The organism is Sinomicrobium soli (genome assembly GCF_003285545.1).
Lineage (GTDB): Bacteria > Bacteroidota > Bacteroidia > Flavobacteriales > Flavobacteriaceae > Sinomicrobium.
In genome coordinates, this window is the sequence record NZ_QLNV01000002.1 from 288,358 (window position 1) to 346,028 (window position 57,671).

40 protein-coding genes (2 of these 40 only partly in view) are annotated in these 57,671 nt (G+C 48.9%); 23 read left to right on the top strand and 17 right to left on the bottom strand.

Going from position 1 to position 57,671, the window contains the following annotated elements:
• Positions 1-1,246, top strand: partial view of a polyribonucleotide nucleotidyltransferase gene (locus DN748_RS03220; protein WP_112370315.1) — the 3' portion only. It extends 911 nt beyond the left edge of the window; 1,246 of the gene's 2,157 nt are visible here — the last part of the coding sequence; the start codon falls outside the window, past its left edge; its stop codon occupies positions 1,244-1,246.
• A gap of 214 nt (positions 1,247-1,460) precedes the next feature.
• Here the strand turns inward: DN748_RS03220 and DN748_RS03225 are convergent, their stop codons facing one another.
• Positions 1,461-2,801 (bottom strand): PDZ domain-containing protein, encoded by a 1,341-nt coding sequence (locus DN748_RS03225; protein WP_161554458.1) that lies wholly within the window; start codon positions 2,799-2,801, stop codon positions 1,461-1,463.
• A 236-nt stretch (positions 2,802-3,037) separates the two neighbouring features.
• Here DN748_RS03225 and DN748_RS03230 point away from each other — a divergent pair, with 236 nt between their 5' ends.
• The 11 genes from DN748_RS03230 to DN748_RS03280 all read left to right on the top strand — a co-directional run bounded on the left by DN748_RS03230 (position 3,038) and on the right by DN748_RS03280 (position 14,298).
• The gene (locus DN748_RS03230) at positions 3,038-4,234 is read left to right on the top strand and encodes a pyridoxal phosphate-dependent aminotransferase (RefSeq protein WP_112370317.1); all 1,197 of its coding nucleotides are present in this window, start codon (positions 3,038-3,040) and stop codon (positions 4,232-4,234) included.
• Between the two features lie 30 nt (positions 4,235-4,264).
• Positions 4,265-5,278, top strand: a complete 1,014-nt coding sequence (gene murB, locus DN748_RS03235) for a UDP-N-acetylmuramate dehydrogenase (RefSeq protein WP_112370318.1) — start codon at positions 4,265-4,267, stop codon at positions 5,276-5,278.
• A 99-nt stretch (positions 5,279-5,377) separates the two neighbouring features.
• Positions 5,378-5,911, top strand: coding sequence for an RNA polymerase sigma factor (locus tag DN748_RS03240; protein ID WP_112370319.1), 534 nt, complete (start codon positions 5,378-5,380; stop codon positions 5,909-5,911).
• Positions 5,912-5,960: 49 nt separating this feature from the next.
• Positions 5,961-6,719 (top strand): anti-sigma factor, encoded by a 759-nt coding sequence (locus DN748_RS03245; RefSeq protein WP_112370320.1) that lies wholly within the window; start codon positions 5,961-5,963, stop codon positions 6,717-6,719.
• A 78-nt stretch (positions 6,720-6,797) separates the two neighbouring features.
• Positions 6,798-7,004 carry a membrane or secreted protein gene (locus tag DN748_RS03250; RefSeq protein WP_112370321.1) on the top strand — a complete coding sequence of 69 codons (207 nt, stop codon included), beginning with the start codon at positions 6,798-6,800 and terminating at the stop codon, positions 7,002-7,004.
• 18 nt (positions 7,005-7,022) lie between these two features.
• Positions 7,023-8,135: a glycosyltransferase gene (locus tag DN748_RS19315; protein WP_112370322.1), complete on the top strand. Its 1,113-nt coding sequence runs from the start codon at positions 7,023-7,025 to the stop codon at positions 8,133-8,135.
• The gene (locus tag DN748_RS03260; protein WP_236636770.1) at positions 8,126-8,695 is read left to right on the top strand and encodes an RNA polymerase sigma factor; all 570 of its coding nucleotides are present in this window, start codon (positions 8,126-8,128) and stop codon (positions 8,693-8,695) included. Before DN748_RS19315 ends, DN748_RS03260 begins: the two co-directional genes overlap by 10 nt.
• Complete coding sequence (locus tag DN748_RS03265) at positions 8,688-9,905, top strand: Nramp family divalent metal transporter (protein WP_112370324.1); 1,218 nt, start codon at positions 8,688-8,690, stop codon at positions 9,903-9,905. The genes DN748_RS03260 and DN748_RS03265 overlap by 8 nt, the downstream gene beginning before the upstream one ends.
• A 110-nt stretch (positions 9,906-10,015) precedes the next feature.
• Positions 10,016-10,891, top strand: a complete 876-nt coding sequence (gene lipA / locus DN748_RS03270) for a lipoyl synthase (protein ID WP_112370325.1) — start codon at positions 10,016-10,018, stop codon at positions 10,889-10,891.
• A 9-nt stretch (positions 10,892-10,900) separates the two neighbouring features.
• Positions 10,901-11,953 carry a type I glyceraldehyde-3-phosphate dehydrogenase gene (gene gap, locus DN748_RS03275; protein ID WP_112370326.1) on the top strand — a complete coding sequence of 351 codons (1,053 nt, stop codon included), beginning with the start codon at positions 10,901-10,903 and terminating at the stop codon, positions 11,951-11,953.
• A 107-nt stretch (positions 11,954-12,060) separates the two neighbouring features.
• Positions 12,061-14,298, top strand: a complete 2,238-nt coding sequence (locus DN748_RS03280; protein ID WP_112370327.1) for a response regulator — start codon at positions 12,061-12,063, stop codon at positions 14,296-14,298.
• A gap of 25 nt (positions 14,299-14,323) precedes the next feature.
• Here the strand turns inward: DN748_RS03280 and lpxK are convergent, their stop codons facing one another.
• Positions 14,324-15,337: a tetraacyldisaccharide 4'-kinase gene (lpxK, locus tag DN748_RS03285; protein WP_112370328.1), complete on the bottom strand. Its 1,014-nt coding sequence runs from the start codon at positions 15,335-15,337 to the stop codon at positions 14,324-14,326.
• 226 nt (positions 15,338-15,563) lie between these two features.
• On the opposite strand from lpxK, the gene DN748_RS03290 reads away from it, so the two are divergent.
• The 6 genes from DN748_RS03290 (at position 15,564) to DN748_RS03315 (ending at position 25,079) form a co-directional block, all read left to right on the top strand.
• Positions 15,564-16,229 carry an RNA polymerase sigma factor gene (locus tag DN748_RS03290; protein ID WP_146746549.1) on the top strand — a complete coding sequence of 222 codons (666 nt, stop codon included), beginning with the start codon at positions 15,564-15,566 and terminating at the stop codon, positions 16,227-16,229.
• Positions 16,230-16,487: 258 nt separating this feature from the next.
• Positions 16,488-17,723 carry a FecR family protein gene (locus DN748_RS03295; protein WP_112370330.1) on the top strand — a complete coding sequence of 412 codons (1,236 nt, stop codon included), beginning with the start codon at positions 16,488-16,490 and terminating at the stop codon, positions 17,721-17,723.
• A 166-nt stretch (positions 17,724-17,889) separates the two neighbouring features.
• Positions 17,890-21,186, top strand: coding sequence for a TonB-dependent receptor (locus tag DN748_RS03300; protein WP_236636771.1), 3,297 nt, complete (start codon positions 17,890-17,892; stop codon positions 21,184-21,186).
• An 11-nt stretch (positions 21,187-21,197) separates the two neighbouring features.
• A complete protein-coding gene (locus DN748_RS03305) occupies positions 21,198-22,904 on the top strand; it encodes a RagB/SusD family nutrient uptake outer membrane protein (protein WP_112370331.1) in 1,707 nt (568 codons plus the stop codon).
• 276 nt (positions 22,905-23,180) lie between these two features.
• Positions 23,181-24,296 carry a Nif3-like dinuclear metal center hexameric protein gene (locus DN748_RS03310; RefSeq protein ID WP_112370332.1) on the top strand — a complete coding sequence of 372 codons (1,116 nt, stop codon included), beginning with the start codon at positions 23,181-23,183 and terminating at the stop codon, positions 24,294-24,296.
• 3 nt (positions 24,297-24,299) lie between these two features.
• Positions 24,300-25,079 carry a zinc ribbon domain-containing protein gene (locus DN748_RS03315; RefSeq protein ID WP_112370333.1) on the top strand — a complete coding sequence of 260 codons (780 nt, stop codon included), beginning with the start codon at positions 24,300-24,302 and terminating at the stop codon, positions 25,077-25,079.
• A 205-nt stretch (positions 25,080-25,284) separates the two neighbouring features.
• On the opposite strand, the gene DN748_RS03320 is transcribed toward DN748_RS03315, so the two are convergent.
• Positions 25,285-26,031 (bottom strand): hypothetical protein, encoded by a 747-nt coding sequence (locus tag DN748_RS03320; protein WP_112370334.1) that lies wholly within the window; start codon positions 26,029-26,031, stop codon positions 25,285-25,287.
• Positions 26,031-26,618 carry an RNA polymerase sigma factor gene (locus DN748_RS03325; RefSeq protein ID WP_112370335.1) on the bottom strand — a complete coding sequence of 196 codons (588 nt, stop codon included), beginning with the start codon at positions 26,616-26,618 and terminating at the stop codon, positions 26,031-26,033. Before DN748_RS03325 ends, DN748_RS03320 begins: the two co-directional genes overlap by 1 nt.
• A 152-nt stretch (positions 26,619-26,770) precedes the next feature.
• Here DN748_RS03325 and DN748_RS03330 point away from each other — a divergent pair, with 152 nt between their 5' ends.
• From DN748_RS03330 to DN748_RS03350, 5 genes are all read left to right on the top strand, one after another.
• Positions 26,771-27,598, top strand: a complete 828-nt coding sequence (locus DN748_RS03330; protein ID WP_112370336.1) for a hypothetical protein — start codon at positions 26,771-26,773, stop codon at positions 27,596-27,598.
• 163 nt (positions 27,599-27,761) lie between these two features.
• Complete coding sequence (locus DN748_RS03335; protein WP_146746550.1) at positions 27,762-28,595, top strand: hypothetical protein; 834 nt, start codon at positions 27,762-27,764, stop codon at positions 28,593-28,595.
• A 202-nt stretch (positions 28,596-28,797) separates the two neighbouring features.
• Complete coding sequence (locus DN748_RS03340) at positions 28,798-29,763, top strand: hypothetical protein (protein WP_112370338.1); 966 nt, start codon at positions 28,798-28,800, stop codon at positions 29,761-29,763.
• Between the two features lie 25 nt (positions 29,764-29,788).
• Positions 29,789-31,789: a PKD domain-containing protein gene (locus DN748_RS03345; RefSeq protein ID WP_112370339.1), complete on the top strand. Its 2,001-nt coding sequence runs from the start codon at positions 29,789-29,791 to the stop codon at positions 31,787-31,789.
• On the top strand, positions 31,777-34,392 hold the full coding sequence (locus tag DN748_RS03350) for a CHAT domain-containing protein (protein WP_112370340.1): 2,616 nt from the start codon (positions 31,777-31,779) through the stop codon (positions 34,390-34,392). Before DN748_RS03345 ends, DN748_RS03350 begins: the two co-directional genes overlap by 13 nt.
• A 229-nt stretch (positions 34,393-34,621) precedes the next feature.
• Here the strand turns inward: DN748_RS03350 and DN748_RS03355 are convergent, their stop codons facing one another.
• The 13 genes from DN748_RS03355 to DN748_RS03415 form a co-directional block, all read right to left on the bottom strand.
• Complete coding sequence (locus DN748_RS03355) at positions 34,622-37,069, bottom strand: glutaminase family protein (protein ID WP_112370341.1); 2,448 nt, start codon at positions 37,067-37,069, stop codon at positions 34,622-34,624.
• A 142-nt stretch (positions 37,070-37,211) separates the two neighbouring features.
• Entirely contained in the window at positions 37,212-39,509 is a 2,298-nt protein-coding gene (locus tag DN748_RS03360; protein WP_112370342.1) for a GH92 family glycosyl hydrolase, read from the bottom strand.
• A gap of 126 nt (positions 39,510-39,635) precedes the next feature.
• On the bottom strand, positions 39,636-41,123 hold the full coding sequence (locus DN748_RS03365) for an IPT/TIG domain-containing protein (protein ID WP_112370343.1): 1,488 nt from the start codon (positions 41,121-41,123) through the stop codon (positions 39,636-39,638).
• Between the two features lie 73 nt (positions 41,124-41,196).
• Positions 41,197-42,180, bottom strand: coding sequence for a DUF4973 domain-containing protein (locus tag DN748_RS03370; protein ID WP_112370344.1), 984 nt, complete (start codon positions 42,178-42,180; stop codon positions 41,197-41,199).
• A gap of 14 nt (positions 42,181-42,194) precedes the next feature.
• A complete protein-coding gene (locus DN748_RS03375; protein ID WP_112370345.1) occupies positions 42,195-44,252 on the bottom strand; it encodes a RagB/SusD family nutrient uptake outer membrane protein in 2,058 nt (685 codons plus the stop codon).
• 11 nt (positions 44,253-44,263) lie between these two features.
• Entirely contained in the window at positions 44,264-47,680 is a 3,417-nt protein-coding gene (locus DN748_RS03380) for a SusC/RagA family TonB-linked outer membrane protein (RefSeq protein WP_236636772.1), read from the bottom strand.
• Between the two features lie 148 nt (positions 47,681-47,828).
• Positions 47,829-48,869 (bottom strand): FecR family protein, encoded by a 1,041-nt coding sequence (locus tag DN748_RS03385; protein WP_161554459.1) that lies wholly within the window; start codon positions 48,867-48,869, stop codon positions 47,829-47,831.
• Positions 48,870-49,278: 409 nt separating this feature from the next.
• Positions 49,279-49,887: an RNA polymerase sigma factor gene (locus tag DN748_RS03390; protein ID WP_112370347.1), complete on the bottom strand. Its 609-nt coding sequence runs from the start codon at positions 49,885-49,887 to the stop codon at positions 49,279-49,281.
• 118 nt (positions 49,888-50,005) lie between these two features.
• Positions 50,006-52,195, bottom strand: coding sequence for a GH92 family glycosyl hydrolase (locus DN748_RS03395; RefSeq protein ID WP_112370348.1), 2,190 nt, complete (start codon positions 52,193-52,195; stop codon positions 50,006-50,008).
• A gap of 194 nt (positions 52,196-52,389) precedes the next feature.
• Positions 52,390-53,817, bottom strand: a complete 1,428-nt coding sequence (locus DN748_RS03400; protein ID WP_112370349.1) for a glycoside hydrolase family 125 protein — start codon at positions 53,815-53,817, stop codon at positions 52,390-52,392.
• A 122-nt stretch (positions 53,818-53,939) separates the two neighbouring features.
• Positions 53,940-55,100, bottom strand: coding sequence for a glycoside hydrolase family 76 protein (locus DN748_RS03405; protein ID WP_161554460.1), 1,161 nt, complete (start codon positions 55,098-55,100; stop codon positions 53,940-53,942).
• Positions 55,101-55,411: 311 nt separating this feature from the next.
• Complete coding sequence (locus DN748_RS03410) at positions 55,412-56,533, bottom strand: SusE domain-containing protein (protein ID WP_112370351.1); 1,122 nt, start codon at positions 56,531-56,533, stop codon at positions 55,412-55,414.
• Between the two features lie 29 nt (positions 56,534-56,562).
• Positions 56,563-57,671, bottom strand: the 3' portion of a protein-coding gene (locus DN748_RS03415) for a RagB/SusD family nutrient uptake outer membrane protein (protein ID WP_112370352.1). The gene runs 523 nt beyond the window's last position; the window shows 1,109 of its 1,632 coding nt (coding positions 524-1,632); its start codon lies off the right edge, out of view — the gene reads right to left on this strand; its stop codon occupies positions 56,563-56,565.

Here is a 57,671-nt window from a genome sequence, read left to right on the forward strand (position 1 = left end):
AAAAGAAGCGGTAAGGGAACTTACTCTTTCCGAAGGGATTCGTTTAGACGGAAGAAAGACCAATGAGATCCGTCCCATCTGGTGTGAAGTGGATTATTTACCTTCTGTTCACGGCTCAGCCATCTTTACCCGTGGAGAAACACAAGCGCTCGCAACAGTGACCCTCGGAACTTCGAGGGAAGCGAATATTATTGATCTGCCAACACATCAGGGAGAAGAAAACTTTTATTTGCACTACAATTTTCCCCCGTTCTGTACCGGTGAGGCTTACCCGATAAGAGGTACTTCCCGTCGTGAGATCGGCCACGGAAACCTCGCACAACGCGCATTAAAAGGAATGATCCCGGAAGAGAACCCCTATACGGTTCGGATAGTTTCCGAAGTACTGGAATCCAACGGTTCTTCTTCCATGGCAACCGTATGTGCCGGAACCATGGCACTCATGGACGCAGGTATCCAAATGAAAAAACCGGTATCCGGTATTGCTATGGGACTGATTTCCGATGGTGAACGCCATGCAGTATTGTCTGATATTCTCGGAGATGAAGATCACCTCGGAGATATGGACTTTAAAGTAACCGGAACTTCCGATGGGATTACCGCGTGCCAGATGGACATTAAAGTAAAAGGATTGCCTTACGAAATTTTGGTAAAGGCATTAAAACAAGCCCGCGAAGGACGTTTGCATATCCTGGAAAAACTTACGGATGCCATAGCTCAGCCTAATGTAGAGGTAAAACCTCATGCCCCGAAAATCATTACCAGAACAATTCCCGGAGAGTATATCGGTGCTTTGATCGGCCCTGGCGGAAAAGTAATTCAGGAATTACAGAAAGCTACAGATACGACTATCGTTATCAACGAAGTGGATGAGCAAGGCATTGTTGAGATCCTCGGAACCAACGGGGAAGGTATTGATGCTGTTTTGGCAAAAATAGATTCTTTGCTGTTCAAGCCGGAAGTAGGTTCGGTTTACGAAGTAAAAGTGATTAAAATGCTTGATTTTGGCGCTGTTGTAGAATTTACTCAAGCTCCCGGAAATGAAGTATTGTTACACGTATCTGAACTGGCTTGGGAACGTACGGAAAAGGTATCTGATGTAGTTAACATGGGAGATGTTTTTGAAGTGAAATACTTTGGCCTCGACCCGAGAACCAAAAAACCGAAAGTATCCCGTAAAGCACTGCTTCCCAGACCTCCGAGAAATGAGAACAGGGAAAGGCGCGAACACAGGGAGCGCTCATAACCAGCAGGTCAGGTGTTACTGATATTTTAAATTTTTATAAAAATGCCCGGTGTTTGCCGGGCATTTTTTGTGGGTAACATATATTTCTAAACCCGCTGTTTCCTGTTTTTTGAAATGCTTCCGGCTCTTAACCGTTTCGCCTGGTTTCGGCTTCCCCCACGGCAACCATATTCAGGCATGCCCAATGCCCAAACTACGAACTAACAACTAAGAACTACAACACCTCTTTCAGGCGGAACATAAACCGCATTTGCCTTCCTTCACGTTCCACTAACAGCCGTATTTTTTTACCTGCCCTGACATTCATCAGTTCCATCATTTCCTGTATCGAATGCCCGGATGCCCGTTTTCCATTGACCGACAGCACCACGTCACCTTTTTTCAGGCCGGCATCACAGGCGGGGCTCCCGTTTCGTACTTCGGCAATCTCAAAGGCAGGATAGAGGCTGTACTTCAGCAATCTCCCCGGTAATATCCGGTATGTTTTACGCGCTTCCGCATGCTCCGACAGGGCCTGGTTACTATTTGTACCTACCTGCTCAATCCGCATCCCGTTATGCTGAAGTTCTATACCGCTCATGTTGTACTTGAACGGCTGCCTGAAATACCTGTTTCGCTTCATGGTCATTTTTTTTCCTGCATAATCTACAACCACATCAAAGCGCCTCAATATCTCTCCTCCAATACTGCCGTCCCTTTCGCTCAGGTTCTGGAGGTGCTGCAGGGAAACAGCATCGGGAAAGGCCACTTTGGCATCCTTAAATTCAAAATCTCCGAGATGAAGTTCTTCTACCCTGGCACGACTGCCGTATACACTTCCGCTAAGCCCCCTGCCCAGAAAATCGTCAAAATGCTCCTGCGGCACCGACAAACCGTTATCTTCCCTGTCGAATAACCAAAGGGCGTCACTGCTTCCGGAATCTACCAGCAACTTCACCTCTTCCCTACGTCCGTCCACTGCGACCTCCGCTTTCAGGTAAGGTTTGTTATGTATCATGTCGAGCCCGAAGGTATGGCACTTTCTGCATGTCCTGTGGCGATAGGTCCCGGGCCTGTAAAAACGGATTCTCTTTCTGGTATAACTTATATCCACGACCAGGTCCCTGAAAACCTCAAAGCCGATAATCCCGTGAATCGGAATTCCGAGCCGGGGAGCAAAATTAATTCCCTGGTCCAGTATAAGGTAAAAGTCACTACTCCTGTTGACCACCTTTTCATTGATCCTTATAACATTATCCCTGGAACGGTAAGCCTTTATGGCCTCCCCCTGCCCCAGTCCGCGAATATAGATGGCTTCAAAATGTGAAAATTCCGGGTGATCGCCGGAACCGAGATCAAACAGGATAGGTTTGTTCACCCCGCTGTCCAGGATAAACGACAGCTCTACTCCATTAACTTCCACCGGAATAATGACCAGGTTATTGACCAGGCTGAATTTTACGGTGTGATAATCCCCGCCCGATACCAGCTCAAATCCCGACTGTGCCCTTATCCCTGCCCCGCCCAAAAGAAGCAGCAAGCCCACCGGAATGATATTTCTAATATTTTTTAACACAAAAAATAACATATTACTAATATAAACATAAGTTTACTTCGTAAAGACCCTTGTCAAAAACTTTAACGCATGCATTAGTCACAATATTCACATCCGGCATTTACCACTTAGGAATTATTTTGCAAATTTGCAGGGCTACACGCCAGGCAGCAGTTCATTTCGGGGAACCCAGCATCCTGAAATAACATGTCACTGCTGTAGTACACTAACATTAATTAACCACAGAAACAGCTATTATGCCATCAATTTCACACAAAGGCCGGTCAATGCCGGAATCCCCCATCCGGAAACTCGTTCCTTTTGCTGAAAACGCAAAGAAAAAAGGGCGCAAGGTATATCACCTCAACATCGGCCAGCCGGATATCAAAACACCTCAGGTAGCCCTCGATGCGGTCAAGAACAACCACCTGGAGATCCTCGAATACGGCAGAAGCGAAGGCTCTGAGCAGTACCGTGAAAAACTGGCCGCATATTACGCAAAAAAGGATATTCACATTTCAGCGGATGATATCGTCGTGACCACCGGTGGTTCCGAAGCTTTGATGTTCGCCATGGGAGCCGTTGCCGATTACGGTGACGAGATCATCATTCCCGAACCTTTCTATGCCAATTACAACGGTTTTGCCACTGCTTCCGGAGTACGGGTTGTTCCTGTGGTATCGTCCATAGACCACAATTTTGCCCTCCCTCCCATAGAAGCCTTTGAAGAACTTATCACTCCTGAAACACGTGCGATACTGATCTGCAATCCGGGCAACCCTACAGGATACCTGTATTCCAGGGAAGAGATCAAAAAGCTTGCTGAAATCGTAAAAAAACACGACCTGTTCCTCATCACGGACGAAGTGTACAGGGAATTTACCTACGACGGTGCCGAACATTATTCCGTAATGCAGGAACAGGGACTGGAGGCCCATGCCATTATGATAGATTCGGTTTCCAAGCGCTACAGCATGTGCGGGGCGAGAATAGGATGCCTGGTATCGAAAAACAGGGAAGTGATCACTACTGCGCTCAAATACGCACAGGCCAGGCTATCATCGCCTACCTATGCCCAAATTGCCAGTGAGGCAGCCCTGCAAACCCCACAAAGCTATTTTGACGAGGTATTGCAGGAATACTCCGAGCGAAGGGACCTGCTGATCAGTGAACTCGAAACCATCGAAGGGGTGAAGGTGGCCAGGCCGAGGGGGGCGTTTTACTGTATTGCGGAACTGCCCGTCAGAAATACCGATGATTTTGCACGATGGCTGCTGGAAAGTTACCAGTACAACAACCAGACGGTAATGGTGGCCCCTGCGGCCGGTTTCTACTCCACTCCCGGGATGGGCACCTGCGAAGTACGCATCGCTTACGTCCTTAAGAAAGAAGACCTTAAGGCTGCTGTAAACATACTTCGGGAAGCCCTTAAAGTATATCCGGATAAAGAATAGACAAGAGCCGAACCCGTTAATTCTCCTGCTGTGCATATAAAGGAAAACATATCACTCAAAAACTATAACACCTTCGGGATTGACGTCCGTGCGAGATATTTCACCGAGGTTTCCAGAAAGGAAGAACTCCTGGAGGTACTCTCCATGCCGGATTATCCCGAAAAACTGATTCTCGGAGGTGGCAGCAACATCCTGCTTACGGGTGATGTGGAAAAACTTGTTGTCCATATCAGGATCAGGGGAATTTCAGTGACAGGCCGGGAAGGAAATGAAGTACTGGTAAAAGCCGGGGCCGGTGAAAACTGGCACAGTTTCGTGCTCTGGACCCTGGAAAAGGGGTACGGCGGCCTGGAAAACCTGTCGCTCATTCCCGGAAATGTGGGTACGGCCCCCATCCAGAATATCGGGGCATACGGGGTAGAGCTCAAGGATGTCTTCGAATCGTGTGAGGCCGTGGAGATCGGCTCGGGAAAAACGCGTATCTTTTCCCGGGAGGAATGCCGGTTCGGTTACCGGGACTCTATTTTCAAACGCGAAGCCAGGGGCAGATATATCATAACCGGGGTTACCTTCCGCCTCCGCAGCAAGGAGCACCGTCTTCACATTCATTACGGGGCCATATCGCAGGTACTTGCCGAAAGGGGAATATCGTCGCCGGGGATAAAAGATGTTTCCGACGCCGTGATCTCCATACGGCAGAGTAAGCTCCCGGACCCCCGGGAAACGGGAAATTCGGGCAGTTTTTTCAAAAACCCCGTAGTCCCTGCAAATACGTTCAGAAAGATATCGGAACACTATCCCGAAGTTCCTTCCTACCCCCTGCCGGGAGACCAGGTAAAAATTCCGGCCGGGTGGCTCATCGAGCAATGCGGTTTTAAGGGCAAACGCTTCGGAGCAGCCGGGGTGCACCACAGGCAGGCCCTCGTACTGGTCAATTACGGCGGGGCGACAGGACAGGAAATATGGCAGCTGGCAACACATATCCGGGAAAAGGTAAACGAAAAGTTCGGCATTCTCCTGGAGCCCGAGGTAAACATACTGTGATCAGGGGGAGAAAACAAAAAACCTTTCCCGTACAGGCATTATTTGATATCTTTGGGATGTCCCCTTATTGACATATAGTTTCATCCAATTTCCGACACCATGTCTTCACTACTGGAAATAAACATCATGAACCTGCTCATCGAAAAAGATGAGAAAGGGATGACCATGCTCTATGATTACTACGGTGATGCCCTTTACGGCATCGCCTTTAAAATAACGTCGGACGAAGAACTGGCCAGGGATGCCCTTCAGGAAGGATTGATGAAAATCTGGAAAAAGGCCCATACCTACGATGCCGGAAAAGCCAGGCTTTTTACGTGGATGTACCGGATTATCAGAAATACGGCCATTGATAAAGTCAGAAATTGCAGTATTAAAGAAGAAAAGAAAATCCAACTGGATATTTCCAACGTATATAATATAGGTATCGACGCGATAAAACCCGAGCACCTGGACATCGGGAAGCATCTCGCCTCCCTGGACATCAAGTACCAGGTCATCCTTGAAGCCCTGTTCTTTAAGGGGATGACACAACAGGAAGCCAGTGAAATGCTCGATGTTCCGCTGGGAACAGTCAAATCCCGCCTGAAGATAGGGCTCCGCGAATTGCGGAAAATTTTTGACACCGAATAATTAGCGATGAATATAACGGAAAGGAATGCCGGGGCAAAAAAAATAAGATATGAAAAGTGACATGGAAAAGATATTGGAGAGCGATCTGCTGGAGCGATATCTCATAGGGACCACTTCACCGGAAGAAAACATTTATACGGAAGACTGTATTTCCAGGTACCCGGAAGTGAAACGAAAGTATACAGAACTGGAGGAAGACCTGGAAAACTACACCCGTTCTTTTGCCAAACCTGCCCCTGAAAAGGTGAAAAGGAATGTGATACATGCCATCCGCAGAAAAAAAAGATCAGTTCCCCGTTTTGCCAATATGGCAGCGGTCATAGCCGCCGTCTTCTGTACCTCTACCATTGTTTTACTATACCAGAACAAGTTGCTGTTGCAGAAAAACGGGTCGGTCAACGAAGAGATCGCAGCCTTGAAAAGCGATATCCTGAACACCAATTCCAAGCTCGACGATGTGAAAAACCAGTTTCTCATCCTCAACAACCCCAAAACGCGGAAATATATACTCCAGGGAAACCGCCGGGCCAAGAACCTCAAAACGGTGGCTTATATAGATCCCGTGGAAAAATTATCCATGATCAATGTGGTATCACTACCGGAACTTCCGGAAGAACAGGTATTCCAGATGTGGGCCGAAGTCAACGGTGAAATGATAAGCCTGGGCATACTGGAAAACACCCAGAACAAATTACTCTCTATTCCCTTCAAGGAAGAGGCCAAAAGCTACAACATTACCATAGAACCGAAAGGGGGAAATATCAATGCCACCGAAGAAAACACCGTGGCCAGCATATACCTTCGTTAGCTTTTGGAAAAAAGCTGATAATTATGGTAAAACGTATTTTGTTTTGTATCTTTGTAATCCGTTAGAAAGATTGTTGCGATGAAGTTAGTTTTGCTTACCATAGGATTGTTAGCCCTTGCTTTTGCAGGCATTGCCATTAAGATCTGGACAAAAAAGGATGGTAGATTTGCCGGTACCTGTGCCAGTCAGAGTCCTTTTCTGAACAAATCGGGGGAGCCGTGTAGCTTTTGCGGGAAAATGCCGGACGAACAGGAATGCAGAGACCCCAGGGCACAACAAAATTAGGTTGGCAGATTATCACTTATGCTGACCATACTACTATGCCTATTAACAGGAAGCACCGGAATTCTCATAGGTTACTACCTGCTGTCCGGAAAACTGGCTTACTCCGGCAAGGGGAATCTTCCTGACAAAACCATTCCCGTTTCTGTTATAATCCGTACAAAAAACAATGCCGGGATCCTCAGGCAGACTCTCCCGCACATACTCTCCCAGAAACATCCCGATTTCCAGGTGGTGATCATAAACGACGCATCTTCAGATAACACTTCGGAGGTGATAGCGCACTTTGAAGCTTCATACCCCAATATCAGGGTTGTTCATGTGATCAACAACGAGGCGTTCTGGGGCAAGAAGAAATACGCACTGACCCTCGGAATAAAGGCCGCCAGGCATCCTTTCATGATCTTTACCGAAGACCGTTTTGTCCCGGCATCCGGATACTGGCTCCAGGAAATGAGCAGGCATTATCACAAAAACAAAAATATCGTTCTGGGGTATGCCTCACTTAAAAGGGTAAAGGGATCTTTTTCCAATGCCATTATCAGGTACGACAACCTGGTGAAAGCCGTAAAATACCTTTCCTTTGCAAAGGCAGGACTTCCCTATACCGGCTCCGGGCGTAACATGGCCTATCACAAAAGCGTATTTTACCAGGTGAACGGTTTTATAAGCCATATGAACATGAGCAACGGGGAAGACGAACTCTTTATCAATGAAGTTGCCACGGCGGAAAACACTGCGATCTGTATTACGCCCCGTGCACATACCAGATCTGTCAGCACCACCGGGTTCCGGACATGGGTATACCGGAAAAGAGAAGCATTCCTGGTTTTTCGCAATTTCAAACTCAGGGATCGTCTCCTGTCGGCCCTGCTCTACCTCGCAAAGGTCATGTTCTGGTTGCTGCCCGTTCCCATCCTGATATTAGCCGGAACACAGAGCAGACAAACAGCGGTACTGGCAGCTATACTTCTCATAAAATGGGTAGCCCAGTATATCTCTGCCGTGAAAATTTCGGGAAAACTGGGAGAAAAAGATCTCTTGTGGCTACTTCCCCTGTACGAAGCGATATTGATTATCGTACAATTTTATATCTTTATCACCGGTTTCAGAACACGAACACGTTGGAAATAACTGCCGAATTCATTCAAAAAAATATAGACCGGGCACGCAAAGGCGATCAGAAAGCCTTTAATTTCCTCCTTGATCACTACTGGAACGACATTTACGGTTTTCAGCTTATACGGACCAAGAATGAGAATGACGCCGAGGATATTACCATCCAGACATTCTCAAGGGCCTTCGACCGGATCGCTACTTTCGACAACAGCTATTCATTCAAGACCTGGCTGATCACCATCTCGAAAAATATTCACCTCGACCTGCTACGCAAAAGAAAATCGAGCCTTTTTCACAGTACGTCCCAGGAAGACGATACGGTATATGATGTTCCTGACGATACCCCTTCGGCCGAAGACAATCTCATCTACGAACAGAACCTCGCACAGCTGAAGCGCTTTATAAAGAAACTGAAGCCACATTACCAGGACGTGATCAATATGAGGTATTTCAGGGAACTGAGTTACCAGGAAATAGCTGCCGAACTCGACGAACCCCTTAACAACGTCAAGGTTAAGCTCCTGCGTGCCAAAAAACTACTGGCAGAAATTATCCACAAAAGCAAAAATGTATAGATTCCTGAAGAAACTGGGGCCAGGGATACTCTTTGCCGGTGCAGCCATCGGCGTATCACACCTCGTACAGTCTACACGTGCAGGGGCCGAATTCGATTTCGGGCTGCTCTGGGCACTTTTACTCGTACATCTCTTCAAGTACCCGTTTTTCCAGTACGGCCCGAGGTACACCCTGGCCACCGGCGAAACCTTACTGGACGGGTATTACAAACTGGGACGCCCCGTACTCATCGCCTACTTCATACTCACCTTTGCCACCATGTTTACCATACAGACCGCCCTTACCGTAGTGACCGCAGGACTTGCCGCCACCCTTTTCGGAATACCGCTGCACACGGTATGGTGGAGTTCCGTCATTACGGCCATATGCATGGTCATATTGCTTATCGGCAGATACAAGTTGCTGGACAGGGTGATGAAACTCATTGTCCTTACCCTCACCATAAGTACATTTATAGCTGTCCTGCTGGCCGTACCGGATACTTCTGCAACACACACCCTGCAGCAGATATTACCGGAAAGCGATACGGGTATCGCCTTCCTGATCGCCTTTATGGGGTGGATGCCCGCGCCCCTGGATATTTCCATATGGCATTCCCTCTGGGCCATGGAAAAGAAAAAGAGTATCGGCAATTACGACCTCCGCAATTCCATAACCGATTTTAACCTGGGCTACGCCAGCACCATCGTGCTCGGCATCCTCTTCATGGCACTCGGGGGCCTGGTCATGTTCGGCTCGGGAGAAACCTTCAGCAACAATGCCTCCTTGTTCTCCGAACAGTTGATCGCCCTGTATACCGGAAATCTCGGAGATGCCGCCTATATCCTTATCGCCGTTGCAGCCTTTACCACCATGTTCAGCACCACCCTCACCACACTGGATGCTTCCCCAAGGGCCATGTCGTATACCACTTCCCTGTTTACCGGGAAATCAGGCTCCCGGTACTACACCCCGTGGATGGTGGTACTGGCAGCCGGGACCATCGCCATATTACTGTTTTTTATGTCTGAAATGAAAACCCTGATCGATATAGCCACCATATTGTCTTTCGTTACCGCTCCCTTTTATGCCATCATAAACTTCAGGCTTATATGCTCAGGACACACGCCGGAACAATATCGTCCGGGCCCTTTTCTGAAAATCCTGAGCTGGGCGGGACTGTTATTCCTCACCGGTTTTAGCCTCTGGTATACCATCAGCCTGTTCTGACCGTGTGGCAGACTTCTCGTATTTCGTACGATTTACCTGGTTGTTCTTTTGTGTCTTTGTACGTCAATTGGTTGTTCTTTTGTATCTTTGTACGTCAAAAGCAAACGTTTATGAGTGTAGATACCGTGACCAAGGCAGCGCCGCCCAAAGGCAAGCCCAAATGGCTCCGTGTAAAACTGCCGACAGGCAGGAAATACACGGAATTAAGGGGACTGGTAGACAAATATAAACTCCACACCATCTGTACGTCGGGCAGTTGCCCCAATATGGGCGAATGCTGGGGAGAAGGTACGGCCACTTTCATGATCCTCGGGAATATCTGTACGCGTTCCTGCGGCTTTTGCGGGGTTAAAACCGGAAGGCCCGAGACCATAGACTGGGAAGAACCGGAAAAGGTGGCCCGTTCGATCAGGCTGATGAACATAAAGCACGCCGTCCTTACTTCGGTAGACCGGGACGACCTCAAGGATATGGGCTCCATTATATGGGCTGAAACCGTTAATGCCGTAAGGCGCATGAGCCCGGGGACTACGCTTGAGACCCTTATTCCGGACTTTCAGGGCGTGGAGCGCAATATAGACCGCATTGTAGAAGTGGCTCCCGAAGTGATCTCCCACAATATGGAAACCGTAAAACGGCTTACCCGGGAGGTCCGGATACAGGCCAAATACGAACGTAGCCTCGAAGTCCTGCAGTACCTCAAGGAAAAGGGAGCCCGCCGTACCAAATCGGGGATCATGCTCGGACTGGGAGAAACAGAAGAGGAAGTTGTGGACACCATGAGAGACCTCAGGAATGCCGATGTGGATGTCGTAACCATAGGGCAATACCTGCAACCCTCTAAAAAACACCTTCCGGTAAAGCAGTTTATCCTTCCGGAGCAGTTTGACCGCCTGAGAGAGATCGGCCTGGATATGGGATTCAGACACGTGGAGAGCGGGGCTTTGGTGAGATCGTCATACAAGGCACATAAACACGTCGATTAAACCGTAGTAATGAACAGTATCAAAATAGCCATAAACGGATTCGGCCGTATAGGGAGAACCGTTTTCCGACTGCTGCTGGACCACCCCGGTATTCATGTCGTGGCCATTAACGACCTTTCAGACAGCAGGACCCTGAGCCATCTCTTAAAATACGACAGCATTCACGGCGTATGGCCGGGAGCGGTTTCATACGACTCCGACGGCATTATAGCGGGAAAAACACATTATCCGCTTCTCAACGAAAAGAGCCCGGAAGATATTGACTGGTCTCCCTGGCAACCCGATATCGTTATCGAGGCTTCCGGAAAATTCAAACGTCGGGAGCAACTGCAGCATCATATCCGTAACGGGGCCGGACAGGTCGTGCTTTCCGTTCCTCCCGAAGAAGACGATATAAAAATGGTGGTACCCGGGGTCAACCTCCATATCCTGGACGGTTCGGAAGATATCGTATCCAACGCCTCCTGTACCACCAACAACGCCGCGCCCATGATCCGCGTGATCCACGACCTCTGCGGTATAGAACAGGCATATATTACCACGGTGCACTCCTATACCACCGACCAGAGCCTGCACGACCAGCCCCATCGCGACCTGCGAAGGGCAAGAGCGGCAGGACAATCGATAGTGCCCACCACTACGGGAGCCGCCAAGGCACTTACACGGATCTTCCCGGAACTCGGCAACGTCATAGGCGGATGCGGTATACGGGTCCCTGTCCCGGACGGGTCTCTTACCGACATCACTTTTAACGTGGCCCGCGAAACCTCCATAACGGCGATAAATGCCGCCTTTAAAAATGCAGCGGAAAAAGACCTCAAGGGCATACTCTCCTATACCGAAGACCCCATCGTGTCTGTAGATGTTATCAACAATCCGTATTCCTGTGTATTTGATGCGCAGATGACTTCCGTGATCGGTAAAATGGTTAAGATCATAGGATGGTATGACAATGAATTCGGATACAGCAACCGGATCGTAGACCTTATTTCATATATGACCACACTGCGACACCGCTATCCGGGGAATATTTCAGGAAAAAAAGCCATTATCCCCTCATGAACTGAACAGAATTAAGAAAACAAACTACGAACTAAGAACTACCAACTAAGAACTATAACGTTCCGCGTTTTAATTTTTGTTTTTATATTTATGCGAATCTTTTTACCATGAAAGGAATCGCTTATCGCTTTGTGCTTTTACTATTGTTGTTTCCCCTTATCGCATTCGGGGTACAGGGCAGCTATAGCAGTAAGGACACCGTGGAGGCCCGCCTGAAAAAAGCCTATGATTACAAAAACGGGCTTCAGTTCGGGATGGCGGTCAACGAATTGAATGTAGCTGTCAGGACAGCCGATACCTTAAGCCAAAGGGCCTTCTCCTACAAATATCTTTTTAAGGGATATTCCCTTTTCATAGAGCTCTACCTTGATTTTAACCTGGACAAGGACCTCGAAGTCTATGAGTTCCTGTGCGAAACCCACTTAAAACCCGGCCTGCTGGACGGGGGCGATGCCCGTTTTACAGCCTTAAAGGCCCTTTTGGCAGCACGCAAGGGAAATTTTGAAGCCGCTTCCGAAAATCTGAAAAAAGCAAAATCACTTTACGGAAAAGATGACGGAGATATCATTTTACATTACATCTGGTATTACGAGGCAAGAATAGCCCTTCTGCAGAAAGAATACGACAAGGCCATCGACCTCTTTGCCCGTGCCTATCCGCTGGAAGACCCCTATGAAGAGGCCTACCTCAATAGCGGAATATTGCTTTACCTGTCTGCCGCACACCTGAAAATGCAGCATTACGACCAGGCACTTTCATACGCAAGAAAAGCTGAAAAAACCCTGTCTGCCCATAACTTCCCGAGAATGGAACGGTGGAAAAACCAGCAAATAACTGCGGTTTTGCGGCACCGGGGGCTTCATCGCGAAGCAGAGCGCTACCAGCAGAAAACCGATAGTCTGAAAGACAGGTATTTCAATCCGGCAACACTGAAATACATAGAGACCATCGGCAATCACAACACCTCGTTTTTCAAGGACAAGGTCATAGAAAAATACAAGGCCGAGACCCTGAAACAGGCCAGGCAGGTGAACACCTCCAAACTGATATCCATCTTTAGTTCGGTCCTGCTCATCATTATCGGGATACTCACCGTAAGCCTGTACCGGAACAGCAAGATAAAACTCAAGACCAACAGGCTCCTGCTCAAAAAAAACCAGGCACTACGAACCGCAAAAGACAAGGCCGAAAACGCCCTTAAGGTCAAGGCCCGTTTTTTGTCTACCGTAAGCCATGAGCTTCGGACCCCCCTGTATGCCGTAACGGGCCTTACTCACCTCTTACTCGAAGACAACCCCAGGGAAAGCCAGAAAGAATACCTCAATTCACTCAAGTTTTCAGGAGAATACCTGCTGAATTTTATCAATGATATTCTGCAGATCAACAAATCCGAGGCCAACCGTTTAAAACTGAACAAGGCTCCCTTTAACCTGAAGCAGATGCTGGCCGAGGTAGCGGGATCACTGGAACACTCGGCAAGAGAAAACAACAATGCAATTATCCTCAACATAGACGGGAATATTCCCGACAGTGTCACCGGTGATGCACTCAAACTCTCCCAGGTATTCATTAACCTTATCGGCAATGCACTCAAATTTACCAGTAATGGTGAAGTCCGTATCACCGGACAACTGGTCTCACAGGAGAAGAATCATGTCAGGATACGTTTTGAGGTAAAAGACAACGGCATGGGGATAACTGCCGAGACCATGCCCCATATTTTTGAGAGTTTCGCACAGGGCTCCACACAGATCAATCGCAAATACGGGGGCACAGGGCTTGGCCTTACCATCGTAAAAAGCCTTTTGCACCTCATGGAAAGCGATATTGTAGTACAGAGTATCCCGGAAGAAGGCAGTACCTTCTCATTTGAACTCGACATGGAAACCTCCCGGGAACTCCCGCCCTCCTCCGGCCCTACAGAACAAGATACCGCGGTGCCCAGGGATGCAGTAACAGAAGAAACAGACTTTGAGAATATCCATATCCTCCTGGTGGAAGACAATAAGATAAACCAGATGGTCACCCAGAAAATGCTGTCTAAAAAAGATATTTCCTGCGATATTGCCAACGATGGGTACGAAGCCATAAAAATGGCAAAAAAGAAAAGCTATGACCTGATCCTGATGGACATACATATGCCCGGTATCAGCGGAATAAAAGCTACGGAGGAAATCCGCAGGTTCAACAAGACCGTACCTGTCGTTGCCCTGACGGCCATCTCCCTCGAAGACAATATGGACAACCTGTACCAGGCCGGATGTAATGACATTATTACCAAACCTTTTAAGCCCGAGGTCTTTTACAAAAAGATCCGGAACAATCTTCGTCTGAACAGGAAATAACAGACCGTCAAAGAGGTCTACTGCACTACCGCCCGCTTGTGTAATCCGCAATAATCCTCTCAAATTCCCGCTGTCCGCCGAACAGGAACTCGGTCCTGATCCCCAGGTAGAAAAGGTTGTCCAGATGCCCTTCGAGCCGCGTAAAATCTTTTTCAGTGGTCAATATCGGTTGTTTTCGGGCGAGGTTCCGAAGTTCACTTTCAGAAAAATCGTGATGGTCGGGATAATCCAGGTGCTCGAAATCATACCCCTTTTCAGAGAGATAGCGGACCAGGGGGGCCGGATTCGCAATACCGGTTACCAGGGTAAACCGCTGCCCTCTCCATTGTTCCAGAGGGACTCTTGAATTCCCCGAACAGATCATACTGTCATAACCTATGGTGGTAAAAAACACCCGTTGCCGCTTAGCCCTCCCCCGTAACAAGCTGTCGGCTACGGCAAGACTCTCTTCCCTGCTCAGCGACGGCCGGCATTTGGTCACCACAATAAGATCTGCCCTCCGGACCTCCTTTACACTGTCCCGGAGATTCCCGGCAGGGAGAAAAAGATCATCGGTAAAAGGCTCGTCAAAAGTAGTCAGCAATATGTTAAAACCGGCCCTTACCCTTCGGTGCTGGAAAGCATCATCGAGAATGACAACCTCCGGGGACACCCCGGATTGCATGAGTTTCCTCACACCGTTTACCCGGTCCGCATCTACCGCTACAATGGCCCCCGGAAATTTGCGATGATACTGGAAAGGTTCATCCCCGAGATCTCCCACCCGGGTATCCGCCTCAGCCAGTACAAATCCCCGGGACTTCCTTTTATATCCCCTGCTCAGCGTGGCAACGCGGTATTCGGGCAGCAATAACCGCAGCAGGTATTCCACCATAGGCGTTTTCCCGGTTCCCCCCACACTCAGGTTTCCCACACATATTACCGGTATTTCAAAAGAAACCGAAGGCAGTACCTGCCGGTCGTATAAAAAATTCCTAAGGTAAACAATACCCCCGTAGAGCAATGAAAAAGGCCATAATATTTTGCGAAGTATGCGCATGTATATCAGATAAACCGGGTCTGTTCAATACTGCAAATTACGGTTAATTTTTTCACTTGTAAAGCACTTCCGGTTGTTCCGGACATTTACCGGTTACGAGGTCTCCCGGTTATCCGGTTAGTCCCGATACCCCGTATCCCATTAACTTAACAACAAATGTTATAAAATGGTAAATTTTATTATAACTTTGTGCAAAATCATATTCACGATGTAAAAAGGGGGGATTTTGGGTTTAAAAATAATGCGTTCGCCTTATAGTGTTCTCGATAACACCAATAAAACAGGGGCCGGAGAAAAAATTTTGGAACCGACAGACATACAGCTATGGCAGGAGTTTCAGGCCGGTAGTGACACCGCCTTTGCCTTTATATACCGGAAATATGCATCGCCCCTGTACAGTTACGGGATGAAACTGGTAAACAACCGTGAGCAGGTCATGGACGCCATACAGGATCTCTTTGTCGGATTGTGGGACCGGAAGGAAAAACTGGGCAAGGTAAGATCGATAAGGTCTTATCTGTACAAGTCACTGCAGCGAAAACTGATTTCCGGGGCGTCGAAAAGGAGACTGTTACCACATTCCGAAGAAACCGAAATAGCCGAAAACGGCAATGCTTCCTCCGTGGAAAGGAACCTGATCGAGAAGGAGACTTTTAACCGGGAGTTCAGGGCCCTGACCTCCGCACTGTCCAGGCTTGGCGGAAAACAGCAGCAGGTCATCCACCTGAAATATTATGCCCAGCTGAATTATGAAGAAATTGCCGATGTGATGGGGATGGATAAAAAAGCGGTTTATAACCTTATGGCCTATACGCTTCAAACCCTCAGAAAATCTCTGGATATACTATATGTTCTCCTCCCCCCGCTTTATTTTCTTTATACCGGTTTCTGACCTGCACCCGGTTTCGTTCTCCCCAGCATATTTCCCCTTCTCTGCCATGCCGTACCAAAAACCGCTTATTTTCCTGTTGCCGAAAAATTCCACGAATAATCCAAGCCCCGTTCCGGGAAGAGATCTCTGTCCGGTCAATGGCAGATAGCCCCCCTTTTAAAAAAAATTCACTTTTTTTTCAGTAAAAATCCATTTTTCCTCTCTTAGTTATTAAAGGCCCCGAATATTGTCAATGATCTACAGCTACAGAAACAGTAAATGAAGTACTCGGAATACACTACGACAGACTTTGTCAGGGATGAATATTTCCAGAAATGGGTTTTGGACAGCGATGCCATGACCCGTAATTTCTGGGAACACTGGCTGCTTGAAAACCCGGAAAAGCGGAAAAGCGTTGAAGAGGCACAAAAATGGGTGCAGCTGATGGCCCGGAACGGGAAAGCACTTTCCCGGACTGATTTTAACAGCATGTGGCAATATGTTATCGAACACAGAAAAATGATGCCCCCAAAGGAACCGGAGAAAAGTATTTTCTTTTTACGGTCACGTCCCTTTCTGTTAAAGGTAGCCGTGGTCATAACGGTCTTTTTAGGGATTGCCGGCGGATTATATCTGGCAGGGATGTTCCCGGCCGAAGATCACGCTTCCGGGATACCGGCACAACAGATTACACTGGAGCTTCAGGACGGTACCCTGATGCCCATAGATGTAAACAACAGCGGAGTGATCACTACCGGGACGGGAAAAAAGACGGTCAGTCAGCAGAAAAATGTTTTGGTGTACGACACCGGTGACAGTCTTTCCCATAAAGCGGAAAGCGAGACAGTATACAATACATTGACCGTTCCCTATGGAAAAAAGTTCGAACTGCAACTGTCTGACGGCACGCATGTTTTCCTGAACTCAGGGTCCGTATTGCGCTATCCCGTAATGTTCTTAAGAGACAGCCCCAGGGATGTTTTTCTCGACGGGGAAGCCTTTTTTACCGTTGCCAGGGATAAAAAACGTCCGTTCACCGTAGTGACCGACATTATGAAAACCAGGGTATACGGTACCCGGTTTAATGTGAACAGCTATAAGAATGAGAATAACACCTCTGCGGTACTGGTAGAAGGAAGTATAGGGATCTACAGAACCGGTAACGGGCAAGATGAGCCGGTGCTCATGGTGCCCGGACAACGGGCCGTACTTCAAAACGACACCATCAGTATCGCACAGGTAAACCTGGACAAATACACGGGCTGGACCAGGGGAAAACTGATCTTCGTGGACGACCGCTTCGAACAGATATCAAGGGAACTGGAAAGACATTTTAACATCCGTATCGACAACCGGTATACCGCTTTAAACCACAAACAGTTTACCGGGACTTTTGAGAACGAATCACTGGAACAGATACTGGAAATTTTCAGGGAGCACACCCCCTTCAGGTATACCCTTGAAGACAATACGATAACCATAAAACCGGATAACCCGAAAAACGAGAGCCAATGAAACAGCATTGAAAAAATACCCTTGAAAAAGGGAACCCTTTGGCAAGTTGGGTTCCCGTATCAAAGTGATTTAAGTACAAACAGACAAAAATCAATTCAAAGTTATGAAAAAACCGACTAACTCATGGGCGGATCGGTGTATTCCCATCCCCAAAATCGGCTTAAAGATGAAACTAACACTCTTACTCTTCCTGACGGTACTGTTCCAGCTGCAGGCCGGACCGGGCTATGCCCAGAAGAACATTACATTAAACATGGAAAGAGCCACGCTCCTCCAGGTTATTGAAAAGATAGAGACGGTTTCCGATTTCAGGTTCTTTTACAGCAGGAACGAACTGGATCTGAATACCAGGATCAACGTAAAACTGAAAGAGGAAAACATCATAAACACCTTAAAAGCAGTTTTTGCCAATACCCGGATACATTACAAGGTAATAGACACCCAGATTGTACTTACCAGGAACAGTGACAAGGACGATGTACCCGAAGTGAATGAAATACCCCGTACCGGGGTTCAGGAACTCCAGGTGACGGGTACGGTAACCGATGCGGAAGGACAGCCCCTGCCCGGGGCCAGCGTACTGGAACAGGGCAGCTCACGGGGGACACAGACGGATTTTGACGGGAATTTTGCCTTAACGGTTTCCGGGGAGGATGTTATCCTCGTGGTCTCCTATATGGGCTTTGTAACCTCCGAAGTTGAGCTGAACGGACAGGAAACACTGCATATCACCCTTCAGGAGGATGTGGCCAACCTGGAAGAAGTCATCGTTGTCGGGTACAGCGCTCAGAAAAGGGAAAGCCTGACCGGGGCCTTACAGACCGTATCGGGTGACGATCTCAGAAATATTACCACACCTTCGGTTGAAAATATGCTGAACGGAAAGGCTCCCGGGGTATATGTTGCCCCCGGATCGGGAAAACCCGGGTCGAGAGGCGGGGTGGTTATCCGCGGACAGGCCACCTTAAGCGGAACAACGAGCCCCTTATGGGTGATTGACGGAGTGATCGTCGGTTCGGATGCCGGCGACCTGAACCCGGACGATATCGAAAGTATGACCGTACTTAAAGATGCCGCATCTACAGCCATCTACGGTTCGCAGGGAGCTAACGGGGTGATCGTCGTAACAACAAAACGGGCCAAAACCGGAAAAACTTCTGTAAACGTTTCGTCCAGGATCGGGCTTAGCCAGCTTAATAACGGAAATCTCGAAATGATGAACGGGGCAGAACTCTACCATTACTTTGCCTCATTTTCCAATGCTGACGAAATATCATTTCCGAGATGGAACCCCGATCTTCGAAACAGTAATTTTGACTGGTGGGACCTGGCGACAAAAACCGGTTTTACCCAGAATTACAATGTCTCCATTCAGGGAGGGACCGAAACCCTCCGTTCTTTTATGTCTGTCGGATTGTACGATGAGGAAGGAGCCGTTAAGGGGTATGATTTCACCAGGTACAACTTCCGTTTTAAAACAGAGTATAAACCCTTTGAATGGCTGACGGTAAAACCTTCCCTGGTAGGTTCCCTACGGAAAGTGGAAGACCGGCAATACGATGTGACCGCCATGTACTCCAACCTGCCGTGGGACAGCCCTTATGACGACGAAGGAAACCTGGTACCCCACCGTTACGGCGGCTGGGTAAACAGTGCCAGCACCAATTACCTGTACGACCTGCAGTGGAATCATTCAGAGAACAGGAATTATGAGTTTATGGGAAACATGGACTTTGATATCCGGCTGACCGACTGGCTGACTTTCTCTTCTGTAAACAATTACCGCTACATTAATTATAAGGGAACAGGCTATATCGATCCGCGTTCCAACGGAGGTGAGAGTGTAAAAGGACGGTTAACAGATTACCGATTGGAACATACCCGACGGTATACCAACCAGATCCTGCGATTTAATAAAACCTGGGGCAAGCATGATGTAAACGGACTGCTGGCCTATGAATTTAACGATTACCGGCGGGACATCCTGGATGTTTACGGTACCGGGCTTATTCCCGGTTTCGAAGTACTCGATGTGGTAGCCAAACCGGAACGTACCAAAGGCAGCAGAGATGAATGGGCCGTACAATCCTATCTTTTTAATGCCAATTATGCGTATGCCAACAAATACCTGGCCCAGGTCTCTTTCCGCAGGGACGGGGCGTCCAACTTCGGGGACAATGCCAAATACGGGAATTTCTTCTCGATCAGCGGAGGATGGAACATCAATAACGAAGACTGGTTTGAAGCAGACTGGGTAGATGCCCTGAAACTCCGTGCCTCCTATGGTTCCGTAGGGAATCGTCCGAGCGCCTTGTACCCCCAATACGACCTCTATTCCGTATCTAATGAGGAAAGCTACAACGAAGATCCGGGTGCACTGATCAGTCAAAAAGGGAATAATGACCTGACCTGGGAAAAAACATACACTGCCGGTGTGGGTGTAGATGCCAGGTTATTCAATAATCGTGCACGGCTTACGTTCGATTACTATGTAAAGAACACCGATAATATCCTTTACAGGGTACCGGTCAGCGGTGTAACAGGGATTACCAGTATCTGGCAGAATATAGGCGAAATGGAGAACAAGGGGATAGAACTGTCTGTAGGCGGTGATATCATCCGCAATGAAGACCTGACCTGGAGCCTGGACGTGAATATGGGACATAACGTCAATAAATTGACAAAACTCTACAAGACAAAAGATGCCGGCGGAAATTATGTAGTGAGGCCCATTATCGTTGGAGATGACTCGGGTATTGCCGGCTCTGCACAGCGGATGCTGGAGCCCGGCCGCCCGGTAGATACCTATTACCTGAAAGAATGGGCAGGGGTAAATACGGAAAACGGGATGCCCATGTGGTATGTGGTAGAACGGGACGATAACGGCAGGGAGATCTCCCGGACCACGACTTCGGATTACGCGGAAGCTACCTTTGAAAAAACCGGGAAAGTTTCACCCGATCTCTTCGGGGGTATCTCCACGGCAGTGACCTATAAACAATTCGACCTGAGTGCAGTGTTCGGGTATTCCATAGGCGGAAAGATCTATAACTACTCCCGGCAGGAATACGATGCCGACGGTACCTATACCGACCGCAACCAGATGAAACTGCAACCGGGATGGAGCCGCTGGGAAAAACCCGGAGATCATGCCACACATCCTGTGGCAAGGGAAAACAACCAGGACAAGGGGAATTCACCTTCTACACGTTACCTGGAAAAAAGCGATTTCTTTAAAATGCGGTCGCTCACGCTGGGATACAATTTTGATCTGAGCCAGTATAAGATCGATAATTTACGCATCTTCTTTACCGGGGAAAACCTGTTTACCATTACTGATTACTCGGGGGTAGACCCCGAAATCCCGGTCAATGAAGACGACGGAACCATTCTGGGTACGGCAGGGCCTGCCGTATACCCGGCCACACGGAGATTTATGCTTGGATTTAATGTGACATTTTAAACGAAACAACGATGAAAAAGATATTTATAGCCATATGGGTTGCAGCAGCATTCTCGGCCTGTGATATAGACCGCGAACCCTACGGGGATATGGATGCGGAGAATGTAGTTAACGACCCCGACGCCAATCTCGAATCCTTGATCAACGGGATGTATGCCCAATTGAAAGCATGGTCAGACCCCATGCACCGTTTGGGAGAATATGCGGGTGACAATATGATGATCCGCGGTTCGTCTACCGATGCCTTTTACGAATTTATTTCCTATTCCCGTACGCCGAACAATTACCGGCTGACCCAGTTCTGGGACTCGGGGTACAAGGCTATTGCACAGGCATCCAACGTTATCAACATGATAGAAGAAGCGCAGAGTGAGGAGATTGACAATAATCTCGGAGAATGTTACTACATCCGGGGAATGATGTATTTCTACCTCTGCCGTGCCTTCGGGCGTCCGTATTATCAAAACCCGGAAACCAACCTGGGCGTACCGATCGTCAACGGGACTCCCGAAGATGTCATCAACCTGGAACTTCCCGATCGTGCGACGGTTAAGGAAACGTATGAGCAGGCTATCAGCGACCTGAAAAAAGCCGAAGAACTGCTTACCGTGAACAGGGGAAATATCTATGCTTCAAAAGAAGCGGCCCAGGCCATGTTATCGCGTATTTACCTTTATATGAGTGGTACGTATGCCGCTCCCAATACCGAATATGCACAACTCGCCGCAGATTATGCAGACGAAGTGATCAATTCTCCCGAACACAGCCTGCTCCCCCGGGAACAGTTTATGAGATATAACACCTACGTCCCGGAAGATAACCCGGAAACCATATTTGCCATTAAGCGGGTAGCCTCCGAATTCTCGGGAGACGATCATTATTACGGCGTAGGAGGTATGTATGCCAATATCGGCGGTATGGGCTGGGGAGAGATGTATGCCAGCGCAAAATACATAGACCTGCTCAATGAAACCGGACGTAACGACTGGCGCCCGGACAGTTATGACATGGTAGATGCCCGTGCGGCCTTTATAGCGCCCACCTATTCGGAAAACCCGGACGGGGAGTATACCGAGGTATTCCGCTTTATCAAAAATGAAGATGGCCTGCAGAACTATGTACAGGACACCATCAGCCGGAGCGGGAGTACGATAACCTGCCGGGAAGATGGCGACACCTATACCCTGACCCCCGTAGATGCTTCACAGGAGGTTTATGCTATCCAATATAAGGACGGGAACACCTATACAGGGGTCATAGACTACTATATCACCCTCAATCGTGCGTATCCGCAGTTCTATATCACAAAAGCCTCCCGTGAAGGTGAGGAATCCCACCTGCACTCCCCGGTGATCAGCCGGCTGGGCGAAATATACCTGAACCGTGCCGAGGCCTATGCCAAGCTCGGAAATTACGGCGCGGCACTGCAGGACCTGAATACCGTAAGAGAACGTTCCCTCCCGAACGGCGGATACGGATCGCTGGATGCCTCCAATGCCAGTGAACGTATCGACAAGGAACGCCAGCTGGAACTGGCCTACCAGGCAGAACGCAGTTTTGATGTATTCCGCAACGGAAAAGCACTGACGCGGCATTACCCCGGGCCTCACAGGCAGCCTGAAGATATACCCGCTACAGATTTCCGCGTGGTATACTACATTCCCCAGGATGCCATTAACTCCTATCCGGGAACACTGACACAAAACCCGGTACAATAGAACGTTAAGGTACAATAACATCCCCGAAAGAGAACACCTCCCGCTTGCCCCGCACATGCAGGAGGTGTTTTTATATTGACCCATCGACACATTGACCCATTATCAAATTATCACATTGGCAAATTGGCAAATTGGCACATTGGCAAATTGGCACATTGGCACATTGGCACATTGGCACATTGACGAATTGACAAATTAACATAACAACCATTTGTTTTTGGGATATTTATACTGTATTTTTTCACCCGTTTAACACCTATCCAAAAAAGAAATCTCATGCTGATCAGCGATATCATACAGCTACTGGAAGAAGACTATCCCCGGGCTTATGCCGAAGACTTCGACAATACCGGGCTGCTGGTGGGCGATCCGGATGCGGAGGTAAGCGGTATCCTCGTTACCCACGATACCCTCGAGGAAGTAGTGGACGAAGCGGTACAAAAGCAGTGCAACCTTATTGTGAGCTTCCACCCCATTATCTTTTCCGGGCTAAAAAAGCTCAACGGAAGCTCCTATGTGGAACGCACCGTGATCAGGGCGGTCAAAAACGATGTGGCCATCTACGCCATCCATACCGCCCTCGACAATTCGTTCTACGGGCTCAATGCAGCGTTCTGCGATGTTCTGGGGCTTACGGACCGCCATATCCTGGTACCTCAGAAAGGCACCGTAAAAAAACTGCTGACCTTTGTGCCCGAAAAGGATGCCGACAGGCTGAGGAATGCCCTCTTTGCCGCAGGAGCAGGTACCATAGGCAACTACAGCCACTGCAGTTTTAACACCGCCGGCACGGGCACCTTCCGGGGAGAAGAACACAGCAACCCCGTGATCGGACAAAAAGGGGAAGTACACTTCGAAAACGAGGTACAGATAGGGGTTACATTTCCCAGGCATCTCGAACAACAGATATTGAATGCCCTCTACGGGCATCATCCCTATGAGGAGGTGGCCTATGAAATAACCACCCTGGAGAACAACAACCAGCACATAGGTATGGGAATGGCCGGTATGCTCCCTGAAGCCCTGCCCGCAACGGAATTCCTGGAAAAGCTTAAAAACGACCTGGAGCTCCCTGTAATTCGCTATTCCGGGCCGGCGGAAAAGCAGATTAAAAAAGTAGCCCTGCTGGGAGGAAGCGGTGCTTTTGCCATTCCCCATGCCAGGAGATCAGGTGCCGATATCTTCATTACAGGCGACGTCAGATACCACGAATTTTACCAGGCCGAAGGACAAATGATCATCGCAGATATAGGACACTATGAAAGTGAGCAGTTTACAAAAAATCTTTTGTTTGAGCATCTTACAAAAAAAATTCATAATTTTGCACCTGCCTTGCCTGGGGGTAAGGTGGTATTATCAGATTGCAATACAAATTCCATCAAGTATTTATAACCTATGGCAAAAAAAACCGAAGCTACTGTTGAAGAGAAATTGAGAGCCCTGTACGATCTGCAGTTAATTGACTCCAGGATAGATGAAATAGCTAATGTAAGAGGAGAGCTTCCCCTGGAAGTGGAAGACCTCGAGGATGAAGTGGAAGGGTTAAAAACACGCCTGGACAAGCTGGGCGTCGAGCTTGAGAATCTCACCCAGGAAATTGCCAATAAGAAAAACGCTATAGAAGATTCCAAAGCGCTGATCAAGAAATACTCCGACCAGCAGAAGAACGTGAGGAACAACAGGGAGTTCAACTCCCTGACCAAGGAGATGGAATTCCAGGAACTGGAAATACAGCTTTCCGAAAAACACATTCGCGAGTACAAGGCACAGATAGAGCAGAAAAAAGAGGTTATTGCCCAGACCAAAGAACGGCTTAAAGAACGGGACAACCATCTCAAGCATAAAAAAGGGGAGCTCGACGCCATCCTTGCCGAAACGGAGAAGGAGGAAAACATGCTCAAGGACAAGTCGCTCGAATACCAGGAACTCATCGACGAAAGACTGGTAAAGGCCTATAAGCGCATACGCGGCAGTGTCAAAAACGGACTGGCTGTCGTAGCCATCGAAAGAGGAGCTTCGGGAGGATCTTTCTTTACCATCCCTCCACAGGTACAGATGGAAATCGCTTCCAGAAAAAAGATCATTACCGACGAGCACAGCGGGCGTATCCTCGTAGATCCCAACCTGGCCGATGAGGAGAAGGTAAAAATGGACGAATTATTCGGATCGCTGTAAAAAGGCGGTCGTATCACACATAAAAAATGCCGGAGCCTGCCATGTGCTGCTCCGGCATTTTTTGTTTTCTTCAAGTCATTTCACGCCCGTACAACAGGAACAGGTTTTTCTTTCCCCGCAGGCATCACCCGTTTCAGATGTCCATCCCGAATACAACAGGATCTGTGGATTTTGGAGTCCATACGCCTGGGCAAACGCTGAATTCTTACAATTTCCCCAGCAGTTCCCGGGATTCCGCAAAGTGACCGGAACTCTCGGGGATCTGCCCGAGCAGTGTTTTGCACGCTTCTTTCCTGTCCTGTTTAAGCAGGCTCAGCCCACCGTACCACATGGCATCATATTTAAATGCCGAGGCCCCGGTGAAGAGGGTTTCGAACATCCCGTCGGCCCTTTTGTACTCCTCCAGCTCCACAAGGCTTATGGCGTGATACAGCATGATCCCGGGCTGGCTGCGCTCTTCCTCCGGCAGCCTTTCGAAAGACGCTGCCGCCCCGGCGTAATCTCCCGTATTAAAAGCCTGTTCCGCCTGTTGCAATACAGCATCACCATCACCCCTTACGGCAAGGCTGATCTGCGGGTAATGTGCATAATCCCCGTAAGAAGGCGCAGCAATACGAGGTGAAAAGAATATCCCCAGAAGTACCAGTACCGTTGCGGCCACAGCAATCTGCCAGGGCTTTATCCTTCTTCTCGCCGGGGAATGCAGTGAGTACTGCCCATTCTTATTTCCGAAATAAGCTCCGGAAGCCTGGCGTACCGTTTCCCTGAAAGCTTCTGTCTCCGCTTCTTTTTCATAAGCAGCTTCCAGGTATCCGCGGGTTTCCCTGAACATCCCGAAAGCATCCCTGAAACCTGTATCCCGTTCCAGTCGCTGTTCCAGTTCTTCCCTTTCCGGGGCCGAAAGGGTCCCGGAAAGATAGGCCTCAAATAATATAGCATCTCTTTCTTCCATTAGAGGGAGGATTTTAGTTTTTCATATTCCGGGGACTGACGGACCATCTCGGCCAGTTTACCGGTACAAAGCGATTTTTTCTTCCGGGCATAAGCGTAAGTCATCCCCATTTTCTCCGCCACTTCTTCCATCGATTTCAACCGGAAACTCATCCGGAGCAATTCCCTGCACACCTGGCCGAGCCGATCGAACATCATCGCAAAGATCCTTTCCTTCTCGTCCTCTATACAGGTTTCCATAACCAGGATCTCCGCCCCTTCATCCTTATATACATCATGTTCTCCCATTGTTACCTCTCTCCCGGAAGGTTTTTTCAGCCGGTTCAGCCACCGCCGTTTGCAAAGCAGGAAAAAATAGGCATCAAAAGGGCAGGTAAGCTGCAACCCCTTGTCCCGGGCCTGTTTGTATATAGTCACCAGTACCTCCTGGACAATGTCTTCGGCATCCGAAGTATCTCCGCTATTATTGCAGATATAACGGACCACCTTGGGTACAAACCTCTCGTAAATGGCGCTGACGACCAGGGTGTTGTTTTGCAGAAGCCCCTCTATGTACTTCTGGTCGTCATGCACTTTCCTGTCTGCCATATTTATTCAGTGTATTACCGGATTACAGTACTAAAATAAAAAAAGTTTTCCCGGAATGGGTAACAAAAGAAAAAACGATTTGATATAAAGGCGAAACAGGGAATGAATTGCATTCCGAAAAGTAATCATTAAAACCCGAAAAACATTAAGTTATGAAAAAGTCATTCTTAAAAACAGCCCTGATCACATGCACCGTACTTACAGGCATGATCTCATGTGACAATGTAGAGGAAGATCTGATCCCGGAACAAGAAGAAGAACGGGAAATTACCGCACAGGAAATGCGCAATGAAAAAAACCCTTATGATAAACAGGGTATACTACACAATGAGCTACTGGATTACTATATTGAACACACCGATGATGTAAAGGATATAACTCCGGACCGGTGGATCGTCATTACCAAAGCGTTTTACGACTCTAAAAAAATGGATTTTGAAGCTGTCAATATTGAAAATTACAAGGAAAACCTGCATCTCTACGAAAAAGCAGCCATGAACAGCTCCGATCTGTCATTTGACCTTTGTAAATACGTACCGATTCTTTGCGACGGTGGCTCTACCGGTCCGTATGATCCCACCCCTGCTTTTCCCGGGCCGTTTTTCAGCGACGATGGGAATGCAGATAACGACAGTACCCATACCAATCGTGTTGTCGAATACCTGCGGGCTGTCAGGGCAGAAGAAGACAAGATATTGGCAAATACAAAGCTGAGTGACGAAGAACGGATCGCACTGTTGAATTATACCGCCGTTGCCCGGCATTCGGCCGGATACTGGCATAATGTAATGCATGTACAAAAATCGAAAAACAATTGGTACGGGTACGCCATACAAAGCGAAGCCGCAGCCAGACCTTGCCTGGCATGTGATGCCATATATGCTGATGCTTTGGGCACTGCTGTGGGAACGGTACTCATGAACGATACCGCAGGTGCTATTCTCGGTGCTTATGCCAGTGCGATTTCAATCCTTTATTAGTACTCGTATCAGCCTCTGATCTTACAGCATCCGTTATAAAATCTCAATGCCATGGGTAACAATTCTTTTTATCTCTTGATATACTCGTATAAACAGAAAAACAAAGGCGGTTTCCGAAAAGCCTTCTAAAGAACAGAGTAGGATAATTCAAAAACAGAACAAGATGAAAAAGTTAGTAAAAATGGCTATAGCCTTATGCACAGTACTTACAGTAATGATTTCCTGCGATCAGGAAGATGACACCATGCCAATCCCTAAAAAGGAACGGGAAATCTCCGCAAAGGAAATGCGTAATGAAAAAAACCCCTATGACAATCAGGGAGTACTCCACAACGAGTTTCTGGATTATTTCATCACCCACATCGACCTCAATACCAAAGAGGTAAATCGGGAAAAACTCATGACTTTGGTAGAAGATTTTCACAAAACCAAAAAAATGGATTTCGGAGCATCGGAGATCGAAGTTTACAACGAGGTGTTCGACCTCTATGGCAAAGTAGAAATACACCTGCCGGGACCATTAGACAGGCTTTGTAAATACATTCCGATGATCTGCGATATTTTAAAACCTCAGGGACCCATTCTCGCTTTCCCTGATCTGGACGACAATCAGGAAGGAACAGCCACCGATCAAGTCCTGGACTTTATTGAGAATATCAAGGTAGCTGAGCAAAAAATACTTGCCGATACCCAGATGGAGGAGATTGAAAAATATGCTCTTTTAAATTACACCACCGTTGCGCGCCATTCAGCTGCATACTGGCACAATGAAATGCACGTACAAAAATCACAGAGCAACTGGTATAATGCAGAAACCGATATGGTTGCAGCATATTGCTGGAAATGCGTGGGAAAATCGGATGTCGAAGGGGCTATCGGAGGGGCTATATCAGGTGCCCTTGCAGGTGGCGTAGGTGCTCTTCCCGGTGCAGGTATAGGCGCAGGAGCGGCAAGTGCAGCATCGGCAGTAGTTGAGCTCATCGATTGGTGGTGGTAAGAGAATATCATCAACGCCATACAAGCACTTCCACAACACTATTTTTTCAGGTTCGTTAGTGCAGAAATCCCGTGCCGTAGTGATTTACGGTGGCGGGATTTCGGCCTGTACGTAACCCGGCTACCGGATACGATGTACAAGAATAGCCTTTTCAACAAACTTTTTTGCTATTTTTGAATCACCAGCCAAAACCAATACCGATATGAGGTCTGTAATACTCCCCTGTGTTTTCATTATACTGCTTTATCCCCTGGTCGGCAGCTGCGACCGTAAAACATGTTGCGACGACCCGCCGGAAACTGTGGTGTTCGATCCGCCGGGGGGAGAGGATTTCCGGCAATTGCAGCAACAGGTTACGGATAGTCTGGCAGAGACCTTTGTGTTCAACACCGGTGAGGGGCTGGATGCCGCCACAGCCAACGGCACACGGATACGGATCTTTCCGGATTGCCTGATCTCCCCGGACGGAACGATAGTTGACGGGGAGGTAAGACTGGAATTCATGCAGTGTTATGACAGGAGCAGCACACTCCTTGCCGGCATTTCATCCCTGGCCCGCACGGATGCGGGTACTACGGTTTTACTGAACAAGGGTGCGTTCTTCAGCTTCCGGCTGTATCAGGAAGACACCGAACTCTTCAGTAACTGTGAAATACAGCTTTCCGTACCTTTTTCACTTATCGGAGCACCCGACCAGGAACTGAGCCTCTGGAACGGGGACGAAATGCAAAACGGAACGGGCCTGTGGCTGCCCGTTACCGGAGAACTCTTTCCCGAAAACGATGCTTACACCACTATTGTCCCTTTTGGCAGGTGGAGGGCCATAAGCGGTGCGGCAATTTCTTCGGAAGCCAAAGACGATATCCGGGTCCTGGTCTCGGAAGGGTACAACGGTGATAATTCCCGGGTATATATCACCTATCCCAACGATAGCAACGGGCTGGTACAATGCCATTACGACAGGGAAACCGGTATGTTCCGTGCTCCTTACCCGGTTCCGGACGGGCAGGAAGCCTTTCTCATCTTCCTCTCTGAAGAAGACGGACAATGGAGGTACGGAATAAAGGAAATAACGATCTCCGGAAATACCATGTACACCCTCGCACATAGTGAAACTCAAAAGGCCGGCTCCGGGGCCCTTGTCTCCGCCGTGAATGACTTACCCTGAACCCGAAATGCTAAAAAACACAAAGATGACCACACCTATACGCTACATATCATCACCGGGCAGGCTGCCGTATATCCTGATAACCGCCATCCTCTTCTCTCTCGTGTGCACCGCACAGGAAGAGCAGTTATCCGACAGTGTACAGCGAACCGCCACCTTCACCCCCGGCCTTTCCGGCAATGCCGTGGAATTCCTGCCGCATCCCCCTGCCCTGATCCAGATGGCCGGGGCACCAAAGGCTTATTATTCCTATTTCTGGGAATTCGGGGACGGTCATTACAGCCGGGAAGAACGGCCCAGGCATGTGTATGGAAAACAGGGAGCGTACGAGGTCACCTTATGGGCCACCAACCATTACGACAATGGCAAAACCCCCGCTACCCGACCACAAAAAATCGAAGTTCGGGAAATTACCGAAAGTCATAACGACCAGGCCCTGCTCGGGGAAGACCTGTTGCTTCAGCGAAACCGGGAACCCGTTCCGGAAGAAGACATTGTCGTTATCTTAAGTTACAGGAACCCCAAACCCTATGTTACCGGGGGAAAATTATATCTTTTTTACAATGAACAGCAATACAGGGACCGGAATTTCGAACTTACGGATACCCGCACCTATAACGGGGAAAAACCAGTACCCGAAGCGGGTTTTGCCTATACCGGGACGGTGTCTGACGGAGAGACCCTGCTGGCCTCGGCCACCGGAAATCCCCTTCCGAAGCAACAATTACAGGATTCTACGGAAAGGGTAAACCTGCCCCTTACCCTCGAAGAATCAAAAAGTTATTACAAGGATTGGAGCATTCTGGAATTTGACCGGATGGCTCCCGGGGAGGAACGCAATGTTTTCTTTACCCTGCGAACCACCCCGGAAATGCTGAAAGATACCAGTGCCATAGTCACCGTAAGGAGTATCTATGTTCCGGATGAGAACTACGATAACCACAAGGTAAAGGACATGGAAATGGAAATAGTCACCTCCCACGACCCCAACCGCATGTCTTCCAATGCCACTGTCATGAACTACCGCCTGGTACGCTTCAAGACCTTCCGCTACAAGATAAGGTTCCAGAACAATGGCGAAGGACCGGCAAGCACCATACGGCTGGAGACCGACATCCCGGAAATGTTCGATAAAAGCACCATTGAAATAGAGGACCTCTACCCCGAATGCCCGATATGCCCGGATGAAAAAGAGGTGTCTTACAGCTGTATAGATACTACCTACAAGGAGAACAAGGCCGTTTTTACCTTTAAAAACATATACCTGCCCGGAAGTGAACAGAAAAATGTCAAGGAATACGACTCTACCAAGGGGTTTGTAAAATACCGGATAAAACCGGCCCCGGACTTTCACAAGAAAAAGACCAAAAGCCGTACCGCCATCTATTTCGACAAGAACGAACCTGTCATCACCAATTACGCCACTACCCGCTTCCTTCCCGGGATATCCATAGGGGCAAAGGCAGGCTATATGTGGAGTCCCGGGCTCGACAATCACAAGGAGTATTTCGCAGGGGTCACAATCTCTCCCTATAAGTCCTACCGCGGTTACCTGCAGGCAGAGCTCATGTTCTCTGCCAATTCCTTCGACAAGCTGAAGACATTTACCGAAGAGGCCGTAAGGGACAATAATTTTATAGACACCTACAGGGTAAAGGCCCTGGAGGAGTATCGCAATATCTCGCTCTATATGGTTCCCGTATCGTACCGGTACACGATCAACAATTACCTGGCCGTGGGTAGCGGGATCCAGCTCAGGACCGACCTCAGCAGTACGCAATGCACCACAACCACCGGTGAATATTCCCTGGTCATACCCTCGGAAGATATAGATTTCAGGGACGATACCAGAGACAGGATCACTCAAACCGACGTTACGCGTGCCTTCGATCATTTTCAGACGGGGATCTTCGCAGGGTTCAATGCAGGGTTCGCACGGATAGGCCCCAGTATCGGTGCCAGGTATATCTATAACCTCAACAGTCCGCACAGTCAGATACAGCTGTATGCCATATGGAAGTTCTAAGCGGCGGATACGACAAAAAAACAGTACAAAAACGATGGCTGACCGCTGTACTGCTACTGTATGCCTCGCTGGTTGCCGCACAGCTTACCCCACACATCTATGACGATGTAGACCGGCTTTCCGCAACCCCTTCGCCCGTGCTTCTCGCACAACTGGAAACAAAAGAGATACAATACGCTTCACAGGCAGGCAACCCGGAAGAATATACCGCCCTGCTGATCTTACAATGTAATATGGGCTATTATTACCGGGAATCCGGCATGTACCCGAAGGCCATAGCCCTGTATGAGAAGGCATGGCAAAACTACAGGGACCACGGGATCAGGGATTACGACATTACCGAATTCTGTCTCAAACCCCTGGGAAACCTGTATACCATTTCCGGCAATCTCGTACGGGCTGAAAACACCATTAAGTCTTATCTCTTCCTGGCACAGGAGCAAAACGATACCGAACAGGAAACGGCAGCCGTTCTCAACCTTTCGGTAGTCTATCACAATGCGGGAAATTTTCGCATGGCCATCCGCCTCCTGGAAACACGGCTGTCTGCCTCTTCTTCTGCCCCGGAGCAGAAAACAGCCCTGCTCAACAACCTGGCAACCAATTATTTTGCGCTGGAACAATACGACACCGCAGAGCAACTGCTTCAAAAGACCTCCAAAAAGCATCCCGGGACCGCTTCCAGCCTGTACCGCAATATGGCACAGCTCGCCAGGGCAAAAGGGCAGCTCTCCCAGGCGGAAAATTATCTGTATACGGCAGAAAACGAATTGCTGAAACAATCTTTTACCGCCAGGGAACTGGCCAGGATTTATGTGGAAAAAGCCGAACTGGCTTCCCTGGGCCACCAGTATGCCAAAGCCGAAGACCTGCTGTTCCGCGCATTGGGATTCTTACTGCCCCAACACCGGGAACATACCCTGCCCGCCCCGGAAATACTGTATGCCGAAAATGTGTTTATATCCGTTTTCGACGCTATGGCCGCCCTTCAGTCCGAGCCGGAAAGGTCGCTGGAATGCTACGACCTCAGTTTTCACGTATCGCAGCTTATCAGAATGCGGATCACCACACAGGAATCTGCAATACTGCAGCTGTCGGACGACAGGGACCGCAGTGAAAAATGTATTGCCCTGCTTTATGAAATGTACAGGGATAAGGGAGCCCCTTCCTCTATGGTACGCGCATTTGATTATTCAGAAAACAGTAAGGCTGCCATTCTGAAAGAGACCGGCTACCGCAGATCGCTTACCGAGGCATTTCCCGGTGCCCCCCTTCTCCCGGATATAAAAAAATGGTCTGTACGGCAGGAGCAGGTCGTCAACAAGCTGGTACGTGCCCAGCTTTCGGGAGATGTGAAAGACTCCGTAAAACACTATACGGAGTCGCTCAATGATATCCAGCTACAGCTGGGAACACTGTACGAAAAGGCATACCTGAAATATCCGGACATGTCAGGTTCAGGTCCGAAGACCTCCCTCAACAGCATACGGCAACAACTACAGGAAGACGACGCCTGTATGGTAGTTTATTTTTATGGAAAACAACACCGGTTTACCTTTTCCGTCAGTGCCCACAGTGTGGAAATGTACCGGGAAGATAATACTGCCGGGGCTGATGAGATGATCAGGGAATACCTTTCCCTTTTTGAAAACCCGCATACCATAAACAACAACCCGTCCGATTATGCCCGGAAAGCCCATGCGCTTTACAACAACCTGTTCCCCTTCCCGGTTTCCGGAAAAAACCTTATTATCGTACCGGACGGATTGCTGTCCTTTATTCCTTTCGAGACCCTGCTCACCGCAAAGAGCGGGAATGTTTCATATAAAGCCATGCCGTTCCTCCTGTACCGGCACCAGGTTTCCTACCTCACCTCGGCCTCTTTTTACCACCGGCCGCCACCTCCCGTAACCGGGAAAAAACTACTCGGTATTTTTCCCGTTTTCGAAGGCACTCCCGAAGCACTGCCCTACTCCATAGAGGAAGCCCGCAGTATCGATGCCCTGACAGAGGCTACGATCATCACCGGGAACAATGCCACCAGGAACTTTTTTACCCGGAATGCAAAAAACTACGGTATCCTTCATCTGTCCACACATGCCAGCGGAGGCAATTTTGTAGTGCCTCCTGGTATCGCCTTCAGCGACGACATGATGTTGCTGCACGAACTGTACAGCATGGAATTCAGGCCTGAACTGGTAGTTCTCAGTGCCTGTGAGACCGGAATAGGCAAACTGCAAAAAGGCGAAGGGCCGATAAGTATGGCCCGCGCCTTTCAGTATGCCGGTGCAAAACGACTCCTCTTTTCGCTCTGGAAGGTCAACGATCGCGCTACCGCACAATTAATGGCTTTTTTTTATCAGCATTATGAAAGTTGCGGAGCCGCCGCTGCCAACCGGAAAGCCAAAACAGATTACCTCACCGACGACAAGACCCCGAACACCAGGAAATCCCCGTATTACTGGGGGGCATTCGTGTATTACGGCGATTTGCAGCAGGGTGAAAAACCCGCACCGTATTACCATTTCCTTATCCCGGCAATCCTTATTGTGGTTTTTGCAGTAATACTACGGTACCTCAGCCGCAGGAAGACCATACGGTAAAGACCATACCCGGGTGTACACCCGGAGCATTTCAAATCTCATTCAGTAAACCGGAAACCCCGGGGCAGCCCGGACAGCAGTCAGGTTTTAATCCCGGTTATCAGGTAAAATCCCGGCCGGCTGGCATGGCTTATTTTCTTACTCAGGCAAAAAGACATTGATTTCGGGCAAAAAGGCTTATGCCATTATATCTGATCTGCCGGCCGGGATCGGTATTACTTTTGCTGTATTATTTCTTCCAGCGCTCTCCGAGCATCTTGATAAAATATCCTCCCACCACACTCCGTGCCTGGAAGCCTCTTACGTCGCCGCTGGAAGTAAAATGCCAGTCGCTCATGGGGACCCTGTTCCTGGTCTCCGTTGCAAAGCGGTACACAGGATCGGCCAGGGTGCGGAACGTTTCTTTCGAACCGGCCAGGGTGGCCGTCCACAGTATCCAGTCCGACTTGGTATAATCCGACCGGTTGTCCAGCGGAAGTCCGTATGCATTCTGTTTTTTCAGGTAATAGGCAATTTCGGTCTCATAGACCTCCTCCGGGAAGATGCCGAAATGCATGATCTTGTCCCAGACCAGGTTGTATTTCTGGCTCCAGGTATTCCTGTCGTCAAAGGTAAGCGCATAATGATCTCCCGCACCGGCAAGTTCTTTCCATTTAAGCGCCATGTCTTTCGCCATCCCGGTATATTTTTCCGCGGTATCCCTGTCGCCCAGCATATCGGCCAGGTACCCGTAACTTCCCAATGCTACAATGGCCTTTACCGAGAGGTTGGCATTTCGTGCAAGATGCCCGGCAAAATCGTCGGTGCACAGCTGGTTCCCGGGATCGAATCCCTTTTCCGCAAGGTAATTGGCCCAGGTGGTCAGGGATTCCCAGTGCTTTTTCGCATAACCGGCATTACCGCTGGCATAAGCAATGGCAGCCGTGAGGATGATCATGTTCCCCGACTCTTCCACCGGCATGGGCTCGCCGTATACTACCCCGTTGGCCAACGGATAGGTCCCTATATCATGTGCGGGAAAAGGCTCCTTGTACCTGCCACTCTCGGAGTAATAAAATATCCCCGAAAGCATACCCTCCAGCAGTTCGGGATTATACCTCAGGTACAGAGGGGCAGACGGGTATGTCACATCTACCGTATTGATACACCCGTTGCTGAAGTTTTCCTTGGAGAGGAACAGCAGTTCTCCCTGCGGACTTTCCACCAGCTTGTGGGCCGCTATACTCTGCCGGTATCCTATCTCACATATTTTAGCATACTTTTCTCCTCCGGCAGCCACGGCTTCCGCTCTTAGGGTACGGTCAAAATCCTCGCATTTCCGGACGACCTCACCGTATTCCGCAAAGGCTTCTTCCAATTCATTCTGTATGGTGTTTTTCCCGTCCTTATTCCACCAGGGACGAAGGTTCTCACCGAAGTACTGAATGGAATACAGGTCGTCATATCCGAGCATCACCAGGTATTCCTTTTCTTCCTTTAGTTTTTCTTCCGGGAATACCGTATTCAGCATCAGCTGTCTGCCACCGGTTACGGCCTTTTTCCCGAAACGGCCGGAAATAAAGTTTCCGGCAGCCCCGGTAGCCTCGGTGACATACTGTGTGGTCCGGGCTTCTTTGGCAGCGGCCACATATAAATACCCCCAGTCTATCCGCAGGTTGTCTCCCTTTTTCTCCAGTACGGGCTGCTCTGCCGTACCCGTCCTGAGATAAGAAAGGTTGCCTGTTGAAGCTCTTTCCGCAGTCATTTCCTGTACGGGCAGGTTCGAGGCCAGGCTCGAGGCAGCCCCTAAATATACCTGTACCTTGTGTTCTTTGCCGTCCCCGGAGGCCGCCTTTACCGAGATATAGGAAACCGGTCGTGCAAACAGGTCGAGGTCATCCATCAGCAAAGGAGATGTAAAGGTGAGTTTTACATTTACCGGTCCGCATTCCAGCGTATATTCCGTTTGTGTGGCGGAAAGGTTAAGCCCGGTTTGTCTTGCGGCAAGGGCCTTTTCTTCGGGCTCCACTTTTTCCACCAGTCCCGCATCGAGCCATTGTCCCCCCGCGGTATTGCGTACATGGATCGCCAGCACATTACCTTTTTTCTTCAGCGCACCGAGTACATTTTCAGGGATCTCATAATATTTGTACGCTTCGTTCCAGCATTCGCACTCATAGATCTGCGTTCCGTTGATATACACCTTGACGTTATCGTCATGCCGGAGTTTCAGAAGAACTTTCCCCCGGGTTTTCCGGGGCATGTCGAAGGTTCTCCTGTACCACAGGTCATCACTTTTCCAGGACGTCCCCGCCTGTTCGTTATCCCCGAAAGGTGCCGCCGACGATGTCCAGGCGCTATCGTCATACCCGGGCTGTTCCCAGCCCTTCCCGGGATCAGATTCCGTACTTCTGGCCTTATAGCCCTTACTGTCTGCCGCCGGTACGACATCTTTATAGCTCACACTTTCCTTTCCCAGGAAACGATAGGTGTTCCCGTCTACCTTTATAAGCCCGAGCAGCGACTGTTCCGTACCGGTCCAGTGCTGTGTAGGCGATGCGTTTATCCCGTCGGTCACCGACCAGATACTGAAATAGGGGTCGTGTGTAACCAGGGGATAGGCCGGGGCCTGCCGTTGCTGGGCCGCCGTGCTCATGGCAAGAGCCAAAAAAATCAAAAATGCTGATACTTTTTTCATTTTGGGTGTTTTATTATAGATTGATTTATAAATTACTTATACACAGATTGCAGGTCACAAGTTGCAGGATTGGCAGCACAACGGAAACACCGGAGAACCCTCCCTTCCCAAAGGAACCTCAGCCAACCGGAACCTGGTCCGCTTACCATTCCTCTCCGGAATGCGAAAGAGAAAAGGGCCTGTCTCCTGCGCCCGTACCCCGTTCCTTTTCGGGTGTATCTTTCATTTCAAACTCCAGTATTCCTCCCCCGGCAATATCCTTATACCGGATATAGTTCTTCGTATAGGGAGCCCCGTTCAGCGACGCCCGTTGTATAAACACATTGTCCTTGCTGTTCTCCGGGGCGCTGACCACAAATTTTTTCCCGTTTTCCAGGGTTACGGTCGCTTTTTTAAATACCGGGCTACCGATAACGTATTCATCGGTACCCGGACATACACTGTACATTCCGAGGGCACTTAAAACATACCAGGACGAGGTCTGCCCCTGGTCTTCATCACCGGGATAGCCGTCTTCGGTATAGCTGTACAGCTTCTCCATAATATTCCGCAACCTCCTCTGGGCCTTCCAGGGCTGTCCCGAATAATTATACAGGTATATGGCGTGCTGTATGGGCTGGTTCCCGTGGGCATACTGTCCCATATCCGCCATCTGCATTTCGGTCATTTCATGAATTTTTCCTCCATAGGTCCCCACATTCACCTTGTTGGATACTTCAAAGACCGAATCCAGTTTTTTATTGAAATTCTCTTCCCCGCCGAGCAGGTCTATCAGCCCTTCCGGGTCGTGAAATACCGACCACAGGTAATGCCAGGCATTACCCTCGGTAAAAGGGCCTCCCCATTCATACGGATCGAAATTCCGTACCCAGCTGCCGTCTTTGTGCCTTCCCCGCATAAAACCCGCCGAAGGATCGAAGACATTTTGATAATTGAACATCTGTTTTGAAAAAATATCCCGGTAAAATTCATTCCCCGACATTTTTGCCAGCTGGTACCCGCAAAAATCGTCATAGGCATATTCCACGGTTTTTGCCGTAGCCTCCCTCACATCGGGATAAGGTACATACCCGAGGGTAAAATATTCCTTCCATCCCTCTCTTCCGTTTGCAGGACCCCAGGGGCCCTTGTTAGTGGCTTCGTGAAAATAGGCCTCCAGCGCCTTTGCCGGATCAAAGGTCCTGACCCCTTTGGCCCAGGCATCGGCCAGAAGGGAAATGGCGTGGTTCCCGATCATACTTCCCGCCTCGCTGGGAAAAGACCATGAAGGGAGCCATCCGCACTGGTCGTAAGCATCGAGAAGCGCCGAGACATAGCGCCCGTGCATTTCCGGGTAAAGGATGATATTCAGCGGGAACTGCCCCCTGAAGGTATCCCAGAACCCCGTATCGGTATACATATACCCCTGGTGCACCTTACCGTCGTACGGACTGTAATAGTACGGGTTCCCCTGCCCGTCGATCTCGTAAAACTTCCTGGAAAAAAGACTGGCCCTGAAAAAACACGAATAGAAGGTCCTGAACTGTGCTTCGGTACCCCCTTCCACCACGATCTTTCCGAGGTGGTCGTTCCATATCTTTTTGGCTCTCTTCTTTGTAGTTTCCAGTTTGCGGTCCCCGCCGAGTTCCTGTTCAAGGTTCCTGAGGGCCTGCTCCGGACTGATATAGGACGATGCCACCCTAAGCTGCACTTTCTGTCCCGGCCTGAAACCGATATAGGCCCCCATACCTTCTCCCTCACCGGAAAGCCGGTTCTCCCATTGTGTGTTTTTACGGTTTTCCCAGGTTCCCTGTGCCTGAAAAGGTTTGTCGAACTGGATTACAAAATAGTTTTTGAACCCTTCGATACGGTGCATTCCCCTGCCGTTGCGCACATATCCCGTAATCCTTCTTTTTTCCGGATCTATCCGTACTTCCGAAGTACCGGTATACCCGTCAAGGACCATCCAGGCCGCCTCATCCCCCGGAAAACTGAAACGAAGATGCGCCCCTCTTTCCGCGGGCGACATCTCCACCTCTACCCCGTTGTGCAGCAGTACCTGGTAATAATAGGGTTTCGCCGTTTCACGGTCGTGATCGAAGCCCGAAGCGCGCTCCCGGTCGTTGAGCTTCAGTTTTCCCGTTACCGGCATCAGCGAGAACACCGCGTAATCATTAGACCACGAGCTGCATTGGTGTGCCTGCTGGAACCCGCGTATGGAATCCTTAAAGTACTGGTATTTCCACCCGTCGCCATTCACTCCCGTCTGTGGGGTCCATGTATTCATCCCGAAAGGCAATGCCGTGGTAGGATAGGTGTTTCCCCGGGTAAGTTCGAAACGGGAATTGGTACCCTGTAATGTATTTACATAATCTGCAAGATCTCCCCCCGGTTTCTGGAAGGCCCAGGCAGAAATTATTCCCATAAAAATAAAAAACAGTGAGCTCGATCTCTTTCTCATCAGATTGGTTATGGTTTAGTATAATGATTCATTAAAACGTTTTAGCTCAAAAATAGACATCACCGGCCAGGTACCAAAATACCTCATCCGTTTTTTTAGCAGACCATCGTACCCTCATTTCACTCACTAATCATCCGTCAATTCCCCGTCTCCCACTCCTTCTTCGGGATCATTTTCATCCATTTCCTCAAGGGCTATTTTACGTATCCGGTGGTTCATCTGGTCTCCGATGTAAAAAGCACCTTCTTCCTCGTTATAAGCGATCCCGGACGGCCTGTCGAACCGGGCTTCTTCCCTCAGGTCACCGTTTACATAGCCATAAGGGTCGGGGTTGATACTTGAACTTCCCCTTCCTGCAAATGTGGTCACACTGCCTTCGGGGGTCAGTTTTCGGATAGCATGATTATACTGGTCGGTAAAATAAAAGTCATATTCGTCCGGTTTACCTGCTTCTACATAGTTGTCATTCTTCACGAATACACCCTGATAGGGATTCCTCAGGCGAACAGCAGAACCGACTCCATCCTGGTATCCGTCGGTTCCAAGTTGACCACATACCAGATAGGGCTGGTTAAAGCGTTCTTTTTCCCAATTGTAATCGACACGAAGGATATAGTGCCGGTTAATCACCAAAATATAGGCATAGTTTCCGGATGGATGTATAAAGACCTTATATTCCCATTCCGGATCGTGAACTACAAACAGGGTTTCATAATCCTTGTCTCCCAGCCCTTCATCGAAATATTTGTTCAGGTCGAAACGGAAAAACTGACCCTTTTCATAACTGTTGAAATACAACTCTCCATTCACCGGGTGCACCGATGCGCCATTACACTGCCTGTATCTCGTCAGGACCTCCCTGTCCTGCCAGTCCTGATCGCGTGATAACCGGTAAGTTGCCCGGTCGTTTTCACCACCGCGGTCTTCTGCAATGATCATGTATTGCCCGTCATTGGTAAAATCAATACTCCGGGGCCGGTCAAAATCCGAGCGTTTTTTGGTTACGGTACTATCTTCGAAATTGATGAGGTAAAGACCATTGTTAAAATCGAATGTCACCCATAGATGTTTTGGGTTGAGCGGATCAAATTTCATAAAGGAAGGTTCCCAAAATCCACTCGCCATTTCATTCTGGTTGTCAGCGTTGAATTTCCCATCCTTCCAGGGTTCATCTCCTCTATCATTTTTATACCCGATCAGGGTAGACACCACCATCTTGCGTTCATAGCCAAAATTCACATCCGAATAGGCGATCACCTGCCTTTCGTCTTGTCCTACATGTACTTCCACATCACCATCAAATGCCTGCCTGGGTACCAGACAGTAAATCGACTCGCCATTTACGTTGATCACCTTTGCCTTTTTCCCCCCGATAAAAACCGATACGATGTCAGGGTCATTTCCAAAATTCTCTCCGTAGATCACAAGGCGTTGTCCCGCACCGCCGGATTCGGGATTAAAGCCGGATATCACAACGGATTTCGAAGGGTCAAACGGAGGATAGGTCACCTCCGCTTCCTGGTCATCACTTTGACAACCGTAAAACCCCGCACTTACCAGGACCAATGTCAGGCAAAGGGCACAAAGTCTTCTTTTATTGTTATTTAAATGCATCGCTTTTAGATTTTAAATTCACCATACTTACTGAGTCTGCTTCCATTTTCAACCATATCCTTACGCTACATGATCACCATTCTATAGCCTGGTCCTCATCCGGGATCTGGGTATTCAACTGGCGTTCGAGGATCAGCGAACCCGAGACCTTATAATTGATATCCACACCGGGCACCATGGTGTAATCAGAAAACTGATAATCGATATTGTTAATGGTTAAATACCGGTGCAGAAGATAAGGGCGGACTTCGTCCATCTGCTCCGTGATCGTATAACTTGCATCCCTGTTTACCTGAAACTTCATATCAGGGTTATCTGCGTGGAATGAGACTGCCCCCATATCGGAAAAAGTGGCGTAAACCTTATAGTTCCGGCGGTCCTGACGGTCTTCATCTATATTTCCTGCATAAAAGAAGACGGTATTTTCATCGACTACATAGGCCCGGATATCCGCTTTTACAATAGGCGTCTCGTCTTCATAACCTTCCATGACCGTTTTAAGCGCAGTACCGCTATAGGTGCCCGAATAGTCGTTGAAAGGGTGAATGCGCAAGAGTGCTTTCCGGTAGTGTTTCCGCGGATTTGCCACGTAATCATAAGACGGGTCATCTTCAATGGTCAGGGGGAGCACCCACTTGTCTACCATATCGATATCCTTTAATGTAAAATCAATGGCCATTAATGAAGTGTTTTCACCGGCCTTGATCTCTACCGTGGAAGGAATAGTATAATATTCGCTATCCAGCTCCCTGTAATAAAAGTCTTCGCGGTTCTGGAAATGCTCGTAATTCAGCACTTCCAGTGTATCGGGATCTACGGCGACATGTACCGTTCTGTCCCGGGCATTTGTCGTGGACCCGCTGACGATCAAAGGTTGCTGGAATATCGTTTTCTCGTCTCCCTTGTAGCGGATATAGATATTGCTGACCCCTTCGCTCGTTACGGGAGCCTTGAACGATATATAATTTTCGAATTGCTCTTCGGTCCACTCATCATTACATGAGCTGCAAATTAAAAGCAGCGTGAGTATGGGGAACAGTATAAATGATTTATTCATGATGCTGTGTTTTATCAATCGTTATATTGCCATCCCGGGTTCTGGGTCAGGCGGTTGTTCCGTTTGAGCTCACTGTGACTGATCGGCCAGAACCACATCTTGTCCGCAAAGGTGGTTTCCAGTGCCCATACGGCTACAGGCTGATGAAAAAGATCGCGCTCATTCTCGTTCATAAGAACATTACAACCATATATGGGCAATGACTCTTCTACGGGGGCATCCATCCACCGGCGCAAGTCGTAATAGCGCTGCCCTTCTGCCACAAGTTCAATAAACCGTTCGCGCTTTAACCTCTGTCTCATCTCTTCCTTGCTATTATACACGCCGGCGGGATAGTCGGGTACGCCGGCCCGGATACGTACGGGATGGATTCCTCTTTGCATCTCGGCAATATCCCTCGAGATATTGTAATTTCCGCCATTCCACGACGGAATGCTATGCGACCCGTCCAGTTCGTTCAGTGCTTCCGCATACAGCAGCAATATATCTGCATAGCGGATGGCAGGTTCGGGTTTATATACGATATTATCGATATTCCCACCCTCATAGGTATCACTGGGATGAACATATTTCTTTACCCCGAAGCCTGTTCGCAGCCAATAGGCATTGGATGAATTAAAGCCGTTTCCCTTGGTATTATCACGGTAATAAAACACCTGCTGGTTGCGGTTGCGTTCCTGAGATTCATTCAACAACGACCAGAAACTGCCATTAAAAGCCACAGAGGCATAAAACCGGGGTTCGCGATTGGCATACTGCAACGAGACACCAGGCCTCAGCGGTCTGTACCTACCGGCTGTATAATCTTCCTCAGTAACGTAACCACTTACGCGTTCGGAGCCATCCCCGCGGCCTATTTCCTTATCTTTACCGGGTACATCCGCACCATTATTCATATAGTAAGCATCCACCAGTTTTTGTGTTACTCCGTGGGTATTCCAGCCTGTAGCGGATCTGGGCAACTGATGAGCTACCATAGCCCTGATACTTTCCCCGTCCTGGTTATTGCCTCTGGTAAAAATCAGTTCCGGATTTCCCGAAGGTGGTAAGGTACCGTCGAACACCCGGGCATACGATTTGGCCGGATCGATATTGGCCCAACCTGCCGGCCATGTTTTTTCTGAAAAATTATGGTCGTCGGGAGGGATTACCGTGGCATCATCTCCTGTTTCCTGAAATGGCACCGTGTACAAGTGATATATACCAAGTTCGATCACGTCCCTTGCAGCAGCAGCGGCCTTTGCCCATTTCTCTTCCTGGTACGTGGCAGAAAGCAGAGGTGTTCCCTGGTCATCGGTCAGTAATCCCGCAAAAGCCGATGTATTCCCGTTTGCCAACGGGCTGGCTGCATAGATCAATGCTTTTGCGCGGGTGGCCAATGCGGCCCCAACCGATGGCCGGGCAGAGCCATCCTGTCCGCGTACCATACCCAATGCCTCCATTTCCCGGGCAGCGAGCAACATTTCACTGCTGATAAATTCAGCGCAATCTTCGTAGGTGCTGCGCGGAACCGCCAGATCGTCATAACTTTCGGTATAATCCAGTCCCTCATCGGGCAACAGGGGAACAGGACCGTATTTACGCAACAGCAACCAGTACAGGTAAGCCCTTGCAAACCGCGCCTGCCCCCTGTAATCGTCGATCTCAGTCTCAGACATCTCCGTGTTCATGTAGATATTGTGAATAAAGGTGGAGGCATTCCGGATACCGCGGTAGCACTGTGTCCAGGTACCCTGTTTATCACCTTCGGTATATTCTCCCATCCTGAACATGTTGTAGGAAAGTTCGTTTTTCGACGGGTCGTAATCGCTGTCCCTGTCACCGTAATACATATCATCGGCAAAATTATGGGGCGTAACCCCCTTGCTTGCTACGTCGGCATTGATCCCCCTGAGTTCCTCAAATACGTTGGCAAGCCATTCTTCCGAATACACCTTGCTCTGAAACACCTTTTCTTCCGTGAGCCGGTCTTTAAAATACTGGCTGGAGTCGAGGTAATCTTTAGTACAAGAAGAAAACAGCCCTGTGCCACACACGAGCAATAGAACGGTATATAGTATTTTCTTATTCATCCCTTTTCATTTTACAGATTAAGACTAATTCCCAGAGTAATGGATTTGGCAGGAGGGTAATCCTCGCCCCGGGGCGTGGCCAGTTCCGGGTCCCAAAGCTTAAATTTCGACCAGGTTACCAAATTAGTTCCGACCACATAGACCCGGATATTTTCAGCTCTTATCCGCTTAACTATGCTTTTGGGCAGGTTATAGCCAACATCCAGTGTCTTAAGACGGAGGTACCGGCCATCGCGGAGCCAGAAAGTCGATTCCCTGAAGTTATTCGGGTTTTCACCATAGCTTAAGCGCGGATAGGACGCATTGGGATCTTCTGTGGAAGGATCTCCCGAAATATCCGCGGAAATCCAGCGGTTATCTCCCATAACGCCTTTCATGACCTGTCCCCACTCTCCCTCGCTAAAGGCGTGTACCGTTTTACCATAGGTGGAAAAAGTAGATTTACCGGCTCCCTGAAAATGTACACCGAGACTGAATCCCCGCCAATTGACGGAAGCCCCCAATCCGTAGATCAGGTTCGGGCGTCTGGTTGCCCCGATCGCCACGCGGTCTCCGTCGTCTATGACCCCGTCACCGTTGACGTCCTTATATTTAATATCCCCGGGTTGGTAAGTTCCAAACGTCTGGGTGGGGCTGTTCCTGATATCGTCGTAATCCTCAAACAGGCCTAAAGCGATCAAACCTCTTGACTGGTCTACACGAAAGCCTTCCTGATTCTGATAACCATAGACATTGTTCTCCTCATCCATTTCTACAATCTCGTTTTTACTATAGGTGATATTACTTCTCGCGGTCAGGCTTACTTCCCCGATCTGCTGGTGATATTGAAAACGTCCGTCAAAACCGTGCGATTTTACAATTCCCACATTAGCTCTCGGTGTACTTTCCAGTCCGACCATAGCTGGCAAAAACTCTCTTGGCATGTAGATCCCCGTACGTTTCTCTTTGAAGAAATCTATATTTGCCGTAATATTCCTGGTTTCTATATCGAAACCCAGGTTTTGTTTTGTAGCAACCTCCCAGGTTACGTAAGACGAGGCTACCTGTGAATATATCATTCCCCCGAAGTACCTGTTAGAGCCATAGTCTGCCCACTGATAGCCACCGGCAGGATCTCCATCGTCATTAGTAATCTCCGAAATCGTATATAAATAGGGAAAGCGTTCATTGTCCATTAACCTGTCATTACCCGCTTTTCCGTATGAATACCGGATCTTAAACAATTTCAGCCAGCTTACATGATCTTTTAAAAGCCGCTCCTCAGCCAGGTTCCAGGCAAATGAGATAGCGGGAAAAAAGCCATACTGTTGCCCGGGGGCGAAATTCTCCGAACCGGTATAGCCGAAATTGAAATTGACAAAATAGCGGTATTTCCAGTTATAGATCAGCCGTCCGGCCAGGGCCTGATTTCTTCTGGAAATACCATTTTTAATATCTTCACCAAGTTCGACGGTCTGCACAAATGCATCACGGGTAAATCGCACGGCACTGCCGACATTATGATCGCCGAAGCTGCGGTTATAATTGACCATCAGGTCGTAAAATTCAAGCCTGTTGCCCGTCGAGCTACTGGACTGATGCATTTCACTCGGGTTAGAGATATGCGTAAACACCAGATTTCCGTCTGCATCACGCGCACGGGCAGCCCGCCATTGCTCCGGCCATTTACGGCGTTGTATATCGTTGGTATTCTGGATATCATAGCCGACTATTCCCCTGAGATGCAAGCCCTCCGTAATAAAGCTGAAATCCTGTTCGATGGTAATATTGGTCTGTACCTTATTCACCCAATTCTCATTAAACCCCGTTTGGGTGGCCATCACCCAGGGATTTGTCTGGTTACCCGTTCCTACCGAGGGCACATAACCGTTTGAATAAAGAACCGGGGTACGGATGGGGGAATAGCCGAACAGTGAACCCCAAAAGTCGGCATCGCCCAGGCCCGGGCTGTTTCTCTTACTTAAAGAACCTGCAACACCGACTTTTGCTATGGTTGTTTTGGTAATATCAAAATCGGCATTGAGGCGGTAATTCCAGCGTTTGTAGTTGGCATTGGTATTATAATCCTCCTTCAGCGATTCGTCGATTTCATACATCCCCCCTTCGTTGATATAGCTGCCCGAAACAAAATACCGGGAGGTTGGCCCCCCACCACTCATATTCAAATTGGCCCGGTACGTCATGGCACCATCTCTCAGCAACAGGTTTTTCCAATCGACATTCGGATATAAATCAGGGTCCAGGCCCAAACGCAGGATCTCCAGTTCTTCAGGCTGATAAATCGGGGCCTCGTTGCGGGTAATACGCGATTCGTTTAACAGACTGGCATAGGTTACCCCGTCCACAAAATCAGGCGTCATGGTCCGGGTATTGTAAATGAACTCATCCTTGAAATTAATTTTTATTTTACCGGCACTTCCCCTTTTGGTGGTAATCAGTATCACTCCGTTGGCCCCTTTTGAACCATACATGGCTGTTTCGGCTGCATCTTTTAAGACCGTAATAGATTGAATGTCTTCAATATTCAGCTCATTCAGGTCGCGCTCAATGTTATCTACCAGAACCAGGGGATTGGTCCCGCCACCGAAAGTGGATATTCCGCGAATCCAGAATTCGGAAATATTCTTTCCCGGCTGGCCTGATTGCATCATGCCCATGATACCCGGCACATTTCCGGCAAGGGCATTGGACAAACTCGATGTGGGGTTCGATTTCATGTCATCTACATTTACCGTAGAAACCGCACCGGTAAGCGATATTTTTTTCTGCTCCCCAAAACCTACGACGACCACTTCTTCCAACTCCTGTGCATCCTCCTCAAGGGAGATACTGATATTGGATTTGCCGGCAACTTCAATTTCCTGCTTTATAAACCCGATATAGGAGAACGTAAGCGTATCTTCCTCTGCTACTTCTATACTGTAGTTCCCGTCAAAATCTGTAGTGGTACCCCGCGGTTTCCCCTTGACAATAACATTCACCCCGGGCAGGGGAGCTCCCTTACTATCGGTTATTGTTCCAGCAACCGTTTTTAATTGTTCTTCAGCTTCTTTTTCCCGGTTATCGGCAGGAGGCAGCATCTTTCTGACCACTATGGTCTTTTCTTTTTGTAAAAAGGCAAGATGGGCCTTTTTAGAAACCTCACGCAGAATATCGGCCACACTGATATGCCGCTCGTTGAACGTTATCCTCTCCCCGACACCTTCTACGTCGGCTTCTTCGTAAAAAAAGACGAAATTAGTCTTTCCCTCGATCGATTTAAGGATGTGTGCTACCGGGGCGTCCCTGATGTTAAGGTCGATAAAGACCTCTCTCACACTCTGTGATGAGGCCCGGGAAGCAAAGGCAAATCCGGAAAAGAACCAGATGCCGAATAAGGCAAAACGTAAACTCATAACAATACATGCCTTGACAAGATTATATTTCATAATTTTGTGAAGATTAAATGGAACTTCGGTTTTGTTTGGTTACGGCCTTCTATCAATTGCGTCAACAGTGGTAGGAAGGCCTTTTTTGTAGTCTATGTTTTTGTCATGTGCTTCTGGATTTAGATATTATCAATAGATTTTATGATAGTCATTGACATCCTTTACCGTCTATGATCACTTCATCTTCCCTTATTTCATACCGGATACCGAGGGCGTACTGCATGCTGTGCAATACGTTGGCCAGGCTTTCATTCTTGTGTTTTCCCCGTATGATACAGTGTTTCAGTGCCGGGTTTTTCAGGATCACCTTTTTGCCATACCAGTGTTCGAGTATCACTGCCGCATCTTCCAGCGAAACCCTGTTAAACGAAAGGATTCCGTCTTTCCACAAGGCTATGCTGTCTGCAGGGATGCTGCTTTTGACAAATTCTTCCGAACCGGGGTGGTACACCACCTGCTCACTGGGATACAGCAGGACCTCCTGTTGCCGCTGCCCGTCCAGTGTTTCGGGCAGCCGGCGCTTTACACTTACTTTTCCCGTAGCCACGGATACTTCGACCCCTTCCCGCCCTTCATACGCCATGATATTGAATGAAGTTCCCAGTACCCGGGTCTCCAATGCCCCTGTTTTTATGATAAAAGGGTGCGTTTTATCTTTGGTAACCTCAAAAAAGGCCTCTCCCCGGAGCGATACTTCCCTGGTGGCTCCTTCAAAGCGTTCGGGAAACGTGATCTCACTGTTGGAATTCAGCCTCACCTGGGTACCGTCGGGCAGGACAATAGTTGCCTTTTTTCCCGGCGCTATACTTTGCGTGATCAAAACGGGAGGGGTTTCCGCCTCCTTCAGTACATCAAAATACCAGAGCGAGGCCACTCCCAAAAGTACCACGATCACGGCTGCCACCGCCATATGGCGATACATCGCGCCCCACCGCCTGTTACGCTGTGAAGCCCGCCTTATTTCTTTACGGGTCACCAACCGTGAAAATCGTTGGGAAGGTTCAGATTCCCGTTCAGGGGATATCCCGTTTTTTTTTAGCTCCTCCCAGTGTTCATCCATCCATTTCCGCAATTTACTGTCGGCACCGGAGGTGCCTATCCAGTCCATCAGCACCTGGTACTCATCCCTGGTAATGGAATTATCCTTAAACTTCTGAAAAAGCCTTTTAATGTCCTTTTCTCTTTCCATCAGCAACATTTTTTTCGGGTCACTGCCCGGTTATATCTGCCCCCTTGTATACTACACACGCAATCCCGGAAAAAGTCCCGGTCAAAAACGGATTTTTTATGTTTTTTGAGGAAACAAACTTTTAAGACAATGAAATACATGTATTTACACAATACTTAAAATCGAGTTTGCCACGGATACACGAATATATTATGAGTTGTTTTTTATAATTATTCGTATTTGAACCGGGGGTTTCGATACAATCCCGACTTCGTCGGGACCACTCAGTCACCTCAAGGGCGTCCCACAACTTCGAACTTCATGCTCCGTGCTTCATGCTTCCAGCAATTCAACGCGAATTCAGACAGGGCGTCGTTTTAATTTTCGAAAGAGACGGAACCGGGGCGGCTGAGTGGCCACGGGGAGTCTTCTACCAGAAGAAACGGCTTAAGGAAAATACAAGGAGTATTTTGATCGTGTTTTCCAGGTGTGGCTGCAATTGCATCCTGATGGTTTCGACAATCTGCCACAGGTTGTTTTTCACGGTTTTCGGAGAGATCTCCAGGATATCGGCAATTTCGGCATTGCTTTTCCCTTCTTCCCTCGACATCCTGTAAATGGATCTCTTTTTCGAAGGGAGGTGATCTACGATCTCTTCCAGGATTTCGTGGTATTCCGAAAAGATGAGCTCCGCTTCCGCATCTCCGCTGAATTCCGTAAGATTTTTCCAAAGCTCTTCCCTGATCACAGCCCTTTGCGAAGCATTCCTCAGATAATTTAGGGTCAGGTTTTTTGCAGTAGTATAAAGCAGTGAAGAAAAGGAACCTGACAAACGTATCCCCTCACGGCGCTCCCATATCCTGATAAAAACCTCCTGGACGATCTCTTCGGCAATATAGGACGATTTGGTATACGACAGTACAAAACTGTAAAGCCTGGGCTCCATAAGTTCAAAAATAGCCTGGAAGGCCTCGTGGTCTCCCAGGCTAAAAGCTTTTAGCGTATCTTTGCTAACAATATCTTTTTTTGTGTTTTGCACCGATCTGATCTATCGGCATAAACTTAATAAAGAATTGCTTTTTAACAAAATTTTATCTGTTTTTTTACAATTTTAATTTTTGTAGTTCCTTTATTTTAACAATAACACAAGCCCCGGATTAGTCTTCGGTTACTATTTCAAGTACCCCCCCCTGCTTCAGAAAATCGTGAGAGACTATAAAACCACCTGATTTACTGCCATTTATATGTATCTCCTTCAGTTTTCTCCCCCCGCTCCTTTTTATTTCCACCGGTCCGGCATCCTTAAAATTCAGGTGTACCTTGTCAAACAACGGTACCGAAACCAGGTATTCCGGATCTGCAGGCGACAGGGGATAGATTCCCATTGCGGCAAAGACATACCAGGAAGACATTTCCCCGGCATCGTCCATGCCCACCAGGGCAAGCCCGTGTTCTCCGACCCCGTAGTATTCCGCAAGCAACGTATCGATCACTTCCTGGGATTTATGGGGCTTCCCGGCAAAATAATAGGCATAGGGTGCTTCGTGGTCCGGCTGGTTCCCGTGGCAGTACTGCCCCATAAAACCGGAAACGTTCCGCGCTATATGTTCCGGGTTCCAGGGCAGGGTAAACAGGGAATCGAGCTTACTTTCAAAGGCCTCCCGCCCTCCGTAAAGCTCTACCAGTCCCGGCATATCATGAGGTACATAAAACGACAGCTGCCAGGCATTGGCTTCGCGGTACATATATTCGTAATAGGGATATTGCGGATCAAAAGGGGTTATCCAGTCTCCGTTGTCCAGCCTGCCCCTCATAAAGTTTACCGACCGGTCGAAAACATTGGCGTAGTTGCCTGACCTTTTCACCAGGTCTTCACGGTGTTCCGTATCTCCTAAAGCCTCTGCGAGTAAAGCGAGGGAATAATCGTCATAGGCATATTCCAGGGTTTTGGACACTCCGGCTTTGGCCTTGGTCTCCACATGAGGGTTTTCCACATCGGGGTCTGAAATATACCCCTTTTCAATATATTCGGCAATAAAGGGCCGCGTTCCGCCTTCCTTATAGGCATTGTTCAGCAACAGTTCATAAGCCTTCTCCACATCAAAACCGGTTATCCCTCTCAGGTAAGACCCTGTGATAAAGGCAGCAGCGTGATCGCCGTGGAAAAAGGTAGGGATAAACCCGCGTATTTCCCCCCTGTCTATAAGCGACCTGATCACATCCCGGGTCACTTCCGGGGATACAAGGCTCAGCAGGACCAGCTTGTTCCGGTAAGTATCCCAGAGGGAGGGAATGGTATAATACCTGAAATCCTTCTTTTTCACCTCACCCTGCTCATCGGTAAATTCTCCGTTGTGGTCACTTCGAAGGGCCGGCCACAGGAAGGATCTGTACAGGGAAGAATAAAACAGTTCCTTTTCCCGTTCCGTACCTCCTTCAACCGTAACCGAAGCCAGTAATGCTTCCCAGGTTTCCACCCCTTCGGCATGTATTTCGGCCAGGTTCCTGCCTCCTATCTCCTTTTCCAGGTTTTCAGCGGCGTTGGCCGTACTTACAAAAGACAATCCTATTTTCAGTACCACGGTCTCCGGAATACCGGTGAGTTCCACCAGGGCATAACCTTCGTGCTGTCCTTCATTCTTTTTATGTACCTGTGCAATTTCAGTATTGAGCAGGGCCGAAAAATAGATCTTTTCCCTCCCCATCTGCTGGTAGCCTTCCAGCCTGTTTTTCCCCGATGAAGTGATCTTCCAGTCGGAGACACGGTTGTTGGCCCGCCCCAGGTCGAAGAGGATATTCCGCGGTTGGTCGTCGTTAAAAGTATATTCGTGTATCCCTGCCCTCAGGGTCGAACTCAACCTGACATCAATATTATAGTCCTTGAGAAAAACCCCGTAATAGGCCGGGGAAGCTTCCTCCCTGTCATGGCTGAAAGATGATCTGAACGGGTACTCCGCCCCTCCGGGTACGGGAAGTACGGGGATGTTGCACAGGTTCCAGTGGCCCTTGTTGGTATGGGTAAAGCCGATGATCTCCGTATCTTCATATTCATAGCCCGCTCCGCTACCGTATTCGGTTATGGGACTGAGCTGTACCATGGCATTGGGCAGGGAAGAACCGGGGTAAACCAGTCCTGCCCATACCCGCCAGTTTTCGGGGGGCGTGTACCCTACCATGTCAGGGTCGGTAAGCGGTGCCGTTCCCAGAAAGGTATTTACATAAGAGGTCAGCAAGCTGTTCTCACTATTCCGTATTTCCGCATCTCCCTGGTTCTTCCCCTCCTTGCACGAAAGAAACAGAAGGGAAACCGAAAGCAGGGAAATTCCGCTCTTTATTACTGTTTTCATAATCCGGTTTTAGATTGATTATCGCAAAGGTTCAAAGCCTGCCTTTACCGGCAGGCCTGCAATTTCATTGCAGTTACCTTAGTTTCTATAAACTTTTGCCACGAATACACGAATGTATATTAGCACTGATGTGTATTTACACTAAAAAAATGATCCGTGAATCCGTGGCAAACAGACTTTCAGCCTGGTATAAACTACGCCTTCAAAAGTTCAGGATGTTTTTTATACGTATCCCACAACAGTTCGCCAAACAGCGTATTGGCCCAGGCAAACCAAGAACGGGTAAAATTCTTCGGATCGTCCTTATGGAACGACTCATGCATGAAGCCGGTATCTCCGTGGGTCGCCCTGAGCATGTCTATACATTCCTTTATCTCGGCAGCATCCGAACTGGTCAGTCCCTTCAGGGTTATCGACATGGGCCATACCATATCCATTCCTATATGCGGCCCGCCGATACCCTCAGCCGCCTTGCCCTTAAAGAAGAAAGGATTGTCGAGCGACCATATGAATTTCCTGGTATTCCTGTAAACCGGGTCGCCGGCATCGACAGCCCCGAGGTACGGAAGTGCGAGCAGGCTGGGTACATTGGCGTCGTCCATCAACAGGTGATTTCCGTACCCGTCTACTTCAAAGGCATAGATCTCCCCGTATTTCGGGTGGTTGATCACGGCATGTTCTTTCAGGGCCTGGTCCACTTCTGATGCCAGTGCCCTCAGTTCTCCGGCCAGGGCGGTGTCTCCATCAAAGGCCTCTACCATTTCCGCCGCCTGTTTAAGGCTGGTCACCGCAAAAAAGTTGGAAGGTACCAGGAACGAAAATACGGTAGCGTCATCACTCGGCCTGAACGCCGAACAGATCAGTCCCACCGGTTTTACGGGATAACCATATCCGTCAAGCGGCCGGGTATCCGTGCCACGGGGAGTGGTCCTCTCGAACGAATAAGGTCCGGGACCATCCTTCTGCTGTTGTTCCCTGAACACTTTCAGTATCTCGCGTACCGCCTGCTTCCAGTCACTGTCAAAAGGATCGGTATCGCCCGTGGTTTTCCAGTAGTGGTACCCGAGCCTTATGGGATAGCAAAGCGAATCTATCTCATATTTACGCTCGTGCACCCCGGGTTTCATCTCCGTATGGTCTGAGGTCCATTCCCCCTTTTTGTCCGGATCGTCGTAAAAGGCATTGGCATAGGGATCCTTGAGAATATACTGTGTTTGCCTGTTGATCACCCCTGCGATCAGATCTTTCAGTTTGTCGTCCTTATCGGCAAATGCCATATAGGGCCATACCTGGGCAGAGCTGTCCCGGAGCCACATGGCATCGATATCCCCGGTGATCACATACGTATCCGGCCGGCCGTTCTTTTCGGTATAGGTCACCGTAGTATCCAGGGTATTCGGAAAACAGTTGTTAAAGAGCCATGCCAGTTCTTCATCCTTTACATTTTTACCGAATTCCTTAATGGCCTTTTCTATGGCCTTGCTTTCAAAATGTCTTTCCCCTTTCGGTACCCTTACCTCGGGGAATTTATTTCCCAGGGGAGTAGCTCCAAGCTGAAAAGGATCCACCATCGCCAGCCCTCCCATCAGGGCCGTATTCCGGATAAATTTTCTTCTTTGCATTTCTGTTATAGGTATTAATAGTTGAATTTTCTACATACTCCTGCCAAAAACTGCCGGCACCCTGCTTCGTGCCATGTGTGCCTGCACCGGGGTTCCTGATCTTACTCCTGTACCGGGTAGTCCTATTCCAGTATCCCGTTTTCCTTCAGGAGAGCCGCCGCTTCCGCGAGCATTATCCCGCTGAGCTGGGTAGACAGGTCTGTCTGCGCCCCGGGCTGCTCCCGCCAGTTGGGCCCGGCAAACATTCCCGGACGCTTGACTCCTTCGAGGTAAAACGTTTTAGCGTTGTACTTCATGAAGTCGGCAAAAGACTTCCTGTCCTGATCGCTAATATCGGGATTTTGGATGAGTAATGTAAAATATCTTACTAAAATTCCTTTAAAAAGTCCTCCGTCTCCCTGTCCTTCATCGCGCAAGAGCCCTTCCGAAGTGAGTTTGGGGCTTGTCATCAGGGTCTTTGCGCTTTTGAGGGCATCCTGTAAATACACGGCTTCGCCCGTAGCTTCGTAAAGCATGACCGCAGCACCTATATACGATCCCATATTATAAGTGAATATCCAGTCTTTATTGATGACTTCTTCCCCGTCCTCCTGGCTGATATTGTCCCATACCAGTCCGGTAGCAGGGTCTACCAGCTTATTCTTCTGCCATTCGAAAATGTCCTTTGCCCAGTTGAGATCGTCTTCGTTTCCTTCCGAATTGTAAAGCCGCATGGCCAGTACCGCCGCCGGAGCATTGGAACAGGCATTCTTGCCGAGGGGTTCGTTGGACTTCCATGTGATCCCCCCGCCATAGAGGTCACTCCAGCTCTTTTTTATCTCCTCCCACAGGTAACCGGCAGTCTCTTTAAAAAAAGTGTCACCGGTTACGGCATAGGCCCTCATACAGGAATTTCCCAGCCATTGCATGTCATCGTTAAAATCATTCCTGAAACCGCCCCCGTTACGGGACTTTATCCCGTTGACCAACGCCTTCATCCGGGATACGTAATTATCATTACCGGTACGGAGATAACCATCTACCAGCACATCCAGGGCATTGGCGTTCCACCAGTAGTGAAAAGTGGCATTCCCCTGGTTGTCCTGCACAAAAGTGCCGTCGCCCGACAGGTAAGTGTTCAAGGTGGCCTCCTGCAGCGAATCGGCTGCCATTTCCCAGTCGATCTCCACCTGGCCCGTCACCTCCGACGGGTCGCGCAGCGGTATGGGGTCGTCGTCACAGGCTACCGTCATACAGACCGCTGCCATGCCCAGAATACCGTTTCGTATCAATGTTCGTTTCATTATTTGTTTTTTTAGTTTGTAGTTCTTAGTTGTTAGTTGCAGGTTAAAAGCTCTGAATTCTGAACTCATAACTCTGAACTGGCTATAGTTGTCATTCTGAGCGAAGCCCCGTCCCGACCCTTGGTCGGGGGAAGAATCTCCAACCCGGCCCAAAGGAAATTCAACAGTATAACGGTTAAAAAAGAGATTTAACTGCGTTGAGCCCTTCGGGGTTCTCCTACCGTCGGAATGACAAACCGCTACGGCCGGGATGAACTTCCGACTTCCGGCCATGTCGTCGTTTGCAAACTAACGATAGTGCTATATTTTAATTAAAGTGGTGTAACTACGTGGGTATATTCGTCTACCGTATTGTTGAAAATGATCTCTACCGAAGCGTCTTTCTCGTCGACGGCAGTCGCGAACTTAAAACAGTAATCCCATTCACTGTTGTCTACCGGCACCATATTCCAGTATGCATCGCCAGCATTATCCGGGCGCGAATTGTCCTTATTTACACTGCCAAACCACTCTTCCGTGCTATTTCCGTCGATCGTGAGTATCATCCTGAACTTGTAACGTTCGTCCCTTCCCCAGTCTTCCTGTCTAAAGACTATATGTTCACTTTCTGCTTTCCAGGTCCCGTTTCCGGCATACGGAAGGCTAAACTGGAACTCGCTGTTGGGAGCAAACCACAATCCGATCTCCTCTACCCTGGCCACAGCCACCGAATTGTCCTCAAAATCGACTCTTAACCGGTACACTCCTTCTTCCCCGTCAAAATCAGCCGTTCCGTCTTTCTCCAGATTGTTCCCATCCACAAAAAACGCGTTCGGCGTCCCTGAAACCGCATCGGTAAGCCGGTAGCTTCCGGGGATCAGCCTGGTATAGATCTCAAAAGCCGTGTCGCCGGTCTTTTTAAACGACAAGGCGTCTTCCAGGGCATCCCCACCTTCGGTAGCGGTTCCGGTCAGGAAAAGCTGCTGCGGAATATAGATCTCCTCAGGCCGCTCTATTTCTAAAACCCGGGATATCCCCGAACTTACTATATCTATACCTCTGGAAGAGTGTACGGTCCATTTCAGTTTCCCCTTGCTGTCCGGGACAATCCCGGCCATTTCGGCCATCCGTGCGAGATCGGCATAGGCCAGGGTAAGGGTACGCTCAAATCCTTTTCCCTCGGAGGGGGTTATATATACGGGGTCGGAAAAATCACCGTCTTCGGTATCGAAAAGTACATCGTACAATACCACCCCGTTATCTTCCGCCTTTGCTGCTTCCCACTCAAAAAAGAGGGAGCCTTTTCCTTCGAGCCTTACGGAAAGGTTGTCTTCGGGAGCATACAGCGAATTTACTGGAGTTACCTCTACATGAGACAGCGTATCGTCATCTTTACAGGCGGCAAGGCATACTACTAATGCTATAAAAAGCCCTTTTATATATGTTGTTTTCATTGTTAATTTGGTGTAAGGTTAGTAAATAATTACCAGTTCGGGTTTTGGCTGAGGTTACCATTGATCTGGCGTTCATCCCTGGGCACAGGCCACAGGTAGTGTTTTCCCGGGTCGAAATACCGGAGGTTGGCCCTGATATACCCATCATCGGGAGATGCAGGGTCGAATTTTGCACCGTGTGCCCAGCCGTTCAATACCTCTTCGGCTATGCGCCACCTGCGTATATCGAAAATGCGGAGCCCTTCCATGGCCAGTTCCGTACGGCGTTCGTTACGGATCACTTCCCGAAGTCCGTCCTGTCCCGGTCCGCTGTTAAAATCGAGTGCACCGGCCTCCTCGAATCCGGCCCGCTCCCGGAGCGCCCTGATCGTATTGTCCCAGACGGTTTCATCCAGCTGTCCCAGTTCGTTTTTGGCCTCGGCGTACATCAGCAGTACATCTGCATACCGGATAAGCATCAGGTTAAGGCCGGATTTCATACCATCCACATGCGTAGGATCGTAATATTTCCGGATATAATATCCCGTCGGGCTCGCAGAGCTTCCCGGGTTGTATTCATCCGGTTTGGCCGTACCGCCCGTACCGGGCTCGATATTAATGACATGGGAGCTCCCGTCACCTTCGGTCCACTCATAACCGTGGTACACCACGGTATGCGTAAGCCTGGGGTCCCTGTTCTCATAAGGAGCGTCCTCGTCATAACCCGATCCGGCCTCGTCTATATGCTTTCCGTTCAGCATCAGGTAGCTGTCTACCAGTTCCTGGGTCGGTGCAAGGGCATTAAGCCTCGCCCCGGCAGAAATGGGCACCATATCGAAGAATTCTCCCCAGGTGCGTTCTACCGGTACATATTGCAGGCTCAGCATATCTTCGGCATTGTACTCGTTTTCCGGCAGAAAGAGCCCGTCGTAGGAAGGGTACAGGCTATAGCTGCCGTACTCATTTCCCTGCATCAGGGCCTCACAGGTCTCCACGACTTCCTCCCATCGCCCTTCGTAGAGCAGTACCCTTGCCCTGAAGGCCATTACGGCTCCCCGGGTAATTCTTCCCCTGTCCTTTTCGGCATATTCCGTATTCGAGGGAAGCACCCCGGCGGCGGCATCCAGTTCTTCCAGTATGAAATTCAGCACCTCCGTTC

Coding starts and splice junctions, on each gene's coding strand:
- DN748_RS03230 (WP_112370317.1), top strand. CDS start 3,038: ATGCCATCAATTTCACACAAAGGCCGGTCAATGCCGGAATCCCCCATC.
- DN748_RS03240 (WP_112370319.1), top strand. CDS start 5,378: ATGTCTTCACTACTGGAAATAAACATCATGAACCTGCTCATCGAAAAA.
- DN748_RS03245 (WP_112370320.1), top strand. CDS start 5,961: ATGAAAAGTGACATGGAAAAGATATTGGAGAGCGATCTGCTGGAGCGA.
- DN748_RS03250 (WP_112370321.1), top strand. CDS start 6,798: ATGAAGTTAGTTTTGCTTACCATAGGATTGTTAGCCCTTGCTTTTGCA.
- DN748_RS19315 (WP_112370322.1), top strand. CDS start 7,023: ATGCTGACCATACTACTATGCCTATTAACAGGAAGCACCGGAATTCTC.
- DN748_RS03265 (WP_112370324.1), top strand. CDS start 8,688: ATGTATAGATTCCTGAAGAAACTGGGGCCAGGGATACTCTTTGCCGGT.
- lipA (WP_112370325.1), top strand. CDS start 10,016: ATGAGTGTAGATACCGTGACCAAGGCAGCGCCGCCCAAAGGCAAGCCC.
- gap (WP_112370326.1), top strand. CDS start 10,901: ATGAACAGTATCAAAATAGCCATAAACGGATTCGGCCGTATAGGGAGA.
- DN748_RS03280 (WP_112370327.1), top strand. CDS start 12,061: ATGAAAGGAATCGCTTATCGCTTTGTGCTTTTACTATTGTTGTTTCCC.
- lpxK (WP_112370328.1), bottom strand. CDS start 15,337: ATGCGCATACTTCGCAAAATATTATGGCCTTTTTCATTGCTCTACGGG.
- DN748_RS03295 (WP_112370330.1), top strand. CDS start 16,488: ATGAAGTACTCGGAATACACTACGACAGACTTTGTCAGGGATGAATAT.
- DN748_RS03300 (WP_236636771.1), top strand. CDS start 17,890: ATGAAACTAACACTCTTACTCTTCCTGACGGTACTGTTCCAGCTGCAG.
- DN748_RS03305 (WP_112370331.1), top strand. CDS start 21,198: ATGAAAAAGATATTTATAGCCATATGGGTTGCAGCAGCATTCTCGGCC.
- DN748_RS03310 (WP_112370332.1), top strand. CDS start 23,181: ATGCTGATCAGCGATATCATACAGCTACTGGAAGAAGACTATCCCCGG.
- DN748_RS03315 (WP_112370333.1), top strand. CDS start 24,300: ATGGCAAAAAAAACCGAAGCTACTGTTGAAGAGAAATTGAGAGCCCTG.
- DN748_RS03320 (WP_112370334.1), bottom strand. CDS start 26,031: ATGGAAGAAAGAGATGCTATATTATTTGAGGCCTATCTTTCCGGGACC.
- DN748_RS03325 (WP_112370335.1), bottom strand. CDS start 26,618: ATGGCAGACAGGAAAGTGCATGACGACCAGAAGTACATAGAGGGGCTT.
- DN748_RS03330 (WP_112370336.1), top strand. CDS start 26,771: ATGAAAAAGTCATTCTTAAAAACAGCCCTGATCACATGCACCGTACTT.
- DN748_RS03335 (WP_146746550.1), top strand. CDS start 27,762: ATGAAAAAGTTAGTAAAAATGGCTATAGCCTTATGCACAGTACTTACA.
- DN748_RS03340 (WP_112370338.1), top strand. CDS start 28,798: ATGAGGTCTGTAATACTCCCCTGTGTTTTCATTATACTGCTTTATCCC.
- DN748_RS03345 (WP_112370339.1), top strand. CDS start 29,789: ATGACCACACCTATACGCTACATATCATCACCGGGCAGGCTGCCGTAT.
- DN748_RS03350 (WP_112370340.1), top strand. CDS start 31,777: ATGGAAGTTCTAAGCGGCGGATACGACAAAAAAACAGTACAAAAACGA.
- DN748_RS03355 (WP_112370341.1), bottom strand. CDS start 37,069: ATGAAAAAAGTATCAGCATTTTTGATTTTTTTGGCTCTTGCCATGAGC.
- DN748_RS03360 (WP_112370342.1), bottom strand. CDS start 39,509: ATGAGAAAGAGATCGAGCTCACTGTTTTTTATTTTTATGGGAATAATT.
- DN748_RS03365 (WP_112370343.1), bottom strand. CDS start 41,123: ATGCATTTAAATAACAATAAAAGAAGACTTTGTGCCCTTTGCCTGACA.
- DN748_RS03370 (WP_112370344.1), bottom strand. CDS start 42,180: ATGAATAAATCATTTATACTGTTCCCCATACTCACGCTGCTTTTAATT.
- DN748_RS03375 (WP_112370345.1), bottom strand. CDS start 44,252: ATGAATAAGAAAATACTATATACCGTTCTATTGCTCGTGTGTGGCACA.
- DN748_RS03380 (WP_236636772.1), bottom strand. CDS start 47,680: ATGAAATATAATCTTGTCAAGGCATGTATTGTTATGAGTTTACGTTTT.
- DN748_RS03385 (WP_161554459.1), bottom strand. CDS start 48,869: ATGGAAAGAGAAAAGGACATTAAAAGGCTTTTTCAGAAGTTTAAGGAT.
- DN748_RS03395 (WP_112370348.1), bottom strand. CDS start 52,195: ATGAAAACAGTAATAAAGAGCGGAATTTCCCTGCTTTCGGTTTCCCTT.
- DN748_RS03400 (WP_112370349.1), bottom strand. CDS start 53,817: ATGCAAAGAAGAAAATTTATCCGGAATACGGCCCTGATGGGAGGGCTG.
- DN748_RS03405 (WP_161554460.1), bottom strand. CDS start 55,100: ATGAAACGAACATTGATACGAAACGGTATTCTGGGCATGGCAGCGGTC.
- DN748_RS03410 (WP_112370351.1), bottom strand. CDS start 56,533: ATGAAAACAACATATATAAAAGGGCTTTTTATAGCATTAGTAGTATGC.